This is a genomic window from Actinoplanes sp. NPDC051494 (assembly GCF_044454705.1).
In the GTDB taxonomy this organism is placed as follows: Bacteria; Actinomycetota; Actinomycetes; order Mycobacteriales; family Micromonosporaceae; genus Actinoplanes.
The window spans coordinates 120551-177593 of the sequence record NZ_JBITDZ010000004.1 but is presented as its reverse complement, the minus strand read 5'-3'; the positions used below and the strand labels follow the sequence as shown (position 1 = coordinate 177593).

At 72.2% G+C, this 57043-nt stretch carries 51 protein-coding genes (1 of these 51 only partly in view); 36 read left to right on the top strand and 15 right to left on the bottom strand.

The window, feature by feature from the left end:
- The 5 genes in view from ACIA6A_RS17565 to ACIA6A_RS17545 are tightly spaced (at most 20 nt apart) and all read left to right on the top strand, a layout consistent with a single transcriptional unit that may run on beyond the window.
- Positions 1 to 965, top strand: the 3' portion of a protein-coding gene (locus ACIA6A_RS17565; protein WP_396098713.1) for a family 16 glycoside hydrolase. The gene continues 580 nt to the left of window position 1, outside the view; the window shows 965 of its 1545 coding nt (coding positions 581-1545); its start codon lies beyond the left edge, outside the window; its stop codon occupies positions 963 to 965.
- 1 nt (position 966) lies between these two features.
- The gene (locus ACIA6A_RS17560) at positions 967 to 1110 is read left to right on the top strand and encodes a hypothetical protein (RefSeq protein WP_396098712.1); all 144 of its coding nucleotides are present in this window, start codon (positions 967 to 969) and stop codon (positions 1108 to 1110) included.
- Complete coding sequence (locus ACIA6A_RS17555) at positions 1107 to 1757, top strand: polysaccharide lyase family 1 protein (protein ID WP_396098711.1); 651 nt, start codon at positions 1107 to 1109, stop codon at positions 1755 to 1757. The genes ACIA6A_RS17560 and ACIA6A_RS17555 overlap by 4 nt, the downstream gene beginning before the upstream one ends.
- Entirely contained in the window at positions 1754 to 3919 is a 2166-nt protein-coding gene (locus ACIA6A_RS17550) for a rhamnogalacturonan lyase (protein WP_396098710.1), read from the top strand. Before ACIA6A_RS17555 ends, ACIA6A_RS17550 begins: the two co-directional genes overlap by 4 nt.
- A gap of 20 nt (positions 3920 to 3939) precedes the next feature.
- A complete protein-coding gene (locus ACIA6A_RS17545) occupies positions 3940 to 4320 on the top strand; it encodes a DUF2750 domain-containing protein (RefSeq protein ID WP_396098709.1) in 381 nt (126 codons plus the stop codon).
- A 51-nt stretch (positions 4321 to 4371) separates the two neighbouring features.
- Here ACIA6A_RS17545 and ACIA6A_RS17540 read toward each other — a convergent pair whose 3' ends face one another.
- Complete coding sequence (locus ACIA6A_RS17540) at positions 4372 to 5832, bottom strand: hypothetical protein (protein ID WP_396098708.1); 1461 nt, start codon at positions 5830 to 5832, stop codon at positions 4372 to 4374.
- Positions 5833 to 6083: 251 nt separating this feature from the next.
- Between ACIA6A_RS17540 and ACIA6A_RS17535 the strand changes: the two genes are divergently transcribed.
- From ACIA6A_RS17535 to ACIA6A_RS17525, 3 genes are read left to right on the top strand one after another with little or no spacing between them, the layout of a single operon-like run.
- A complete protein-coding gene (locus ACIA6A_RS17535) occupies positions 6084 to 7688 on the top strand; it encodes a methyl-accepting chemotaxis protein (RefSeq protein ID WP_396098707.1) in 1605 nt (534 codons plus the stop codon).
- A gap of 14 nt (positions 7689 to 7702) precedes the next feature.
- Entirely contained in the window at positions 7703 to 7984 is a 282-nt protein-coding gene (locus ACIA6A_RS17530) for a hypothetical protein (protein ID WP_396098706.1), read from the top strand.
- A 15-nt stretch (positions 7985 to 7999) separates the two neighbouring features.
- Positions 8000 to 8515, top strand: a complete 516-nt coding sequence (locus tag ACIA6A_RS17525) for a GAF domain-containing protein (RefSeq protein ID WP_396098705.1) — start codon at positions 8000 to 8002, stop codon at positions 8513 to 8515.
- Here ACIA6A_RS17525 and ACIA6A_RS17520 read toward each other — a convergent pair.
- Both ACIA6A_RS17520 and ACIA6A_RS17515 read right to left on the bottom strand, forming a co-directional pair.
- Positions 8487 to 9593: a hypothetical protein gene (locus tag ACIA6A_RS17520; protein WP_396098704.1), complete on the bottom strand. Its 1107-nt coding sequence runs from the start codon at positions 9591 to 9593 to the stop codon at positions 8487 to 8489. The two genes, ACIA6A_RS17525 and ACIA6A_RS17520, sit on opposite strands and share 29 nt — an antisense overlap.
- On the bottom strand, positions 9590 to 10222 hold the full coding sequence (locus ACIA6A_RS17515; RefSeq protein WP_396098703.1) for a hypothetical protein: 633 nt from the start codon (positions 10220 to 10222) through the stop codon (positions 9590 to 9592). Before ACIA6A_RS17515 ends, ACIA6A_RS17520 begins: the two co-directional genes overlap by 4 nt.
- 258 nt (positions 10223 to 10480) lie before the next feature.
- Here ACIA6A_RS17515 and ACIA6A_RS17510 point away from each other — a divergent pair, with 258 nt between their 5' ends.
- The 4 genes from ACIA6A_RS17510 to ACIA6A_RS17495 all read left to right on the top strand — a co-directional run bounded on the left by ACIA6A_RS17510 (position 10481) and on the right by ACIA6A_RS17495 (position 14019).
- Entirely contained in the window at positions 10481 to 10975 is a 495-nt protein-coding gene (locus tag ACIA6A_RS17510) for a RidA family protein (RefSeq protein ID WP_396098702.1), read from the top strand.
- A gap of 77 nt (positions 10976 to 11052) precedes the next feature.
- Positions 11053 to 11910 carry a DUF817 domain-containing protein gene (locus ACIA6A_RS17505; protein ID WP_396098701.1) on the top strand — a complete coding sequence of 286 codons (858 nt, stop codon included), beginning with the start codon at positions 11053 to 11055 and terminating at the stop codon, positions 11908 to 11910.
- Entirely contained in the window at positions 11894 to 13420 is a 1527-nt protein-coding gene (locus tag ACIA6A_RS17500; RefSeq protein WP_396098700.1) for an alpha-N-arabinofuranosidase, read from the top strand. Before ACIA6A_RS17505 ends, ACIA6A_RS17500 begins: the two co-directional genes overlap by 17 nt.
- The gene (locus ACIA6A_RS17495) at positions 13417 to 14019 is read left to right on the top strand and encodes an HD domain-containing protein (protein ID WP_396098699.1); all 603 of its coding nucleotides are present in this window, start codon (positions 13417 to 13419) and stop codon (positions 14017 to 14019) included. Before ACIA6A_RS17500 ends, ACIA6A_RS17495 begins: the two co-directional genes overlap by 4 nt.
- Here ACIA6A_RS17495 and ACIA6A_RS17490 read toward each other — a convergent pair.
- On the bottom strand, positions 14012 to 14650 hold the full coding sequence (locus tag ACIA6A_RS17490; protein WP_396098698.1) for a response regulator transcription factor: 639 nt from the start codon (positions 14648 to 14650) through the stop codon (positions 14012 to 14014). The genes ACIA6A_RS17495 and ACIA6A_RS17490 overlap by 8 nt on opposite strands.
- An 85-nt stretch (positions 14651 to 14735) precedes the next feature.
- On the opposite strand from ACIA6A_RS17490, the gene ACIA6A_RS17485 reads away from it, so the two are divergent.
- Entirely contained in the window at positions 14736 to 15575 is an 840-nt protein-coding gene (locus ACIA6A_RS17485; RefSeq protein ID WP_396098697.1) for an aldo/keto reductase, read from the top strand.
- Positions 15575 to 16267 (top strand): ThuA domain-containing protein, encoded by a 693-nt coding sequence (locus ACIA6A_RS17480; RefSeq protein WP_396098696.1) that lies wholly within the window; start codon positions 15575 to 15577, stop codon positions 16265 to 16267. Before ACIA6A_RS17485 ends, ACIA6A_RS17480 begins: the two co-directional genes overlap by 1 nt.
- Here ACIA6A_RS17480 and ACIA6A_RS17475 read toward each other — a convergent pair.
- A complete protein-coding gene (locus ACIA6A_RS17475) occupies positions 16257 to 17300 on the bottom strand; it encodes an acyl-CoA dehydrogenase family protein (RefSeq protein ID WP_396098695.1) in 1044 nt (347 codons plus the stop codon). The genes ACIA6A_RS17480 and ACIA6A_RS17475 overlap by 11 nt on opposite strands.
- 63 nt (positions 17301 to 17363) lie before the next feature.
- Between ACIA6A_RS17475 and ACIA6A_RS17470 the strand changes: the two genes are divergently transcribed.
- The 5 genes from ACIA6A_RS17470 to ACIA6A_RS17450 are packed head-to-tail and all read left to right on the top strand — an operon-like array spanning position 17364 to position 20475.
- The gene (locus tag ACIA6A_RS17470; RefSeq protein ID WP_396098694.1) at positions 17364 to 18272 is read left to right on the top strand and encodes an AraC family transcriptional regulator; all 909 of its coding nucleotides are present in this window, start codon (positions 17364 to 17366) and stop codon (positions 18270 to 18272) included.
- A 31-nt stretch (positions 18273 to 18303) separates the two neighbouring features.
- Entirely contained in the window at positions 18304 to 18693 is a 390-nt protein-coding gene (locus ACIA6A_RS17465) for a hypothetical protein (RefSeq protein ID WP_396098693.1), read from the top strand.
- Positions 18687 to 18920 (top strand): helix-turn-helix transcriptional regulator, encoded by a 234-nt coding sequence (locus ACIA6A_RS17460; RefSeq protein WP_396098692.1) that lies wholly within the window; start codon positions 18687 to 18689, stop codon positions 18918 to 18920. The genes ACIA6A_RS17465 and ACIA6A_RS17460 overlap by 7 nt, the downstream gene beginning before the upstream one ends.
- Positions 18917 to 19954, top strand: coding sequence for an NAD(P)-dependent alcohol dehydrogenase (locus ACIA6A_RS17455; protein ID WP_396098691.1), 1038 nt, complete (start codon positions 18917 to 18919; stop codon positions 19952 to 19954). The genes ACIA6A_RS17460 and ACIA6A_RS17455 overlap by 4 nt, the downstream gene beginning before the upstream one ends.
- A 47-nt stretch (positions 19955 to 20001) precedes the next feature.
- A complete protein-coding gene (locus ACIA6A_RS17450) occupies positions 20002 to 20475 on the top strand; it encodes a cyclase/dehydrase (protein ID WP_396098690.1) in 474 nt (157 codons plus the stop codon).
- Positions 20476 to 20527: 52 nt separating this feature from the next.
- Here ACIA6A_RS17450 and ACIA6A_RS17445 read toward each other — a convergent pair whose 3' ends face one another.
- Positions 20528 to 20983 carry a DoxX family protein gene (locus ACIA6A_RS17445; protein ID WP_396098689.1) on the bottom strand — a complete coding sequence of 152 codons (456 nt, stop codon included), beginning with the start codon at positions 20981 to 20983 and terminating at the stop codon, positions 20528 to 20530.
- A 211-nt stretch (positions 20984 to 21194) separates the two neighbouring features.
- Here ACIA6A_RS17445 and ACIA6A_RS17440 point away from each other — a divergent pair, with 211 nt between their 5' ends.
- The 11 genes from ACIA6A_RS17440 to ACIA6A_RS17390 all read left to right on the top strand — a co-directional run bounded on the left by ACIA6A_RS17440 (position 21195) and on the right by ACIA6A_RS17390 (position 37847).
- On the top strand, positions 21195 to 23849 hold the full coding sequence (locus ACIA6A_RS17440; RefSeq protein ID WP_396098688.1) for a BTAD domain-containing putative transcriptional regulator: 2655 nt from the start codon (positions 21195 to 21197) through the stop codon (positions 23847 to 23849).
- Positions 23850 to 24029: 180 nt separating this feature from the next.
- Positions 24030 to 25619 carry a class I adenylate-forming enzyme family protein gene (locus ACIA6A_RS17435; RefSeq protein WP_396098687.1) on the top strand — a complete coding sequence of 530 codons (1590 nt, stop codon included), beginning with the start codon at positions 24030 to 24032 and terminating at the stop codon, positions 25617 to 25619.
- A gap of 80 nt (positions 25620 to 25699) precedes the next feature.
- Positions 25700 to 26812 carry a type III polyketide synthase gene (locus ACIA6A_RS17430; RefSeq protein ID WP_396098686.1) on the top strand — a complete coding sequence of 371 codons (1113 nt, stop codon included), beginning with the start codon at positions 25700 to 25702 and terminating at the stop codon, positions 26810 to 26812.
- Positions 26809 to 27351: a cupin domain-containing protein gene (locus ACIA6A_RS17425; protein WP_396098685.1), complete on the top strand. Its 543-nt coding sequence runs from the start codon at positions 26809 to 26811 to the stop codon at positions 27349 to 27351. Before ACIA6A_RS17430 ends, ACIA6A_RS17425 begins: the two co-directional genes overlap by 4 nt.
- A gap of 2 nt (positions 27352 to 27353) precedes the next feature.
- The gene (locus ACIA6A_RS17420) at positions 27354 to 28496 is read left to right on the top strand and encodes a DegT/DnrJ/EryC1/StrS family aminotransferase (RefSeq protein ID WP_396098684.1); all 1143 of its coding nucleotides are present in this window, start codon (positions 27354 to 27356) and stop codon (positions 28494 to 28496) included.
- Positions 28493 to 29491 carry a methyltransferase dimerization domain-containing protein gene (locus ACIA6A_RS17415; protein ID WP_396098683.1) on the top strand — a complete coding sequence of 333 codons (999 nt, stop codon included), beginning with the start codon at positions 28493 to 28495 and terminating at the stop codon, positions 29489 to 29491. The genes ACIA6A_RS17420 and ACIA6A_RS17415 overlap by 4 nt, the downstream gene beginning before the upstream one ends.
- A gap of 160 nt (positions 29492 to 29651) precedes the next feature.
- Positions 29652 to 30572 carry an aromatic prenyltransferase gene (locus tag ACIA6A_RS17410; protein ID WP_396098682.1) on the top strand — a complete coding sequence of 307 codons (921 nt, stop codon included), beginning with the start codon at positions 29652 to 29654 and terminating at the stop codon, positions 30570 to 30572.
- A gap of 33 nt (positions 30573 to 30605) precedes the next feature.
- A complete protein-coding gene (locus ACIA6A_RS17405) occupies positions 30606 to 32366 on the top strand; it encodes an FAD-dependent monooxygenase (protein ID WP_396098681.1) in 1761 nt (586 codons plus the stop codon).
- Positions 32367 to 32403: 37 nt separating this feature from the next.
- Positions 32404 to 33942, top strand: coding sequence for an FAD-binding oxidoreductase (locus tag ACIA6A_RS17400; protein WP_396098680.1), 1539 nt, complete (start codon positions 32404 to 32406; stop codon positions 33940 to 33942).
- A 78-nt stretch (positions 33943 to 34020) separates the two neighbouring features.
- Complete coding sequence (locus ACIA6A_RS17395; RefSeq protein WP_396098679.1) at positions 34021 to 35625, top strand: prenyltransferase/squalene oxidase repeat-containing protein; 1605 nt, start codon at positions 34021 to 34023, stop codon at positions 35623 to 35625.
- A gap of 113 nt (positions 35626 to 35738) precedes the next feature.
- A complete protein-coding gene (locus tag ACIA6A_RS17390) occupies positions 35739 to 37847 on the top strand; it encodes an MMPL family transporter (protein ID WP_396098678.1) in 2109 nt (702 codons plus the stop codon).
- A 56-nt stretch (positions 37848 to 37903) separates the two neighbouring features.
- Here ACIA6A_RS17390 and ACIA6A_RS17385 read toward each other — a convergent pair whose 3' ends face one another.
- Positions 37904 to 40522 (bottom strand): BTAD domain-containing putative transcriptional regulator, encoded by a 2619-nt coding sequence (locus ACIA6A_RS17385; RefSeq protein ID WP_396098677.1) that lies wholly within the window; start codon positions 40520 to 40522, stop codon positions 37904 to 37906.
- Between the two features lie 40 nt (positions 40523 to 40562).
- Positions 40563 to 41507: an AfsA-related hotdog domain-containing protein gene (locus ACIA6A_RS17380; RefSeq protein WP_396098676.1), complete on the bottom strand. Its 945-nt coding sequence runs from the start codon at positions 41505 to 41507 to the stop codon at positions 40563 to 40565.
- A gap of 148 nt (positions 41508 to 41655) precedes the next feature.
- Here ACIA6A_RS17380 and ACIA6A_RS17375 point away from each other — a divergent pair, with 148 nt between their 5' ends.
- The gene (locus tag ACIA6A_RS17375) at positions 41656 to 41907 is read left to right on the top strand and encodes a DUF6059 family protein (protein WP_396098675.1); all 252 of its coding nucleotides are present in this window, start codon (positions 41656 to 41658) and stop codon (positions 41905 to 41907) included.
- Positions 41904 to 42659 (top strand): 4'-phosphopantetheinyl transferase family protein, encoded by a 756-nt coding sequence (locus tag ACIA6A_RS17370; protein ID WP_396098674.1) that lies wholly within the window; start codon positions 41904 to 41906, stop codon positions 42657 to 42659. Before ACIA6A_RS17375 ends, ACIA6A_RS17370 begins: the two co-directional genes overlap by 4 nt.
- A 3-nt stretch (positions 42660 to 42662) precedes the next feature.
- Here the strand turns inward: ACIA6A_RS17370 and ACIA6A_RS17365 are convergent, their stop codons facing one another.
- Positions 42663 to 43751, bottom strand: coding sequence for a helix-turn-helix domain-containing protein (locus tag ACIA6A_RS17365; protein WP_396098673.1), 1089 nt, complete (start codon positions 43749 to 43751; stop codon positions 42663 to 42665).
- A 211-nt stretch (positions 43752 to 43962) separates the two neighbouring features.
- On the opposite strand from ACIA6A_RS17365, the gene ACIA6A_RS17360 reads away from it, so the two are divergent.
- Both ACIA6A_RS17360 and ACIA6A_RS17355 read left to right on the top strand, forming a co-directional pair.
- On the top strand, positions 43963 to 46242 hold the full coding sequence (locus ACIA6A_RS17360; protein ID WP_396098672.1) for an ATP-binding protein: 2280 nt from the start codon (positions 43963 to 43965) through the stop codon (positions 46240 to 46242).
- Positions 46239 to 47792: an AMP-binding protein gene (locus tag ACIA6A_RS17355; RefSeq protein WP_396098671.1), complete on the top strand. Its 1554-nt coding sequence runs from the start codon at positions 46239 to 46241 to the stop codon at positions 47790 to 47792. Before ACIA6A_RS17360 ends, ACIA6A_RS17355 begins: the two co-directional genes overlap by 4 nt.
- A 2-nt stretch (positions 47793 to 47794) precedes the next feature.
- On the opposite strand, the gene ispG is transcribed toward ACIA6A_RS17355, so the two are convergent.
- From ispG to ACIA6A_RS17335, 4 genes are read right to left on the bottom strand one after another with little or no spacing between them, the layout of a single operon-like run.
- A complete protein-coding gene (gene ispG, locus ACIA6A_RS17350; RefSeq protein ID WP_396098670.1) occupies positions 47795 to 48955 on the bottom strand; it encodes a flavodoxin-dependent (E)-4-hydroxy-3-methylbut-2-enyl-diphosphate synthase in 1161 nt (386 codons plus the stop codon).
- Positions 48956 to 48964: 9 nt separating this feature from the next.
- Positions 48965 to 50872 carry a 1-deoxy-D-xylulose-5-phosphate synthase gene (dxs, locus tag ACIA6A_RS17345; RefSeq protein WP_396098669.1) on the bottom strand — a complete coding sequence of 636 codons (1908 nt, stop codon included), beginning with the start codon at positions 50870 to 50872 and terminating at the stop codon, positions 48965 to 48967.
- Positions 50873 to 50906: 34 nt separating this feature from the next.
- Entirely contained in the window at positions 50907 to 51974 is a 1068-nt protein-coding gene (locus tag ACIA6A_RS17340; RefSeq protein ID WP_396098668.1) for a polyprenyl synthetase family protein, read from the bottom strand.
- Positions 51971 to 52933, bottom strand: a complete 963-nt coding sequence (locus ACIA6A_RS17335; protein WP_396098667.1) for a 4-hydroxy-3-methylbut-2-enyl diphosphate reductase — start codon at positions 52931 to 52933, stop codon at positions 51971 to 51973. The genes ACIA6A_RS17340 and ACIA6A_RS17335 overlap by 4 nt, the downstream gene beginning before the upstream one ends.
- A 244-nt stretch (positions 52934 to 53177) precedes the next feature.
- Between ACIA6A_RS17335 and ACIA6A_RS17330 the strand changes: the two genes are divergently transcribed.
- Entirely contained in the window at positions 53178 to 55079 is a 1902-nt protein-coding gene (locus tag ACIA6A_RS17330) for an FAD/NAD(P)-binding protein (protein ID WP_396098666.1), read from the top strand.
- The gene (gene pcaB, locus ACIA6A_RS17325; RefSeq protein ID WP_396098665.1) at positions 55076 to 56440 is read left to right on the top strand and encodes a 3-carboxy-cis,cis-muconate cycloisomerase; all 1365 of its coding nucleotides are present in this window, start codon (positions 55076 to 55078) and stop codon (positions 56438 to 56440) included. The genes ACIA6A_RS17330 and pcaB overlap by 4 nt, the downstream gene beginning before the upstream one ends.
- A gap of 4 nt (positions 56441 to 56444) precedes the next feature.
- Here pcaB and ACIA6A_RS17320 read toward each other — a convergent pair whose 3' ends face one another.
- Together ACIA6A_RS17320 and ACIA6A_RS17315 are read right to left on the bottom strand one after the other, a co-directional pair.
- Positions 56445 to 56660 carry a hypothetical protein gene (locus ACIA6A_RS17320; protein ID WP_396098664.1) on the bottom strand — a complete coding sequence of 72 codons (216 nt, stop codon included), beginning with the start codon at positions 56658 to 56660 and terminating at the stop codon, positions 56445 to 56447.
- Positions 56585 to 57043 (bottom strand): nitrate- and nitrite sensing domain-containing protein (locus tag ACIA6A_RS17315; RefSeq protein ID WP_396098663.1); only part of this gene is annotated, 459 nt, incomplete at its 5' end. The genes ACIA6A_RS17315 and ACIA6A_RS17320, both read right to left, overlap by 76 nt.

Below are 57043 nucleotides of genomic sequence, written 5' to 3'. Positions count from 1 at the left end.
CGGTCACCGACTCCGCGCCCGATCCGGTGCCCACCCCGGGGACCTGCACGGTCGCGGGCACGGCGGCCGGGTTCGCCGCGGTGAACGCCTGGGGCCGCAACGGCACGACCGGCGGCGCGGGCGGGCCGGTGGTCGCGGTCAGCACCGCCGCCGAGCTCATCGCCGCGATCGCGGCGACCGGGCCGCTCACCGTCTGCGTCAGCGGCACCATCACCCTGCCCGCCGGAATGTACGACGTGAGCAGCGACAAGTCGATCGTCGGCGTGGGCGCCACGGCGGGCATCACCGGCGGCGGCCTGAACATCGGCCTGCCGGTCTCCGCGGTGACGGAACCACCCGCCGGCGCCGTGCACAACGTGATCGTGCAGAACCTGTCGTTCCGCGGCGCCAGCGACGACTCGATCAACGTGCAGATGTTCTCGCACCACGTGTGGATCGACCACAACGACCTGGCCCAGGGCTACGACGGTCTGATCGACATCAAGCGCGGCTCGTCGTACGTGACCGTGTCCTGGAACCACACCCACCACCACACCAAGAACATGCTGCTGGGCCACGACGACGACAACGGCGCGCAGGACACCGGCCGGCTCAAGGTCAGCTACCACCACAACTGGTTCGACGCGACGCCGCAGCGCAACCCGAGGGTCCGCTTCGGCGAGCCGGTGCACGTCTGGAACAACTACTACTTCTACAACACCGACACCGGGGTGGCCTGCCAGAACACCGCCGGCTGCATGGTCGAGGGCAACTACTTCGAGGACGTCGAGGAGCCGGTCACCAACACGTACGCGGGCCCGGCCGGCCGCTGCGTCGCCCGCAACAACGTCTTCGTGGGTGAATCCGGGGCGCCGGTCTGCAGCGGCACGGTCCAGGAGCCGTCGGCCTACTACGCCTACACGCTCGACGACCCGGCCACCGTGAAGTCGCTCGTCACCGCCGGTGCCGGCGTAGGGAAGGTGTGACATGCGCAAGCTCCCCGTAGCGCTGCTGGCGGCCGGTCTGCTGGCCGTTCCCGGCCCGGCGGTCGCGGCCGAACCGGTCGCCGACGGGTTCGCGACCGGCACACCGGCGGGGCGACCATCACCGGGATCGGCGGGAACGCGGTGATCTCGGGTGGCGGATTCGATTTCTACCGCTCGTCGAACGTGATCGTGCGGAATCTGACCTTCGCCGACGCCGAGGACGACGCCATCAACGTGGGGCAGCAATCGCACCACATCTGGATCCACCACAACACGTTCGTGCGGCCGGTCGACGGGTCGGTCGACATCGTGCGGGGCGCCGATTTCGTCACCGTGTCGTGGAACCATTTCGCCGGCACCGACAAGAGCATGCTCATCGGGCACTCCGACGGCGCCTCGTCCACCGACGTCGGCCACCTGAAGGTGAGCATCCACCACAACTGGTTCGACGGCTCACGGCAGCGGCACCCCCGGGTCCGTTTCGGTGACCCGGTGCACGTCTACAACAACTACTTCCAGAGCAACGCTTTGTACGGCGTGGCGTCCACGATGAACGCCGGAGTGCTCGTCGAGGGCAACTATTTCGCGTCGGTGCCGTACCCGTGTTTCTCAGCCGGCGGTTATGCCGGCAGCGGTCCGGGGCGGTTGGTGAACCGCTCGAACGTCTTCGTCGCCTCCGGCGTGTGCGAGAGCGGCGGGACGGTCGATGACCCGCGCACCTGGTATTCGTACACCCTGGATCCCGCGGCGAACGTCCCGGCGCTCGTGACGGCAGGTGCCGGAGCACGATGAAAGCCTTTCTTGTCGTTCTTCTGCTGCTGATTCCCGCGGCCCCCGCCGCTGCCGCCGTCAGCTCCCGTCCCGACCGTGGTCTCGTGGTCGCGGCGACCGCCGAGGGGTCGTTCCTGAGCTGGCGGCTGCTCGGCCGGGAGGTGACGGGGGCGTCGGCGACCGGGCTGACCGGGGTGACGTTCCGTGTCTACCGCGACGGGCGGCGGATCGCCACGGTCACCGACAGCACCAACTACCTGGACCGCGATGGGTCATCGACCGCGAAGTACCGGGTCGCGGCGGTCACCCACGGTGTCGAGGTGGATCGCAGTGCGGTCGTGTCGCCGTGGTCGGCCGGTTACTACGACCTGCCGCTGCGCAAACCGGCCGACGGGGTGACGCCGGCCGGGGAGGCGTACACGTACGCGGCGAACGACATGAGCGTCGGCGATGTCGACGGTGACGGGCAGTACGAATACGTCGTGAAATGGGATCCGTCGAATTCCAAGGACGTGTCGCAGGTCGGCTACACCGGGAACGTGTTCGTCGACGCGTACGAGCTCGACGGCACCCTGCTGTGGCGCATCGACCTGGGTGTGAACATTCGGGCCGGGGCGCATTACACGCAGTTCCTGGTCTACGACTTCGACCGCGACGGCCGCGCCGAACTGATGATGAAGACCGCGCCGGGAACCCGCGACGGCCGGGGCCGGCTCCTCTCCCGTGACACCACCGACTACCGCATGAGCGCAGCCGATTATCGCCGGCACCTGGTGACCACATTCCTCGGCTGGGACCGGCATCCGGAGGTCGTGGCCGGGCACTGGCCGGCGACCCTGGAACAGGCGTTCGGCATCGCGCCCGCGTATGCGTACCCGTTGAGCCGGGCGGACGCGGAAGCGCTCGTGGACTATTTCCTCGACGTGTACGCACCGTCGCGCAGCACCCGCAACAACCTGCGCGCGTTCGAGGGATTCGTCGTCGACGGGCCGGAATTCCTCACCGTTTTCGAGGGCGCCACCGGGCGGGAGTTGCAGTCGATCCCCTACAAGCCCGGCCGGCACGACGACGGGCTCATGTGGGGCGACTACGCGCTGCCGCGCATCGAACCGGGCAACCGGGTGGACCGTTTCCTCGCCGGTGTGGCCTACCTCGACGGGCGCCGCCCGTCAGCGGTGTTCGCCCGCGGTTACTACACCCGCACCACGCTGGTCGCCTACGGCTGGGACGGCCACCGGCTGCACGAGAACTGGTACGTCGACAGCGGCTGGACCCCCATGACGAACCCGTTCAACGACACCCCGCACGGGCGTGACGGCACCGACCCGGAGTACGGCACGCTGACCACCCAGGGGTTCCACTCGCTCAGCGCCGCGGACGTGGACGGCGACGGACGCCAGGAGATCGTCTACGGCGCCGCCACCATCGACGACGACGGCGCTCTGCTGTACTCCTCGACCGGCGTCCTGCCGTCGGGGGAGCGGATCCGCCTCGGCCACGGCGACGCCATGCACGTCACCGACATCGACCCGGACCGCCCCGGCCTGGAGATCTTCACCGTGCACGAGAACGCGGCGACCGCCCCGTACGGCATGGCGATGCGCGACGCGGCCACCGGTGAGGTGCTCTTCGGGACGTACTCGGGCCGCGACACCGGGCGCGGCATGATCGGCGACGTACTGCCGGAGGTCCGCGGCATCGAGTCGTGGGCCAGCCTGCCCGGCGGCTCCGAGGCGCTCGGCGTGCACACCGCGACCGGCCGGGTGCTGCCCGGCCCCATCCCCGGCACCAACCAGAGCATCCGCTGGTCGGCGGACCTGACCACGCAGATCCTCGCCGGCGCCGGCGACGTCACCCCCACCATCGACGACTGGCGGCGTGGCACGCTGCTCACGGCCGAGGGCACCCGCACCAACAACGGTACGAAGGGAAACGCGTCCCTGATCGCCGACATCCTCGGCGACTGGCGTGAGGAGTTGCTCCTGCGCACGATCGACAGCACCGCGATCCGCGTCTACCTGAGCACCGAGCTGACCACCCACAAACTGCCCACGCTCATGGACGACCGGCAGTATCGGGTCGAGGTCGCCCGCCAGCAGACGACGTACAACCAGCCGTCGTACCCGGGCTTCTATCTGGCCGCGGACACCGACTGGGCTAGGCTCGCCGCGGCACGCAGGTAGAACGGACGCTCGGAGGGCACGTGGCAAGGGACGACATCTCGCGGGGCGAAGCGGAACGGCTGCGCGCGGGCAGCACCGCGGACCGGGTCACCCGGACGTTCGAGGTCCTCGCGGACAAGGGCGCGCTCTGGGTCTGGGGCGAGGAGGACGACATCCTGTTCACCGAGGACGCGGCCCGCCGGACCATGCTGCCGATCTGGCCGTACCCGGCACTGGCCCGCCTGGAGCACGAGGGTGACGTCGACGGCGAGCACGCCATCCGCATCCCGGTCGACGTGTTCCTGAAGGAATGGCTGCCCCAGCTCGAGGACGACGACGCGGACATCGCGATCTTCCCGGTCGAGGAACGCCCGGCGGAGACCCTCACCCCGGCCGAGTTCCGTTCCCGCCTGCGTTCCTGAGGCCCTGGCGGGCGCCGCCGCCGTCGACCGGCACCGGCGCCCGTGGGGTCGTCAGCTCAGCGGCAGGATCCGGGCGATCTTGATCGAGGAGCTGGTGCTGCCGGCCGCCGGGTACGCGGCACTGCCGTCCGGGTACGCCTTGAACGCCTGGTAGTTGTGGTCCTTCACCGCGACGGTGAGCTTGCCGCCCACGGTCTTGCCGGTGCCGGAGTCGTAGGCCTGCACGGCCATCCCCGAGCCGGAGCCGGTGGCCAGCAGCATCCGCCCGGTGCCGTACGAAACCAGGTGCGGGTGGGCCGACGAGACCGAGGTCTTGATCGTGGTGTCCGCCTTGCCGGTGCTGAAGTGCTCGAGGCGGACCTTGCCGCCCTGGCTCCACGCGGTCCAGTATCCCTTGCTCTTCGCCAGCACCAGATCGCCGCCGAACAGGGTGCCGTCGCAGGTGCCCGCCGCGACCGTACGGTACGGGTTGGGTTGGGCGATCCGGCAGTCGTTGTCGGTGGCGCAGACGGTGACGAAGTGTTTCGTCCGCGGGTCCCAGACGATGCGCGAGGTCCAGGCGTGGCTGCAGCCGACCTCGAACGCGTCCTTGTGCCCGCTGACCAGGCTGCCGCCGGAGCTGACCACCTGCATCCGGTCGCCCTCGTGCACGTCGACGCAGCTGCCGTTCTTGACGGTGATGGCGACGCCGAAATAGGCGGCGTAGTTCTTGCCGTCGGTGGCCAGCCGGCCGTGGTGCTGATACCACCAGACGAACCGGGCGCCGTCGTCGTACCCGTCCCGGCTGTCGCTCAGGTTCGTCACCTGACGGTCCCAGACCAGCTTGCCGGACGTGTCGAAGCGGACCATGTGCATCGTGTTGCACGGGCTGGACTCGCCACCGCAGAGCGGTCCCGAGCCGCAATTGCCCTTGCGGGTCAGCAGCAGCACGCCACCGGTGGCGTCGGCCTGCACGTCCTGCAGGTCGATGCCGGTGAAGCTGGTGGGGGTGCCGACGAGCTTGTCGGAGCAGTCCAGCTTGCCGAGGTACACCTTGCCGCCGGTGCCGAGCCAGGCCAGCCAGGAACCGCCGTCGGGGCGGGCGGCGACGGCCATCGGCAGCTTGTCGGTGTCGCCCTCACCGGCGTACCCGGTGACCGTGGAACCGAGCTTGACCTCGGTGACCTTGGCGGCCGGCGAGGAGGACACGGCCCGCCCGCACGAGCCGGTGCCGGTCGCTTTCGCGGTCTCCGCTGCTGTCGCGCCCGGGCTTTTCGGGCCTGCACTCGCCGGGCCTGCGCTCGCCGGACCGGCGCTTGCCGGGCCCGCGCTCGTCGTGGGTGCCGCCGAGGGGTTCAGGCTCGGGGTGGTGCCCGTGGCCGGCAACGACGAGTTCGCCGCTACCTGGTCGGTCGCGCCGGTGGTGTCGGTGCCGGTGTCGGTGTCGGTGGAACAGGCTCCTGCGGCCAGCGCGGCGACGACGGCGACCGTGACGGCGATCAGTTTGCGGGCGGGGGGTGCCGCTGCGCGCATCTCTATTTCCTCGATTGTTTTAATTTTTGTTTAGGGGTTTCTTAATTGCGATCCGAATAGGCTCGTGCCGCAGGACTTTACCGATTTCGCGGCGCGCGTCAAAGCCGTCTTCTTTCGCTCGGCAGGCCATTTCCGGGTGCACGTGGGAGCGATCCCACGGAGGGTGACCGTCCGGCCAGCTCAGGGTTTCCGCGACGGTGCCGAACAGGAGCAGGGGAGTGGCAGCGGGACACCGGGGAAGGGATACGCCGATGGCGGAACGACAGTGGAGCGCGGCGCATCTCGTGGCCGACCGCGGGATCCTGACGAAGATCGCCGCCGCGGTCGGTCTGATGGCGGTGGTGGCGCTGCTGGTCGGCGCCGTCGCCATCCTCGGCATGCAACGGATGAGCGACGACGCCGACCAGATCTACGAGCAGGGTCTGATCCCGGTCGAACAGATCGACACGGTGAAGCTGGTCATGGACCAGACCCGGCGCAACATGCTCAATTACGCGATCTCCAGCACCGAGGCCTCGTTCACCAAGTATCAGCAGGCCATCACCGCCAACGACACCGCGTTCGAGGCCGACCTCGCGGCATACCGGGTGAACACCGTTTCCCCGGCCCTTGCCGACGAACTCGGCACGACCTGGTCCGAGTTCCAGAAACTGCGCGACAGCGACCTGTTGCCCGCCGCCCGCCGCGGTGACCTCGTCGGGGTGGAGAAAGCCCGCGACGAGATCACCCTGCCCGCCGCGACCAAGGCGAACGACCTGGCCGAGCAGCTCGGTCAGGCGGAGGCGACCGACGCCAAGAAACGCCAGGAAGCCGCGTCCGCGGCGTTCCGGACCGCCCGCACGGAGATCATCGTCCTGCTCGTCACCGGTCTGCTGGCGGCGCTGGCGTTCGCCGCCTACATCGGCCGGTCCGTGCTCGCGGGTGTCCGCAAGGTCTCGTACGCGGTGGAGGGGCTGGCCGCCTGCGACCTGACCCGTTCCGCGGGGCTGGACTCGCGTGACGAGATGGGCGCGATGGGCCGCGACCTCGACCAGGCGGTCACCTCGGTCGCCGACACCGTCCGCGAGCTGGTCGGCACCGCGAGCGCCCTGTCCTCGGCCGCGGTCCAGTTGTCGAAGGTCAGCGACGAACTGACCATCGGCGCGGGGGAAGCCTCCGGCAAGGCCGGTGCGGCGGCCGGTGCGGCGGAGCAGATCAGCACCAACGTCCAGTCGGTAGCGGCCGGTGCCGAGCAGATGACCGCGTCCATCCGCGAGATCGCCACGACGGCGAGCCTGGCCGCACAGGTCTCCCAGGAGTCGATGGCGATCGCGAAGGACACCAGCTCGCAGATCGCCGAACTGGGCCAGGCCAGCACGGAGATCGGTGACGTGGTCCGGCTGATCACCTCGATCGCCGAGCAGACCAACCTGCTGGCCCTCAACGCGACCATCGAGGCGGCCCGGGCCGGCGACGCGGGCAAGGGCTTCGCGGTGGTGGCCAGCGAGGTCAAGGACCTCGCCCAGGAGACCGCCCGGGCCACCGAGGACATCACCGCCAAGATCGGCGCGATCCAGCAGCGCAGTGAGGGCGCCAGCTCGGCGATCGCCCGGATCGAGGAGGTCATCAACCAGATCACCGACTACAGCACCACCATCGCCTCCGCCGTGGAGCAGCAGTCGGCCACGACCAACGAGATGACCCGCTCGATCAGCGACGCGGCCCAGGGCAGCGGCGACGTGCAGGCCAGCTTCGCCGCGGTGTCCCAGGTGACGGAGGCGACCTCGGACGCCGCCCAGTCCAGCAAGGAGGCCGCCGACGACCTGTCCGGTCTCGCGGTCAAGCTCAACAACCTGGTCGGTCGGTTCAGCTACTGAGAAACGAGGACGTCATGACGGCCGATCCCTACCACATGCGCCGCCCCGACCTGGCCGAGGCCCGCCAGGCACTGGACCAGTTGTACGGTCACGGCACCGGCGAGCTGTGGCAGAAACTGCTCACCCAGGCCGGCCTCACCGGCCACGAGACCGACCCGTCCGCCGTCCAGCGCCTGGCCGACGTGATGCTCGCCGGTGACCCGGTCCTGGCACTGTCCGGCCGGGCCCTCGTGATCCGCATCAAGTCCTACGACTACCTGGCCGCGGCCGCCGCCGTCGTCGCGGACGCCCGCTGAGAAAAGAGACCCGCGATGACCACCGACACCGCCAAACTCGCCGACCTCGAGCGCCTGCGAGCCATGGCCGCCTACGACCTGTTCCACCCGGAGCTGATCGCCGAACTCGAGGAGATCTGCCGGGAGAGCGCCGAGCGCCTCGACATGCCGCTGAGCGCCGTCCAGGCCGTCCTCGACACCGCGACCGCGACCATGGCCACCAATGCCGGGGAGGCCGACTTCCTCTCGGTCATCGGCGGCTCGCCCAACGAGCTCTCCTTCTGCCCGCACGTCGTCCTGGACGAGGCCCCCTACGTCCGCGAAGACCTCGCCGAGGACGACGAACACCGGTTCAACCCAGCCGTACGCGCGGGCCTGGTCCGTTCCTACGCGGGTGCCCCCCTCGTGCTGCCGGACGGCCACATCGTCGGCAGCCACTGCGTGATGGCACCGGGCCGGCACGCGTTCTCGGACGCCGACATCGCCGAGATCACCGCCGCGGCCGGTCGTGCCGCGGAAGCCATCAGCCGCTTCCCCCAGCCGGTCTCCTGACGGCACTCCCGACGCGGCGCAGCTCGATGTCGTCGAGCTCGGTCGGCATCGTCGCGGTGTCACCACGGCACGCATATCCGCCGGGGAACGTGAACTCACCGGCGTCCGGGACCCGGGTGGCGCCACCCGGCCGGGTCAGCGTCGCCTCGACCACCGGCTCGGTGAGCTCGATCCGGCCCTGCCGCGTGGTCATCCGCCACCGGATCGTGCCCGCACCCCGGTAGTCGACCGCCCGGACCGTGCTGTCGGCTGTGTTCGCGGCCGGGGGCGTGGGTCGGATCGACTCGTCGCCCAGATGCAGGGTCACGGTGCCGTCGCCGGTGAAGGACCAGATCGCCGCCTCGCGTGCCGCCCAGGCGACGGTCGTGTCCGGCAGGAGCACCGGCCGCAGCGACGGAGCCTCGGTCCAGTACCCGATCAGGCACGCGTCGATCGTGGACGACCGGTGCTGTGCCGGGATCGCCCAGGGTGCGGCCGCTGTCAGGACCAGCAGGCAGCCGCCCGCGAGACAGCGGGTGCCCGCCGACCGGTCGCGTAACCGGTCGAGCTCCTGGCCGACCGCGGAGCGGAACCGGGCCCGATCGGTGCGGAACAGGATGCCGAGGCCCACGTCGAGCCGGATGAACGGCCGCCACGGCAGCCCGAACGCCCGGCTCCGATCGGCATACGAATACGGGGCGAGCAGCCAGGTCGGCTCCGCGCGGACCGGGCGCGTCCCGGCCGGATGGACTCCGGCCAGGGCCGACAGCTCCGATCGGAGTGCGGTGAACGCCTTGTCGTCGAGGGGCACCAGGGCGTCCCGCCGCCGGATCCACCATGGGTGCAGCGCGAAGAGCACTCCGAGCACGACGATGCCGGTCAGGACGCCGCGGCCGGCCCAGGCGATCAGCTCGAGAACGGCCGGCGCGGTGCACGCGTGGTAGGCGTCGGCGGGCAGCGAGGAACACTGCTCACCGGCCGCTTCGAGCCGCGTCGCGTGCGGCGGCACCGCCAGGTAGGCGAGCACGCCGGCCGCCGCGCAGACCGCCGTCCCCGCCACGAGCCGGGCCAGCGCCCGCCCGACCGTCCCGGCACTCATGCCGCCGCGTCCGTCCGGCTCATGTCCGCCCGGGCCACGCCGGGTCGTGCCATGTCCGCCCGTGCCATGTCCGCCCGTGCCATCTCCGCCCGTGCCATCTCCGCCCGTGCCACGGCGGGTCGGGCCACGGCGGGTCGGGCCGTGTCTGGCCGGGCAGGGCTTCGGGGCTCGGCCCGTCGCGTCCCTCGGCCGTTGCCGGACCGGACCCCGGGGACGTCGGCGAACCGCATCGCGCGGCCGCCGTCGTGCAGCGATGTGCCGGGGAAGGGGCGGATCCCCGTTATCGCGTCGGCCAGCTGGAAGGCCCGCTCCGGTGGGAGCCGGTCCAGCACCCCGGTGATCACGTGGTGGACCCGCGCGTCGCCGCTCAATGGCCGGGGTGGGGTGCCGTGCCGCATCGCCTCCTCGAGCCGATGGTCGCTGATCATGCGGGCTGCTTCCAGCATCAGCGTGGTGAAGGGCACCGCCGGCCCGGCCAGTGCCCGTTCGCGATCCCGGAAGTAGGCGCGCGCCAGCGTGTCGAACAGGTCCCGCTCGGCGTGGATCGCCGGGTCGCAGGCCGCGGCCCGCTCGACGAGCGTGGCGGCAAGATCGGATACGTCGCGGGGGTTGATCGCCGGTTCCAGCATCGCAGTATTCGAACACACGTACGAAGATCGCGGCAAGTCGATCTCCCGCCGCGGCCGGACCGCCCTGAGGGGCGTGTCGGTGGTCCGCTGTGCCAGGTAATTCGTGACCAGGCTCAGCCCGGCCGGACGGCGTACGACTGGGTTGCCGTCATGGTGTGAGGGTGTTCGTCGGAGTATGGCACTTCCCTCGAATTGGATCCACATATAAATTCTACGGATCCAAGGTTCGGAAGGTTGCACCGTTTTTGGAGGAGATCTGTGACTGAGACGCCTGAGAGCCGGGTCCTTGCCCTCGGCCTGAGCATTCCCGACTATGCGGATCCGCCCTACGGTGGCCGGTATGGCACGGTCAAGCCGTTCCACCGGGTGGGTGACCTGTTGCTGCTGTCCGGGCTGACCCCGGAGGACCGGGCCGGCAACCGCTTGCATCCCGGCCGCTTCGGCGACGACCTGACCGTCGAGCAGGGGTACGAGGCGGCCCGGCTGACCGCGGTCAACGCGCTCGGCCTGATCCGGCTCGCCGTCGGCAGCCTGGACCAGGTGGCGGCGATCGGCCGCAACCTGTGCTTCCTGCGCACCACCGACGACTTCGAGGACCTGCACCTGGTCTCCGCCGGCGTCTCGGAGCTGTTCATCGACGTGTTCGGCCGGGAGGCCGGGATCGCGGGGCGGGCCTCGATCGGCGTGTCCAGTCTGTCGCGCCGCAACTGCTTCGAGCTCTGGACCGAACTCGAACTGAAGCCCGGCGCGTGAGGTGGGGAGTCCCGGGAAAGTGCCATCACGATCGTGGGCGGGGCCGCCGGTCATGACCGGCTGGCAGGGTCGCCGTCGTGCAGTTGGTGCGATTCGCCTGGCAAGAGGCGCTCAGTTGTGGCTACGCGGTGGCATTCTTCGCCATGCTCGCGCTGGCCGAGGTCCTTCCGCTGCCCCTCGCCCGTTACGACGCGCTGCTGATCGGCTGTGTGGCGCTGACCGTGGTGATGTGGGCGGCCGGCGCCGAGACCGGCCGGGAAGTGCTCGTCATCGCGCTGTTCCACGTGGTGGGGCTGGCGCTGGAGCTGTTCAAGGTGCGCGCCGGCTCGTGGTCGTACCCGGACGACGCGTACACGAAGGTCCTGGGTGTCCCGTTGTACAGCGGCTTCATGTATGCGGCGGTCGGCAGCTACATGTGCCAGGCCTGGCGGCGGCTGGACCTGGGACTGCTCGGCTACCGCCCGCTGGCCACCGGTGCGGCCGCCCTGTTCGTATACGCGAACTTCTTCACCCACCACTGGCTGCCCAACCTGCGGCTGGTCGCGGTGGTGGCCCTGCTCGCCGCGACGTGGCGGACCCTGGTGACCTACCGGGTCGGGCAGAAACGGTATGCGATGCCGCTCGCCCTGTCGTTCGCGCTGATCGGCACGTTCCTGTGGCTGGCCGAGAACGCCGCGACGTTCCTGGGCGCCTGGGAGTACCCCGACCAGGCCGGCGTGTGGCGGGTCGTGCACCTGTCGAAGCTCAGCTCGTGGGCCCTGCTCGTGAGCGTCAGCTTCGTCCTGGTCGCCGCCCTGGTCCGGCCGGCTCGCGAAGTCGGGCCAGCTCGCGACGTCGGGCCAGCTCGCGACGTCGGGCCGGCTCGCGACGTCAGGCCGGCTCGCGGGGTGCGGCCGCGGCTGAGCGATGATCGATACCATGACGGAGCCCCGTAAGCCTCGCGCGCACCTGATCCTCGACCCGGCGTTCACGATCGGCGCGGTCGACCGGCGGCTGTTCGGCGGGTTCGTCGAACACCTCGGGCGGCACGTGTACGACGGGATCCACGAGCCCGCGCACCCGAGCGCCGGCCCGGACGGGTTCCGGCGGGACGTGATCGAGCTGGTCAAGGAGCTCGGCGTCACCACCATCCGGTATCCGGGCGGCAACTTCGTGTCCGGCTACAACTGGGAGGACGGGGTCGGCCCGGTCGCCGAGCGGCCCCGGCGCCTCGACCTGGCGTGGCACTCCACCGAGACCAACGAGGTCGGTCTGCACGAGTTCCAGGGCTGGCTCGACCAGGTCGGCAGCGACCTGATGCTCGCCGTCAACCTCGGCACCCGGGGGCCGAAAGAGGCGATGGAGCTGGTCGAGTACGCCAATGTGCCGTCCGGCACCGCGCGCACCGAGCAGCGCACCGCCAACGGCCGGGCCGAGCCGTTCGGGGTGGGCATGTGGTGCCTCGGCAACGAGATGGACGGGCCGTGGCAGCTCGGGCACCGCGACGCCGAGGACTACGGCAAGCTGGCGGCGATGACCGCGAAGGCGATGCGGCAGGTCGACCGGGGTCTGGAGCTGGTGGTCTGCGGCTCGTCGGGCCGGGAGATGCCGACGTTCGGCGAGTGGGAACGCGTGGTGCTCGAGCACACGTACGACGATGTCGATCTCATCTCCTGTCATGCGTACTACGAGGAGCTCGACGGCGACCTGGCGAGTTTTCTGGCCTCCGGGGTCGACATGGACGCGTTCATCGAACAGGTCGTGGCCACCGCCGACCACGTCCGGGCGCTCAAGCGCACCGACAAGCGGATCAACATCTCGTTCGACGAGTGGAACGTCTGGTATCTGACGAAGTGGAAGGAGCAGGAGAGCACGTTCACCATCGACGAGTGGCCGGTCGCCCCGCGCCTGCTCGAGGACATCTATTCGGTCGCGGACGCGGTCACGTTCGGCGGGCTGCTCATCTCGCTGCTCAACCACGCCGACCGGGTCACCTCGGCGAGCCTCGCCCAGCTGGTCAACGTCATCGGCCCGATCATGACCGAGCCGGGCGGACCGGCCTGGCGCCAGACCACGTTCTTCCCGTTCTCGCTCACCTCGCGGGCCGCGCACGGTGACGCGCTGCGGGTCGTCCTCGACGCGGACACCACGCTCACGTCCCGCTTCGGTGACGTCCCGGTGGTGGCCGCGGCGGCGACCTCGGACGGCTCGTCGGTGTCGGTGTTCCTGCAGAACCGGCACACCGCGCAGGCCACCTCGGTCACCGTCGACGTGCGCGCGCTGGGCGCGACCGGCACGGTCACGGCCCAGGGCATCTGGGACCGGGACGTGTACGCGGTGAACGACCTCAGTGACACCGAACGGGTCGGACCGCGTGGCAACGACACCGTGTCCCTGGCCGACGGCATCCTCACCATCGAGCTGCCGCCGGTGTCGTGGACCACGATCTCCATCGCCACCGCATGAGCGGGCCGATCCCCACGGACGCCGGGATCCGCGCCCTGCACGAGCGGTTCGCGCCCACCCGCGAGGCCTTCGACCTGGTCTACGAGCACTGCGAGATCGTGTGCCGGATCGCCGAGCAGATCATCGACCGGACCGCGCCGGACGTGGATGTGGCGCTGGTCCGAGCCGGTTGCCTGCTGCACGACATCGGCGTGTACGCGCTCTTCCTGCCGTCCGGCGACCTCGACGGCGCCAACTACATCCGGCACGGCGTGCTCGGCCGGGACATGCTGCGCTCGGCCGGGCTGGCGGAACGGGTGTGCCGTTTCTGCTCCTGTCACACCGGCGTCGGTGTCACCCGGGCGGACATCGAACGGCAGGCGCTGCCGCTGCCGCCCGGCGACTACACCGCCACGACGGACGAGGAGCGCCTGGTCATGTACGCCGACAAGTTTCACAGCAAGAGGACGCCGCCGGTGTTCGTGTCCGCCACGTCGTACCAGAGATCGGTCCTGCGGTTCGGCGACGACAAGGTGGCGGTGTTCGCGGCCATGGTGGAGCACTACGGCGAGCCGGACCTGGCACCCCTCGCCGCGCAGTACGGCCAGGACATCAGATGAGTCCCTCGCGGATGGCCCAGGCGACCGCGTGGGTACGGCTGTGCAGCCCGGCCCGGAGCGTGACGCCGCGCAGGATGTTCTTGATCGTGCGGGCCGAGTAGTTGAGCTTCTCGGCGACCTCGTCGGTCTCGTAGCCCTCCGCCATGAGCCGCAGCACCGCCCGTTCGCGGTCGCTGAGCCACGGCCGGCGCCGGTCCGTCCCGGCGCCGGCGCCGGCGCCGGTGTCGTGCTCGACGGCGATCGCCCGGGCGGCGGGCAGCACGGTCGTCTCCAGGTGGCGGCGGTCGCTGAGTGCCAGCCCGACGAGATCGATCAGGCCGCGCTGGGTGATCGTGGCCCGGGACAGCACCGCGACCACCGGGTATGCCGCGATCAGCCGCAGCAGGTCGACGAGCGGGGCGGGTTCGACGATGAGGATCGTCGGCACGCCGGTGGGCACGGGCGGTTCGGGTTCGTCGGCGACCGGTCCGGCGACCACGATCAGCAGGTCCGCCGGACCACCGTCCGGGGCGGACGTGACGACGACGGCGGGGGTGCCCCGCAGGAAGTCGACGACGCCCTCGGCGACGACCGGATCGTGCGCTCGCACATGGATCCGGACCGCGCGCGAGTTGGGGTCCACATAGGTCATGCGCGACATGATTCACTGTCGGCGCAAGGTCATGAATCGCGCGGTTTCCTTACTGTTCCGAGGCGTCCGGGGATAGGTTTACGTCATGATCAATCTTGGTGGGAAGAACGTGTCCCGGCTCGGTTTCGGGGCCATGCGGATCACCGGACCCGGCGTCTGGGGCCCGCCCCGCGACCATGACGAGGCCGTCCGGGTGCTGCGCCGGGCCGTCGAGCTCGGGGTCACCTTCATCGACACCGCCGACTCCTACGGTCCGTACGTCTCCGAAGAGCTGATCCGGGAAGCCCTGCACGACGGCAGCGGTTACGGCGACGTCGTCATCGCCACCAAGGGCGGCCTGACCCGCAGCGGCCCGAATGTGTGGCCGCCGCTGGGCCGCCGTGAATACCTGCGCCAGTGCCTGCTCATGTCGCTGCGCCGCCTCGGCGTCGAGCGGATCGACCTGTGGCAGCTGCACCGCATCGACCCGCGGACCCCGCGCGAGGAGCAGTTCGGCGAGCTCAGGGCGTTCCTCGACGAGGGCCTGGTGAAGCAGGTCGGGCTCTCCGAGGTCGATGTCGCGGACGTGCGGGCCGCGCAGGACGCCGGGGTCCCGGTCGTCTCGGTGCAGAACCGCTACAACCTCGGTGACCGGCGCGCGGAGGAACTGCTCGACTTCTGCACCGACCAGGGCATCGCGTTCATCCCGTGGGCGCCGGTCGACGCCGGGGCTCTCGCCCGCCCGGGCGGTCCGCTGGACGCGGTGGCCAAGAACCACCCCGGCGTCACCACCGGTCAGCTCGCCCTGGCCTGGCTGTTGCGCCGCTCGCCGGTGATGGTCCCGATCCCGGGTACGTCCTCGGTGCGGCACCTCGAGGAGAACCTCGGCGCGGCCGGGATCGAGCTGACCGACGAGGAATTCCAGCTGCTGGCCGACGCCGCCTGATGCACGCCCTGATCGTGCGCGGCGGCTGGGCGGGGCACCGGCCGGTCGAGGCGACGGAGCTGTTCCGGCCGTTCCTGGAGAACGCCGGTTACTCGGTGCGGGTCAGTGACTCGCCCGGGCCCTACGCGGACCCGGACGAGATGGCGCGCACCGACCTCATCGTGCAGTGCGTCTCCATGGGCGAGATCGACGACGACCAGATCGCCGGGCTGCGTGCGGCCGTCGCGGCCGGCACCGGGTTCACCGGCTGGCACGGCGGCATCGTGGATTCCTACCGCGCGTCGACGGAGTACCTCCAGCTGGTCGGCGGCCAGTTCGTGACCCATCCGGGCAAGGAGCCGGGTGAGTGCGGCGGCGGCCCGGAGGACAATTTCCTGCCGCACACCGTCGAGGTGACCCCGCTGGGCCGCACCCACCCGGTCACCGCCGGCCTCGACGACTTCGCGCTGGAGTCGGAGCAGTACTGGGTGCTGCACGACGACCTGATCGACGTGCTCGCGACCACCACCCACCCGGTGCGGCCGTGGCAACCGTGGCACCGGCCGGTCACCTCGCCCGCGGTCTGGACCCGGCTCTGGGGCGCCGGCCGGATCGTGGTGACGACCCCGGGACACAGCCTGGACGTGCTAGAACACCCCAGCGTCCGCACCATCATCGAGCGAGGCATGGTGTGGGCGACCCCTACCCGGTGACACCGGCGACGGTGCGGCCGAAACCCTCCACGGCGAGGTACGCGTTGAGGTGCGGGTGGCGGCTGCCGACTGCCACGTCGCGCCAGAACCGCTGCAGCGGGTTGGACGTCCGGAAGCCGCTCGTGCCGTGCAGGTCGAGCATGAGTTCGACCGAGGCGCGGCAGTCCCGGGCGGCCTCGCTCAGGTTGAGGTGCAGGCGGCTGCCGTCGGCGTCGGTGAGGCCGGTGCCGGCGTCGATCTCGGTGGCCACCGCGAGCATGGTGCGTTCGGCCCGCTGCGCCAGCGTGGTCGCCTCGGCCAGCCACTGCCGCGCACCCGGGGATGCGCCCATGTTCGCGTACGCGGTCATGTAGGGCTTGCGGTCGGAGGCGAACATCGCGGTGATGACGTCGAGCGCGCCGAACGTCGCGCCCACCATCGGTGCCAGCACGCTGATGGCGAACAGCTGCATCGTCGCGACGCCGAACGGGCCCTTGAACGGGGTCACCCGGCCGGCCGGGACGAGCACGTCCTCGGCGACCACGGTGTGGCTGCCGGTGCCGCGCATGCCGGCCATCTGCCAGGTGCGGTCGATGCTCAGGTCGGCCAGCGGGATCTGCGCGAACGAGAACACCCCGTCGACCATGAGGGCCAAACCCGCCCACTGCGCGTCCTCGCAGCCGGAGACGCTGACCCAACGACCATTGACGCGTACGCCGTGAGCTTCGGTTTCGCCGCGTCCCGACGGCACGCCGGTCCCGCAGAACAGCGCGTCCGGGTCGGCGAACAGCTCCTTCAGCACCGTCTCGTCGTACCCGCCGGCCAGGGTTTTCGCGGTGAGGCACGTGCCCGCGATCCAGGACGTGGCCGGACATGCCCGCCCCATGCCGGTCAGGGTGCGGGCGATCTCGGTGGCATTCGCGGACCTGCCGCCGTACACCTCGGGGGTGGCCAGGGCGAAAGCGCCCGCCTCGCGTGCCGCTCGCACACTGTCGGCGGTCGGCCGGTCCTGCTGCTCGGTCCGCTCCGCGTTCGCGGCCAAAATGTCGATCATGGTTCCAGGTAAGCAGCGGCGCCCGGCGGCGGCCATACGCGGCCGGACCGGATGGATACGCGGGTGGGTACCCTCGGCCCGGTGGACATGATCACCGCGGCGATCAGCAGCGTCCGGGTCGGGCGGGCCAATGGGCGCCGGGTCGCCGAGTCGGGCCCCCGTGGCCTGCGGCTCCCCGCGATGCCGATGATCGGCTTCCATGTGCTGCTGTCGGGTGACGGGTGGCTGATCACCGATACGGCGGCGCCGGTCGCACTGCGGCCGGGCGACGTCGTCTTCACCGCGGCCGGGGCCGAGCACGGGATCTCCCGCCTGCCCTGCACGCTGGGTGAGCTCCCACCGATCGAGATGGCCGACGTGCCGCCACCGCCGCATCCGGTCGAGTTCGAGTTCCTCTGCGGGATGTACCCGCTGCAGCAGGGCCGGGTGCCCGGCGTGCTGCGGCACCTGCCGGAGGTCCTGGCGTTCACCCCCGACTACGACCGGCACCCCGAGGTACGCATGGTCGTGGACATGCTCAGCGACACCTGTACGACGGAGCAGCCGGGCGGGGACGCGAGCCGGGCCGCGCTGATCGACCTGATGATCGTGCACATCCTGCGGCACCTCCAGACGCACAGCGCCCCCGGGCAGTGGCCGTTGACCAGCGAACCGGGCCTCACCGACGCGCTGGTCGGGATGCACACCGACCCCGGGCGGGCGTGGACGGTGCGGCAGCTCAGCGACGTGGCGGGGATGTCGCGGACCGCGTTCACCCGGCGGTTCCGGGCCGCGGTCGGGACGTCGCCGATGGCGTACCTGACCGGCTGGCGCCTCGACCTGGCCGCCCGCCTGCTGCGGGAGAGTTCCGCGCCGCTGTCGGCCGTCGCGCGCAAGGTGGGCTATTCGACGCCGTACGCGTTCACGGCCGCGTTCCGCCGTGCGTACGGCGTGCCGCCCGGCCGGTATCGCGACGATGTAAGAAATTATTGACGTCATGTAAGGAATCTTTTACCTTGAACGCATGACCACCGAAGAACGCCGGGCCTGGTCACTCGCAGTGATCGGCCTGTTCGCGTACGTGATATATCTGGTCCTGCTCCTCGCCGGGCTCTCCTACGTCCCGGCCCTGCTGGGGACGGTCGGCGGGGCGATCGCCGGCAACATCGTGGCCGGCGTCTTCTTCGCCGGTGACCGGCGCACCGACCAGCGTGACCGGGAGATCGGCCGGTTCGGCGACCACATCGGGCAGTCGCTGGTGGTGGCCGGGGCGGTCGGCGCCCTGCTGCTGGCGCTGACCGAGGCACGCTATTTCTGGATCGCGAACGTCATCTACCTGGGATTCGTCCTTTCCGCGGTGCTCGGCTCGGTCGCCAAGATCGTCGCCTACCGCCGGGGTTTCCACCCGTGGTGAAGCCGACCCGGATCACCAACACCATCCGCGCGCTGCGGTTCACCCACGACGAGATGACCCAGGCCGAGCTGGCCGACCGGATCGGGGTCACCCGGCAGACCGTGATCGCCATCGAGCAGGGGCGCTACTCACCCTCGCTGGAAGTGGCGTTCCTGATCGCCCGCACGTTCGGCGTCGGCCTCGACGACGTCTTCCACTATCCCGGCGCTGAAGGGGATACCCCATGAGAGCCATCGTCCACGAGACGTACGGCGACGCCGGCGTGCTGCACCTGGCCGACGTTCCCGACCCGGTCCCCGGCCCGGAGGATGTGCTGATCCGGGTGCACGCGGCCGGCGTCGACCGCGGCGCCTGGCACGCGATGACCGGCCTGCCGCTGATCAGCCGGCTCGGCTTCGGTCCACGCCGGCCCCGCAACCCGACCCCCGGCATGGACCTGGCCGGTGTCGTCGAGGCGGTCGGCGCCCGGGTGACCGGCTTCGCCCCCGGCGACGAGGTGTTCGGCTCCGGCACGTCCAGCTGGGCCGGGCTGGCCACCGCCCGCCCCGCCCGGCTGCTGCACAAACCCGCCCACCTGACCTTCGAGCAGGCCGCGGCCCTGCCCACCGCCGGCGCCACCGCCCGCCGCATGCTCGGCCACCCCGGCGGCGGCCACCCCAGCGTCCCCGCCGCGGGCGGCCACCCGACCATCCCCGCCGCGGGCGGCCACTCCGCCATTCCCGCCGGCGGCCACCCCGCCACCACCGGTGGCGGGCTCGAGGTGCTGGTGATCGGCGCGGGTGGTGGGGTCGGGTCGTTGGCCGTGCTGCTGGCCAGAGCGCGTGGCGACCGGGTCACCGGGGTGTGCGGCACGGCCAAGGCCGGGGCGGTCCGGGGCCTCGGCGCGGACGCGGTGATCGACTACACCCGCGAGCCGTTCACCGGGCGCTACGACCTGATCGTGGACATCGCCGGCAACCGGCCGGTCGGCGAGCTGCGGGCGCTGCTCACCCCGCGCGGCCGGTTGATGATCGCCGGTGGCGAGCGGGGCGGCCGGTGGTTCGGGGGCCTGGAACGCAACCTGGGGCTGTTCGCGCTGAGCCCGTTCGTCAAGCACGGGCTGGGCGCCCCGATCGTCGTCACCACGCGGGCTGATCTGGCGGCGCTGACCGCCGTCACCCCGCTGATCGGCGAGACGCATCCGCTCGCCGGGGCCCCGGAGGCGATGCGCCGGCTGGCGGCCGGGGCGGTTGTCGGCAAGGCCGTTCTGAGCTGTTCCTGAGCGGGATTCCCCGGCAGGGCGGAAAGCGATCCGGATACGCTGGTGACGTGCCCGTGGTCATCGAGGTCGTCACCGAGATCGCCGCCGATCGAGCGGTTGTCTTCGATCTCGAGCTCGACATGGATGTCCATGCCGCGTCCCTGGCGGGCAGTGCGGAAACCGCCAGGACGAGCACCGGCCGGCGCCGGTTGTCAGCCGGGGATGAAGTCACGTTCCGTGCCCGGCACTTCGGCATTCGGTGGCGCATGACAAGCCGGATCACCATGTACGACCGGCCGCACCGATTTGTCGACGAACAGGTCCGCGGTCCTTTCCGGATGATGCGGCACGAGCACACCTTCGAGCAGGTCGGAGCCGCGCGTACCCGGATGACCGATCGGATGTCGGTGGCCGCGCCATTCGGGATGCTGGGTTCGGTCGTCACCCGATGGATGGTGGCGCCCTATCTGCGACGGCTGCTCGTGCGGCGCGCGGAACACATTGCGGAAATGGCCCGGCTCGCGGGCGGCGATCCGGTGTGAACCGTTCGCGCGACCCCGCGAGACCATAGTCGACCGTCGATTGCGGAACGTTTCAGGAAATACCGTGGTGGGCCAGGTTGACCCAGAGGGTGGCCACCGTGGTGGCAAAAAAGATGGCCCATCCGACAAGATTGCGGGAACCCACCCGCATGTGCGCGATGAATGCGCCGATGAAATACAGCACCAGGCCGAGTGCGGCCAGGGTGCCGACGATGTGGACCGCGAATCCGACCAGCAGGCCGACCGCTCCCGCCGCCAGTGCTCCACCCAGGCGGGGCATCCACGACATCGGCAGGCGCTTGATCTCCATCTGCGCCCGGGGGTAGGAGTGATTGATCAGGTAGGTCACGGCGGCGAAGCCGGAAAATAGCGCGGCGGCGATGTTGAGCGTTACGTAGGCGGCGAACACAATTGCCCTTTCTCCGGGTGTCGAGGACCGGGGGAGGTCCCCGCCGGCGTCAATCTCGATCGATGCCAACAGAGTGCGGCTCTTCTCGAGAAAGGTCAAACCCGGGTCCTTCCGGCGCGTCGGTCCTCAGTGGCCGGGGCGTGCCGCGGGCTGCGGAGTGCGGGATGTCGCAACCCGTCCGGGAACGGGGTCGCGGTGCGGGGACCTTCGCAGGTAGGGTCCCCGTCGGCACGTAAACTCAGCCTTCGTGCCCACGGGGAAAGGGCATTCATATGTTGTATTCAGTCTGTTTTCGCGACCGGATCGCCGCATGACGGGCATGATGGTCGTCGATATCCGGCCATCCGCCGCACCGCCGCCGGAGCCGGCACCGGCCATGGTGGAGTTCCAGGTCCTGGGCCCGTTGGAGGCGCTGGTCGGCGGCCGGCCGGCCGGACTGGGCACACCCAAGCAGCGGGCCCTGCTCGCGCTGCTGGTGAGCCGGATCGGGCAACCGGTCGCGGTGGACATGATCCTGGAGACGCTGTGGGCGGGAGCCCCGCCCCGATCGGCGATGACCTCGCTGCAGGCGTACATCGCCAACCTGCGCCGGGTGCTGGAGCCGGACCGGGCCCCGCGCAAGCCGGCCGCGGTGCTGCGTACCTGCCCCGGCGGCTACCTGCTGGACGGCCGGGTGGTCGAGGTCGACGTCCACCGGTTCGGGGCCCGGGCCACCGCCGGATGGCAGGCCTGGGACCGCGGCGACGCCCCGCGGGCACTCGGCGAGTTCGAGGCGGCGCTGGCGATGTGGCGCGGCCGGGCCTACCCGGAGGTCGCCGCGGTGACCCACGTGGTCCCCGAGGTCGCCCGCCTGGAGGAACTGCGGTTGTCGGTCGTCGAGGCGCGGTGCGCGGCGCTGCTGTCCGTCGGCGCCCACGAGGTGGCCCTGCCCGAGCTCGAGGCGCTGGTCCAGGCCCATCCGCTGCGCGAGTACGGCGGTGAGCTGCTGAGCCTGACGCTGTACCGGACCGGCCGCAAAGCCGACGCGCTGGGGGTGCTGCGGACCATCCGTACCCGTCTCGCCGAGGAGCTGGGCATCGACCCCCGGCCCGCGCTGCAACGCCTCCAGCAGGAGATCCTGGCCCAGGACCCGGACCTGGACTGGCAGCCGGCCGGAGCCGGCCCGGCCCGGACCCGGGTGGCGCCGGCCGTCGCGGAACAGCCGGCCGTCGCGGAACAGCCGGCCGTCGCAGAACACCCAGCCGTCGCAGAACACCCGGCCGTCGCGGAACAGCCGGAGCCGTTCGTCGGCCGGGAACCGGCCCTGCGGCTGCTCGCCGAGGCGGTGGAGGCCACGGCCGCCGGACGCGGCCGGATCGTGACGGTGTCCGGTGAGCCCGGCATCGGCAAGACCGCCCTGCTGCGGCGCTTCGCCGGGCAGGCCGGCGCGCCGGTGCTCTGGGGCACCTGCCCCGAGCACGTCGCGGTGCCCCCACTATGGCCCTGGGAACAGGTGCTGCGCGCAGCCGCCCGCATGTTCCCGCACCACCCGTTGCCGGCCGCGGTGACCGCCCTGCTGGCGGCCGGCTCACCGCCCGACGCCCCCGCGAACGGCCCCGGTCTGCTGATGGACGCCACCGGAAGCGAGAACGCGAACGACACCGGGATGCCGCCGAACGGCGCCGGGCTGCCGACGGCCGGTGACACGCTGCGTGGGTTCGAGGCGATCGTCGGGTATCTGACCGGGCTCTCGCGTGCCGTTGCCCTCGTGGTGGTCCTCGACCAGCTGCATCAGGCCGACCCGGCTTCGCTGCGGCTGCTCGCCCATCTTGCCGGTTCGGTGCCGGCCGGGCGGCTGCTGGTGATCGCTTCCTACCGCTGCGGGGAGGAGGCCGCGCTGGGCGTCTCGTTGCCGGCGCTGGCCCGGGCGGGTGCGGCCCGGGTCGAGCTGACCGGGCTGGACACCCGCGATGTCCGGGCGCTCGCGGGTGCCGTGCTGGAGCGGACGGTCAGCCTGCCGGCGGCGGAGCGGCTGTGGGCCCGTACCGAGGGTAATCCGTTCATCCTGCGGGAGCTGATCGAGCAGCTCGACGGGGCGCGGGAGGAGGACCGCCCGGACGACGTCGCGGTGCCGGTGCCGGTGCGTGATCTGGTGCTGCGCCGGGTCGGCCGGTTGCCGGTGGCCGCGGCCGAGCTGTTGTCGGTCGCCGCCGTGGCGGGCCGGTCCTTCGACATCGAGGTGGTCGCCGAGGCCGCGTCGGTCGAGGTCGAGGCGGCGCTGGGGGCCATGGACGCGGCGGTCGCGGCCGGTCTCGTCGCCGAGGACCGCCGGCTGGGCTGGTTCCGGTTCGCGCATCCGGTGACCCGGGAGGTGCTGTACGAGACGACCGGCCGGCTGCGGCGGGTCCGCCGGCACCTGCGGATCGGCGCGGCCGCCGCCCGGGCCTGGGCGAACGAACCCGAGCGGGCCGCTGAGACCGCCCATCACTGGCTGCTCGCCGCCGAGCTGGACCCGGCCGCCGCCGCCCACGCGGTGACCCATGCCGCGACCGCCGCCCGGGTCGCCGCCGCGAATCTCGCGTTCGCCGACGCCGCCGCGCTGTGGCGGCGGGCGCTGTCCGCGGCGGACCTGACCGGGCAGGACGACCTCGACCGCTATCCGCTGCTGATGGGGCTGGGCACGTCGCTGTACCGCTCCGGTAACCATCAGGACGGCCTCCCGGTGCTGATCCAGGCGATGGAGGAGGCGCTCGCCGGGCCCGGCCCGGACGCGTCCCGGCTGGTCACCGCGGCGGTCGCGGCGGTCGGTGAGCTGTCGTGGCACCCGCCGCACCACGGTGCGGTCAACCGCCGGCTCCTCGACGTCCTGCAGCGCGCCCTGCCCCGGGTCACCGATCCCGGGCAGCGTTCGCTGGTGCGGTCCTGCCTGTCCGTCGTCCGCAACCGGGACGGCGATCCGGCGCGCCGGCCCGCCCTGGTCGCCTGAGCGGAACTCCCAGCACCGCCCGAACCCGCCCGGCCCACAGGCCGGGCGGGTTCTTTCGTGGGTGGGTGCCCGCCAAGCCGCCACCAATCCGTGGCCCGGCCGCGCTTAAGCCCGCCGTCCGACACTGCTTGCGCACGATCGCGGGAGCAGACCCGTGACCCGCGAAAGGAGGCGGTCCGCATGAAGAGCGCCGAGATCCACAAGACGCTTCGCACGAACGGCCTGCATCTCGGCATCCTGCCGGAGATGGCGGCGGCCCGGAACCCGGCCACGCCGCTCAGCCTCGACCACGACCTGGACGTCCTGCCCGAGGTGGGCCGCCGGCTGACCGTGGCCCAGCTGGCCGGGCACGTGGACGACCTCGCCGGCCGGCTCGCGGCGGCCGGGGTCACGGCCGGGGACCACGTCCCGATCTACAAGATCGCGAACTTCGACGTCTGGGTGATCGCCATCGCGGTGTCGCGCCTCGGGGCGATCCCGGTGATGCTGTCGCCGGCGCTGGACGCCCCGACCATCGGCGCGCTGCTCGGCCGGCTGGAGCGGCCGAAGCTGGTCACCGACCTGCCCAAGCTCGACGAGCTGGCCGGCGAACCACTGGCGGAGCTCACCGGCGCGGTGATCGTCGTGGCCGGGCACCGCCCGGGCGTGGTGTCGCTGGCCGATCTCGCCGGGTCGCCGCGGGTGGCACCGGTCAACCGGCCGGTGGACGAGGCCGCGATGATCACCCACACGTCCGGCACCACCGGGCTGCCCAAACTCGTCGTGCACACGCCGCGGACGATGGGCACCCGGCTCACCCCGCAGTGGCGGCTCCTGTCGCTGATGCGCGGGCGGCAGCGGGAGACCGTCGCGATCCACATCTCGTTCGTGCACTCGCGGATGTTCGCGGCCATGGCCCTGGTGCTGCTGCGCGAGATGCCGGTGCTGCTGCTGAACGAGTCCGATCCCGAGCGCACCGCCCGCTCGTTCCTGGAGCACCGTCCCGGGTTCATCGAGGCGCTGCCGAACTCGCTGATGGACTGGGAGTGCCTGACCGACGATCCGCGCAAGCCGTTCGCGTCGGTGAAGTACTTCAGCAGCACGTTCGACGCGATCCACCCCCGCACGATGGGCCGGCTGCTGGACGCGTCCGAGCGGCGGGCGCCGATGTTCTTCCAGATCTACGGGCAGAGCGAGGTCGGCCCGGCGGTCGGGCGGCCGTACTTCCGCGGGTCCGCCCACCAGGCGGACGGGCGCTGTGTGGGCTTCCCGATGCCCGGTTCGGCGAAGGTACGGGTGGTGAGCCGCAACGGCCGTCCACCGTCGGAGACGAACCCGGGCTACATCGAGGTGGGCTGGGTCGGACTGGCCAAGACCTATCACGGCGAGCAGGACCGGTACGACGAGAACCGCTTCGGTGACTGGTGGCGGACCGGTGACGTGGGGTTCCGTACCCGGCTGGGCTGTCTGCACATGCTGGACCGGGAGATCGACATGATCGCCGGGATCCGCAGTGTCCTGGAGGTCGAGGACGCGGTGCTCGGGCAGCTGGCCGAGCTCAGCGAGCTCGCCGTGGTGCCGGGCCCGGACGGCGAGGCGGTGCCGGTGCTCTGCACCCACGACGACCGGCCGCTGGACCGGGACCGGTGGCGTACCGCGGTCGCCGCGTTCCCGCAGCTGGCCGAACCGGTGCAGATCACGCAGGCCGAGCTGCCCCGGACCGGCACGTTGAAGGTCCGGCGCGTCGAACTCTCCCGCCGGATCCTGAGCGCGGGCGGACGGGCCGGCTGACCGGTCCGTCCACGATCGACCTTTGTGTGTCACAGACAGAAACGGGGATCCCAGGTATGCCAACGTTGTGCAAACCGGCGGTGAGTGTGCCGGAGCATGTCATCACCATGGAAGAGACGCTGGAGTTCGCCGAGCGGGTCCACGCCGGGAAACCGCAGCTTCCACTGGCGCTGCGACTGATCCGGAACACCGGCGTGCGGAAGCGGCACATCGTTCAGCCGATCGAGAAGACGCTCACCCATCCGGGCTTCGAGGAGCGCAACCGGATCTACGAGGTCGAGTCGAAGAAGCGCTGCCCCGAGGTCATCGACCGGGCCCTGGCGAACGCCGGCGTCGCGGTGACCGACATCGACCTGATCATCTACGTGTCGTGCACCGGGTTCATGATGCCGTCGCTGACCGCCTGGCTGATCAACGAGATGGGGTTCCGGTCCGACACCCGGCAGATCCCGATCTCGCAGCTGGGGTGCGCGGCCGGCGGTGCGGCGATCAACCGGGCCCACGACTTCTGCACCGCCTACCCGGACAGCAACGTGCTGATCGTGTCGTGCGAGCTGTGCTCCCTGTGCTACCAGCCGGCCGACGACAACATCGGGTCGCTGCTGTCGGACGGGCTGTTCGGGGACGCGGTCGCGGCGGCCGTGGTCCGGGGCACCGGCGGCACCGGCATCGCGCTGGAGCGCAACGCGTCCTACCTCATCCCGAACACCGAGGACTGGATCTCGTACGCCGTGCGGTCCACCGGTTTCCACTTCCAGTTGGACCGGCGGGTCCCCGGCACGATGGAGCCGATGGCGCCGGTCCTGCGGGAGCTGGCCAGCCGCCACGGGTGGGACGTCGGGCACCTGGACTTCTACGTCATCCACGCCGGGGGCCCGCGGATCCTCGACGACCTCGCGAAGTTCCTGTTCGTGGACCGCGACATGTTCCGGCACAGCTGGGCGACGCTGACCGAGCACGGCAACATCGCCAGCGCGGTGGTGCTCGACGCGGTGCGCCGGTTGTTCGAGGAGGACACGATGGTTCCCGGCGCGACCGGGGTCATCGCCGGCTTCGGCCCGGGGATCACCGCCGAGATGGTCATGGGGACGTGGACCGTCGACCCGCTCGACGCGGTCGGCCGGGCCGGGCTCACGGCGTCGGTCCCGGACCTGCGGGACCTCGCGCCGGCCACGGGGGTGCCGGCGGTATGAGCGGCCTCGTGCTACCACCCGGGGCGGGCCGGCGCCTGACGACCAGGGCGCAGGACGTCACGTTCAAGGTCACCGCCGCCGACGGCTCCGTCTCGTCGATCTTCGAGGTGGTGGTCCCGCCCGGCTTCGACGTCGGCGCGCACACCCACGACCGCGGGCAGGAGTTCTTCTACGTGCTGCAGGGCACGCTCGACGTGTTCGCGTTCGAGCCGGCCGCGCGTACCGGGGACTCCTGGCACGACTGGGAATCCGCCTCCGGTGAGCGGGTCGTCCGGGCCGCGGCCGGCAGCAGCATGTTCGTGCCGCCCGGCTGCCCGCACGCGTTCCGCAACGCCGGCGAGGAGCCGGTGCGGATGCTGTTCCAGAGTTCACCCTCGCCCGACCACGAGCGGTACTTCGAGGAGATCTGCGAGATCTTCGCCGAGGGCCGGACGGTCGACCCGGACGCCGTGCAGCGGCTCCGCGACCGTTCCGACGTCCGCCAGATCACCCCTCTGCGCTATGAACCGCCCCTTCTCTCCGGTATCAGCGGGAGCTGACGATGAACCCCATTCCTCTGGTCCACGCGAGTCTCGGCGAGCGGGAGCTCGCCGCCGTCGCGGAGGTGTTCGCCTCGGGCTGGCCGGCCGGTCAGGGCCCGCAGGGCAAGGCCCTCGAGCGGGAACTCGCCGTCCGGTACGCCGCCGGCGGCGCGGTCGCGGTCAGCAACTGCGGCGCCGCCCTGCACCTGGCCCTGCTCGCCCTCGGCGTCCGGCCCGGTGACGAGGTCATCGTCGCCGACTACACGTTCCCCGCCCCGGCCCACGCGGTGCGGTACGTCGGGGCGGAACCGGTGTTCGCCGACGTCCGCCGGGAGACCGGCACGATCGACCCGCAGGCGGTGGCGGACCTGATCGGCCCGCGCACGGTGGGCGTGATCGCGGTGGACACGGTCGGCCTGCCCGCCGACTACGCCGAGCTCACCGAGCTCACCGACCGGCACGGCCTGTTCCTCGTCGAGGACGCCGCGTGCGCGGTCGGCGCCACCTACCGCGGGCGGGAAGCGGGCGCGCTGGCCCCGGTCGCCTGCCTGTCGTTCCACGGCCGCAAGGGCGCGTCGAGCGGTGAGGGCGGGGCGTTGATCACCACCGATCCGCTGCTCGCCGCGGACGCCCGGATGCGCTCGTCGTTCGGCATCGGCAGCATCTTCGACCAGGCCCAGGTCGTCGGCCTGCCGATCCCGGAGTTCACCGAGGTCGGTTACAACTACAAGCTGTCCGACATCGCCGCCGCCATCCTGCGGGTGCAGCTGGGCCGGATCGGCGAGCTGCTGCAACGGCGCGGCGCCGTGGCCGCCCGCTACGCGGAGCTGCTCGCCGGGGAGGAGCTGGTGACGCTCCCGGAGGTGCCGGACGACCGGACCCACGCGTGGCAGACGTACATGGTCACGCTGGACCCGGGCGTGGACCGGGCGGCGGTCGCCACCGAGCTGCGCGCCCAGGGCATCGGCAGCGGGCACGGCACCTGGGCCAGCCACCTGCAGCCGGTGTTCGACACGAAGCAGACCTGCCCGGTCTCGGCGGACCTCTTCGCGCGCAACCTCGCGATCCCGATGCACGCCGAGCTGAGCATGGACCAGGTCGAGCGGGTCGTGGACGTGCTGCGCCCGGCGCTGCGTACCCATGCGGGCGGGGGAGCGGCATGAGCGGCGACCAGCCGGCACCGGACCGGATCCTGCAGTTGATCTTCGGTTACTGGGCCACCGGCATCCTCGGAACGGCCGCGAGCCACTCGCTGTTCACCCACCTGGAGCACGGTGTGGACACCGCCGACCGGCTCGCCGACCGGGCCGGCATCTCGGTCCGCGGCGCGCAGGCCCTGCTCGACGGGCTCGTCGGCCTGGAGCTGATCGAGGTGCGCGACGGTTCGTACCGCAACACCGCCGAGGCCTCCGCGTTCCTGGTCGACGGCCTGCCGACCAGCCTGAGTCCGTTCGCCGTGCTCAAGATGGGCCACATGGGCAGCCTGGCCGGCCTGCCCGACGCGGTCCGGGCCGGCGGCCCGGCGACCGTGGCCACCGTCGAGGTCGCCGACAACCCGCACTGGGAGGGCCTGGTCCAGGCCATCGCCGCGCAGTCGGTGCCGGTGGCGGCGATCGCGGCCGGCCTGCTGGGGCTGGCCGGGGCCGGGGAGATCTCGATCCTCGACGTCGGCGGCGGCTCGGGTGTCTACTCCGGCATCTGGCTGGGCCTCAATCCGCTGGCCCGGGCCACCCAGCTCGACTGGGCGCCGATCAACTCGATCGCCCGCCGGCTGCTGACCGCGCGGGGGGTGGCCGACCGCTTCACGACCGTCGACGGTGACCTGCACACCGCCGACCTCGGCACCGGCGCGTACGACCTGGCGGTGTACTCCCACATCGCCCACCAGGAGGGAGCCGAGGCCAACACGGCGGTCTTCGCCCGGCTCCGGTCCGCGCTGCGCCCGGGCGGCACCCTGGTGATCAACGACTACATCGTCGACGACGACCGCGGCGGCCCGCCGTTCGCGCTCACCTTCGCCGGCGAGATGCTGCTCAAGAGCAAACAGGGTGCGACCTGGCGCCGGGCCGACTACGCGGCGTGGCTGGCCAAGGCGGGATTCGACGACGTCACGTTCCACCCCACCCCGTCCCCGGCGACCCTGGTGTTCGCCCGGTAGCCGTAACCCGTACCGCCTCGAGCCGGCTCTCCCCGCACCGGGAGGGCCGGCTCGAGGCGTTGGCCGGCGCCCGGCCCGCGACCCCACCCCGTGGCCACGCCAAGCCGTCGGCAAGTCACACATAAGGACCGGCCAAGCGCGGTGGCCGAGTCTTGCTGACATGGAACGCGAAGACGAAGAATCGGCGGAGAGCCTCTACACGGTCATCGAGCAGTCGGCCGGGGTGCTGGGTGTGCCGTGCTCGCGGGACAAGGTCATGCCCATCCTGAGCATCTACGGCGACGCGCTCGCCCGGGCGGTGATCGCGTTCCGGGTGGCGACCGGCCAGGACCACGCCGGCGATCTCGACTGCCGGTTCACGGTGCCGCTGGAGGTGGACCCGTACCAGCTGGCCGTCGCGAACGGCCTGCTCGCGCCGACCGGGCACCCGGTGGCCGACCTGCTGGCCGACGTCCGGGCGCACTGCCCGATCGACAGCTACGGCATCGACTTCGGGGTCGTCGGCGGCTTCAAGAAGATCTGGCTGGTCCTGCCCCGCGGCGACCTGCAACTGGTGTCGAAGCTCGCCGGCATCCCGTCCATGCCGCGCAGCCTGGGCGCGAGCCTCGACTTCTTCGCCCGGCACGGCCTCGGCGACACGGTTGGCCTGCTCGGGATCGACTACCGCAAGCGGACGGTGAACGTCTACTTCGGTGAGCCGCCGGCCGAGGGCTTCGGGCCGGAGGCCGTCCGGTCGATGCTGCGCGAGGTCGACCAGGCCGAGCCGAGCGCGCAGATGCTCGGGATCGGCCAGCGGGCGTTCGGCGTCTACGTGACCCTGAACTGGGACTCCCCGCAGGTCGAACGGATCTGCTTCGCGGTGGCGACCTCGGACCCGGCCGAGCTCGACGTGCCGCTGGACCCCCGGGTCGAGCTGTTCGTCAAGCACATCCAGGCGTCCGAGGTGAACACCCGGTTCGTCTACGCCGTCGCCTCCCAGCCCGACGGTGAGTACTACAAGCTCCAGTCGTACTACCGCTGGCAGCCGGAGGTCCTGGACATCATGCAGCTCTCCGACGGGGCCGTCGCGGACCCGGTCTAGCACCACTCGTTCATCTGCTCTGGAAGGAAAAACATGGGGGCTATCGAGGTTCCGGTCCTGATCGTGGGCGGAGGCGGCAGCGGCTTGTCCGCCTCGGTCTTCCTGTCCGACCACCACGTCGGGCATCTGCTGGTGGAGAAGCGCGCCGACGCGTCGAACCTGCCCAAGGCGCACTACCTCAACCAGCGCACGATGGAGATCTTCCGTCAGCACGGCCTGGCCGCCGACGTCGACGAGCTGGGCGCACCGACGGAGGCGTTCGGCACGGTGCGCTGGCAGACCACGCTGACCGGGCCGGGCCCGCTGGACGCGAAGGTGATCCACGAGATGGACGCGTTCGGTGGCGGCGCGCTGCGGGAGACGTACGCCGCGGCGGCCCCGGTCATGCCGGTCAAGCTGCCGCAGGTCCGCCTCGAGCCGATCCTGCGCCGGCACGCCGAGCAGCGCAATCCCGGTGGCATCCGGTTCGGCCACGAGCTGACGTCGCTGACCGACACCGGTGCCGGGGTGACCGCGGAGATCCGTGACGTCGCGACCGGCGAGACCACCACGGTCACGGCGAAGTACGTCATCGCGGCGGACGGCGGTCGCACGGTCGGCCCCGCGGTCGGCGCGCAGATGCAGGGCCTGCCCAAGCTGTTCGACGCCACGACGGTCTACTTCGCCGCCGACCTGTCGCAGTACTGGACCGAGGGCTCGATCATCACCTGGTTCCTCAACCCGTACCGCCCGGACCTGTCCAGCGCCCTCATCGAGATGGGCCCGACCTGGGGCCGTAACTCCGAGGAGTGGGGCCTGCACATCTCGCTGGCCGGCGTGGACCGCGACGACGAGCAGGCGGTGATCACCAAGGTGCGTACCGTCCTCGGCCTGCCCGAGCTGGACCTGGAGCTGCTCGCGACGACGACCTGGAGCGTGGAGGCGGTGCTGGCCGAGCACTACCGGTACGGCCGGGTGCTGCTCGCCGGCGACGCCGCGCACCGCCAGCCGCCGGCCGTCGGGCTGGGCCTCAACACCGGCATCCAGGACGTGCACAACCTCGCCTGGAAGCTCGCCGCCGTGCTCAGCGGTCAGGCGAGCGACGCGCTGCTCGACACGTACGAGGCGGAGCGCCGCCCGATCGGCCAGTTCAACCTGGGCTGGGCGATGTCCGCGGCGGCGAACCACCAGGTCGTCATCGACGCCGCCCTCGGGCTCGGGCAGCACGTCGCGCCGGAGCGGCGTACCCCGGTGTTCTTCGGCTACTTCGCACCGACCCCGGTCGGCGTGGCGCAGCGGGCCCGGGCCGCGGAGATCTTCGCCACCCACCGCGGCGAGTGCCAGGCCCACGATGTCGAGATCGGCTTCGCGTACGAGTCCGGCGCGGTCGTCCCGGACGGCACCCGGCCACCGGCGCGCGCCCCGCTGGGCGACGTGTACCGGCCCACCACCCGTCCGGGGCACCGGCTGCCGCACGCGTGGCTGGAGCACGCCGGCTCCCGGGTGTCCACTCACGATCTGACCGGCACCGGCTCCGGCTTCGTGCTGATCACCGGGGAGCAGGGGGACCCGTGGGCCGAGGCCGCCGCCCGGGTCGGCGACAAGCTCTCGGTGCCGATCACCGTGGTCCGCGTCGGTACGGACCACACCGACGCCGACGGCGGCTGGGCGGCGGTCCGGGAGGTCACCGGCGCGGGTGCGGTCCTGGTCCGGCCGGACAACCACGTGGCCTGGCGCAGCACCGGTGGCAGCGATGACCCCGCCACCGCGCTCAGCGACGCCGTCTCGCTCGTCCTGGACCACAAGGCCCCGTGACCCGATCCATGTCCCATCTCGACGAAAGAGGCAATGCGTGACTACCAGAAGGTCTCTCGTTCTCGGCGGCGGCGGGGTGGCCCTGGCCGCGATCGCGCTCCCCGGCGCCGCGAACGCCCGGCCCCGGCTCGGCACCCGGCCCCGGATCACCGACAAGTGGTCCCGGCTGCGTGACCACCTCCAGGGCCGGCTGGTGCTGCCCACGACCGCGGACTACCAGACCGCGAAGCAGCTCTTCCAGGTGCAGTTCGACACCACCGACCCCCGGGCGATCGCCTACTGCGCCTCGGCCGCCGACGTGGCCCTGTGCCTGCGGTTCGCCCAGGACTGCGGGATCCCGGTCGCCGCGCGCAGCGGCGGGCACAGCGCGGGCGGGTACTCCACCACCACCGGCCTGGTCATCGACGTGTCCGGGCTGAACGCGGTCGTGCTGAACAGCGACCGCACCAGCGTGCGGATCGGCCCGGGCGCCCAGCTCATCGACATCATGGGCACGCTCGCGCCGGCCGGGCTGGCCATCTCCGGCGGCTACTGCCCGACCGTGGCGGCCGGCGGGTTCCTGCAGGGCGGCGGCATGGGCCTGTTCACCCGCAGCATCGGCATGGCCTCGGACAAGGTGACCTCGGCGCAGGTCGTGCTGGCCAACGGCAGCGTCGTGACCGCGTCGGCCACGCAGAACCCCGAGCTGTTCTGGGCGCTGCGGGGTGGCGGTGGCGGCAACTTCGGGATCGTGACGTCGTACGAGATCACCCCGACCGCGATCACCAACGTCGCCGCCGCGAACCTCGTCTGGAGCTACGACAAGGCCCTGGACATGCTGGACGGCTGGACCCGGTGGCTCGAGGACTCGCCGTGGTCGATCGGTGGCGGCGCGAACGTCACGTTGTTCGACGCCGCGCCCGGCGCGGTCCCGACCGCGGGCATCACCCTCGGCTCGGTGGACACCGGCCCCACGTTCGCCGCCGAGGTCCAGCGGCTGATCGCGGCGGTCGGTTCCGCCCCGGTGGTCAACCAGGGCTTCACCGCGCCGTACCAGCCGATCATGATGAACCTGTACCGCTGCGGTGAGCTCACCGCCGCCCAGTGCCACCGGGACGACAACACCGCGGACGGGCAGATCCCGCGGCCCGCGTTCGGCGCGTGGCGTGGCCGGCTGTTCAACAAGGTGATGCCGCGCGACGGGTGGTCGAAGGCGCTCACGGTCGTCGAGAGCACGGCGCGGGTGGCGGGGCAGAGCCGTCAGCTGCAGATCTCCGCGCTCGGCGGGCAGGCCAACACCGTTTCCCGGACGGCCACCGCGTACGTGCACCGCGACACCCGGTACTCGGCCAGCTTCCTCACGTCGAACGCCGAGACGCCCACCGCGGAGGTGAAGTCGGCCGCGTACCAGTTCGTCGACTCGGGATTCGCCGCGGTCGACCCGTACTCCAACGGTGAGACGTACCAGAACTTCATCGACCCGCGCCTGCCGGACTGGAAGCGCTCGTACTACGGCGAGAACTACTCGCGCCTGATGCGGGTGAAGAAGTCGTACGACCCGCACAACTTCTTCCGTTTCGCGCAGAGCGTGCGCTGACCGGCGCCGACACCGCACATGACCCGGGGGCCGGTGGACGTATCACCGGCCCCCGGTCGTCCAGACAGGAGCTTGCCAATGAAGGTGCAGGATGTGCCGCGGGCGGCGGCGCCGCGATGGCCGGCCGAGGTCGATCCCGAGCACGTGCGCGCGGCCGCCGCCCGGCTGGTCGCGCACGTCAGCGACCGGGTCGCCGCCGACGGTGCGATCCACGAGCGGTGCCGGAGCCGGGTGCTGGAGTCGGCGCTCGCGCTGGCGCTGATGACGCGGACCGGCGTGACCTCGCCGGCCCGTGACCGGGTGCGCGCCTACCTCAAGGCCCACCGCGACTCCCCGGAGAAGCTCGACCGGGTCCTCGCCACGCTCGCCACCGGAGGGTCCACCGTCGGGGCCGACCTCGCCGGCCGGCTGACCGAGGGTCTGCTCGGCGCCGCCCCCGGGTTCATCTCGGCGCGGCGCCGGCTGATGGTCCACGCCGTCCTGTCCGTGCTCGGGTGCCCCGTGCCGGACGACATCGCGGCGGCGGCCGGTGCACCGGCACCGGACGATCCGACCCATTCCTGGTCGGTCGTCCAGCAGGCCGCCGTGACGCTGATCCTCGCGCGGGCGTCGGGCGCCGGCACCGATCCCGGTGCGCTGTCCACGCTGCTCGCGACCGGTCCGGCGACCGGGGTGTGGGAGGGGTACGTGCTGATGCACCTGCTCACCCTGCACGGACTCGCCGGTGTCCCCGGGCAGGAGGCAACCGTGCGCGGCGGTGTCCAAGCGCTGCTGCACCACCAGCACGACGACGGCGGCTTCCCGTTCGTGGCGGAGATGGACCACTGGTGCTCCGCGACCTCCGGGCTGGGGCTCGCTGCCGCCGGTGCCCCGCCGGCCCTACTGGACGCGATGGCCCGGACGCTCGCCGCCCATCACGGCGGTGCGGTCCTGCCGTCGCTGTCGCGCGGCACACCGATCACCGGTGGTTGGTCGATCGCTCCCGGCGTGGCGCTCAACGACGTCGACAGCACGTCCTGCGTGCTGGAATTCCTGCAGCTCATCGACCCGGTCACGTTCGGGTCCGCGATCCGCGGCGGGGTGGCCGCACTGCTCGCGGTCCAGGGCGCCGACGGCGGGTTCCCCACCTATGTCGCCGGCGCGGTGTCCGAGCCGTGCATGACGGCCGCGGCGGTCAACGCGCTCGCACCGCATCCGGCCACCGCCGCCGCCCGGGCCCGGGCGCTGACGTTTCTCGCCGGCAGCCAGCTGCCCGACGGTGGTTTCGAGCCGGGCTGGAGCCGGAGCCGGCTGCACACGCTGTTCCGGGCCCGGCTCGCCGCGCAGACCGCGGACCCGGGCGACCTGCGCACCGCGCGGATGGCCGCGCGGATCGAGCGCACGGTCCGGGAGACCCAGAACGCCGACGGCGGCTGGGGGATGCAGCCGGGGGATCCGAGCGACGACATCAGCACCGCGTACGCCGTGATCGCGCTCTGCTACGGCACCGAGTCGCAGCCCGTCGGCCGGGCCCTGTCCTGGTTGCTCGCCCGGCAGGACGCGGACGGCGGCTTCAGCGGCCCGCCCGACATGGTCGGCCCCCGCCCGTTCGCCTATCACCTGCCCGCCCTGACCGACGCCCCGGTGCTGCTCGCGTTCGGTCACGTCCTGTCCCGGGCCGCCGTCCCGCACCACGTTATGTGAGACGCAGGTCACATTCTGGCCGATGCTGTCACACCCCGGGCGGTGGTCTCGTCGCTACTCGAAGCATCAGCGCGGCGCACCATCCCCGTCGACCGAACACAAAGGAAGTTCACATGTTTCGAAGACTGGCGTCCTTGCCCAGTGGCCGGGTGGCGAAATGGGTCGTCGTCGCGGTCTGGCTGCTCCTGTTGATCCCCGCCAGTTCCCTGGCCGGCCAGCTCGGTGACGTCCAGGAGAACGACAACTCGGCCTGGCTGCCCAGCAACGCGGAGTCCACCGCGGTCGTCGACCGGGCGGAGAGCTTCCGGGCGACCGACTCCCTCCCGGCGATCGTGGTCTACGACCGGCCGGCCGGCGTCACCCCGGCCGACATGGCCAAGGCCCAGGCCGACGCCCAGGCGTTCAAGGCCATCACCAACGTCGTGGGTGAGCCCCAGGGCCCGGTGATGTCCGAGGACGGCAAGGCCATCCAGACCATCGTTCAGGTCCACAAGGACAAGACCGGCTGGGACGGCCTCGGCAAGGTCGTCGACGCGATGACCGAGGTCGGCCAGGCCGGGTCGAACGGGCTCAGCTTCCACGTCACCGGCGCGGCCGGGTACGCGTCCGACTCGATCAAGGGCTTCAGCGGCGGCGGCAGCCTGACGATGATCACCGCCGTGGTGGTCATCGCGATCCTCCTGCTCACCTATCGCAGCCCGGTACTGCCGCTGGTGCCGCTGATGACCGTCGGTGGTGCCCTGGTCGCCGCCGAAGCGGTGATCTACCTGCTGGCCAAGAACGCCGGGCTCACCGTCAACAACCAGACCAGCTTCATCCTGACCGTGCTGGTCTTCGGCGCCGCGACCGACTACGCGTTGCTGCTCACGTCGCGGTACCGCGAGGAACTGGCCCGGCACGAGGACCGGCACGACGCGATGGCGGAGGCACTGCACCGCTCCAGCCCGGCGATCATCGCCAGCGCCGCGACGGTCGCGATCAGCCTGATGCTGCTGATGCTGGCCAGCCTCAACTCCACCAAGGGCATGGGCCCGGCCTGCGCCGTCGGCATCGTCGTCGGCCTGCTGGCGATGACGACGCTGTTCCCGGCGCTGATGGTCATCTGCGGCCGGTGGATCTTCTGGCCGGCGAAACCCGCGTACGGCTCGGTGCGGGCGGCCAAGGAGACCGTCTGGACCCGGGTCGGCAACGCGGTCGCCGCGCGGCCCCGGATCGTCTGGATCGGCACCGTCGTCATCCTCGGCGTCATGTCGCTCGGCGTGCTCGGGCTCAAGGCCGACGGCCTCTCCAACAAGGACCAGTTCACCAACAAGCCGCAGATGGCCGCCGGTGAGGAGATCCGGGCCGAGCACTTCCCGTCCGGCTCCGGCGACCCGATCTACGTGGTGGCCGAGGCCGGTTCGGCCGACCGGGTCAAGGCGGCGCTGGCCGGTGTCCCCGGGCTCGTCGGCATCTCGGACCCGGTGGTCAAGGACGGCGACGCGATGCTGCTCGGGCAGCTGGTCGACGATCCGACCAGCGAGCCGGCCCTGCGCACCGTCGAGCGGGCCCGCGACGCGGTCCACGCGATCGAGGGCGCGGACGCGCAGATCGGCGGCAGCACGGCGGTCCTGCTGGACACCCAGGCGGCGGCCGCCCGCGACTCCAAGGTGATCATCCCGATCGTCCTGGTCGTGGTGCTGCTCATCCTCGGGCTGCTGCTGCGGGCGATCGTCGCGCCGCTGCTGCTGATGGCGACGGTGGTGCTGTCGTTCGGCGCCGCCCTCGGGGTCAGCAGCCTGGTGTTCAACCACGTGTTCCACTTCGCCGGGGCGGAGTCGTCGTTCCCGCTGCTGACGTTCGTGTTCCTGGTCGCCCTGGGCATCGACTACAACATCTTCCTGGTCACCCGGGTACGTGAGGAAGCGATGATCCACGGCACCCGCAAGGGCGCGCTGACCGGCCTGTCCGCCACCGGCGGGGTGATCACCTCGGCGGGCCTGGTGCTGGCCGGCACGTTCGCGGCGATGGCCTCGCTGCCGCTGGTGTTCGCGGCCGAGCTCGGTTTCGCGGTGGCTTTCGGGGTGCTGCTGGACACGCTGATCGTCCGTTCGGTGCTGGTCACCGCGCTGACCCTGGACGTCGGCCGGTGGATGTGGTGGCCGAGCAAGCTGTTCCGCCGGCACGACGACGCCGCCACGCCCGTGGCGGTGCCCGAGCCCGGGCTCGAACCCGTGCGCTGACGGTTCCTGAGTGCGGAACGGGCCTCCCGGCGATGAGCTGGGAGGCCCGTCGGCGTTCAGGCCGGCAGGTGCCAGATGCCGGGCTGGATCTCGATGCCCTCGGTGCCGCCCGGGTCCTCGATCGTGGCGATCCGCTGGGCCGACGCGAGCGCGAAGCTCTCGAAGCGGCGGTGCCGGATCTGCCCGGCCAGCACGGCACACTCCATGAAGCTCCGGACGGCCTGGTCGCGACGGCCGTCGCCGAGGTGGCCCAGGGCCAGTGCGCGCAGCGCGTTGCAGCAGCCCCAGACGTCGTCGGCCGCACCGGACAGCGACATCGCGTACTCCGCGTACGCCCGGGCCGGGGCGTGCTCGCCGCCGGCCAGCCGCAGGTCGGCCAGGCCGATCAGGGCCCGGCTGTGCGCCTGCGGTACCCCGGCCCGGTCGGCGAGATCCGCGGCCCGCTGGTACCCGGCCTCCGCCTCGGCGTACCGGCGGCGCTGCCAGGCGAGGTCACCGAGCGAGATCAGGCTGACCGCCTCCAGGCCCGGATCGCCGAGCCGGGCCGCGGCACCGGTCGCCAGGCGCTGCGTCACCTCCCAGTCGGGCCAGGCCGCGATCGCCTCGAAGTAGCCGCCGAGGCTCTCGGCGAGCTGCCACGCCGGCCGCCACCGTTCCGCCCGGTACAGCGCCTGGGCGAGGTGGATCAGGGCGCGCCGCTCCTTCGCGAACCACCGCATCGGGTCGTCCCCGACGACCGCGGCGGCGGCACCCACCACGGCCGGGACGGCCCAGAACGATCGGCCGGGGGAGAGCAGGTGGTCGGCGTGCCGGCACAGGTCCAGGTACGCCGACCGCACCCGCTCGGTCGCCTCCCCGGCCACCGCCGCGTCGTCGTGCCGGGTGAGCAGTTCCGCGGCCAGCAGCGAGAGCAGCTCCGGGTAGTGGAACCGGGCCGAGCGCCCGGTGCCCGCCGCCGCCAGCAGCTGGGCGTCGACGAGGCTGTCGACCACCTCGGCGGCCTCCTGCGGGTCCACGTCCAGCACCGCCGCCACGGCCCACAGCTGGAAACTCCCGGCCGGCAGCAGCGACAGCCGCCGGAACGCCCGCCGGACCGGTTCGGGCGAGTCCTCGTAGGCGAGCATCAGGGTGCCGCGCACGTCGAGGTCGCCGAGCCGCAGCTGGTCCAGCCGGGACCGCTCGCCACGCAACAGGTCGGCGAAATCGGCGAGGTCGCGGTGCGGGCGGCCGGCCACCCGCGCGCCGGCGACGTGCAGCGCGATCGGCAGGTGGCCGCACAGCGCGGCGACCTCCCGGACCGCCTCGGGACGGTCCGCCACCCGGTCGGCCCCCGCGGTCGCCACCAGCAGCTGGGCCGCGTGGTGCGGGCTCAGCACGTCGAGATGCAGCGACCGCGGCCCGCCGAGGCCCTTGAGCGGCATCCGGCTGGTCACCACGACCGCGCTGCCGGGGGTGGCGGGCAGGAACGGCCGGACCTGGCTCTCCGCGGTGACGTTGTCGAGCACCAGCAGCATCCGGTTCCGGTTCAGCAGGTGGTGCACCGCGGCGGACAGTTCCTCGTCGTCGGCCGGGAGCCGGCCGGTGACACCGGCCCGGCGCAGGAACGTGGCGAACACGTCGGCGCGGGTGCGGGCCCGGCCGGGCCCGGCCAGCATGTCGATGTACACCCGGCCGCCGGGGAACGCCCCGCCCGCACGATGCGCGACGTGCAGGGCAAGGGTGGTCTTCCCGACCCCCGGCCGGCCGTGCACCCGGACACAGGCCGGCCCGGCCCGCCCGGCCGACACCTCGGCGAGCGCCGCCTCCACCTCGGCCACCGCGTCGTCGCGGCCCACGACGCCGGTCACCGGCGGTGGCAGGTGGACCGCGCCGGCCCGGGGCCCGGGGGCGGTCCCGACGGTGTCTTCGCCCGGGCCGAGCAGCTCCGGGTCACCGTCCAGGACCTGCCGGTGCATCTCGCGCAACGGTGCCCCCGGCTCGATCCCGAGCTCGTCGATCATGGCGTGCCGGAGGTCGGTGAAGACCCGCAGCGCGTCGGCCTGGCGCCCGGAGCGGTACAGCGCGGTCATCAGGTGCGCGTGCAGGTCCTCGTGCAGCGGGTACTCACGCGTCAGCGCCCGCAGCTCGCTGACCAGCGCGTGGTGGCGGCCCAGGCGGAGATCGGCGCGGATCCGGTGCTCCAGCGCGGCCAGCCGCATCTCGCTCATCCGGACGGCGGTGGCCTCGAGGATCGGCCCGTGCGGCACGTCGGACAGCAGCGGGCCGCGCCACAGCTCCAGCGCCTGGCGCTGCAGGGCCGCCGCGCCGGTGTCGTCGCCGGCCCGGGCCGCTGCCAGCCCCCGCTGGTGCAGCTCCAGGAAGACGGCGAGGTCCAGCTGCCCGGTGTCGATCCGCAACAGGTAACCGGGGGCCCGGGTGACCAGTGAGTCGCGACCGCGTACCGGATCCACCGTCTCGAGGATCGTGCGCAGCTGGGAGACGTACACCTGCAGTGTCATCATCGCGGTGCGCGGTGGGTTCTGCGCCCAGAGCTCGTCGGCGAGAGCCTGGACCGACACCACGGTGTTCGTCTGGAGCAGGAGCGTGGACAGGGCCACGCGGAGCTTGGCGGCCCGGGGTGTGCCGGCGGTGCTGCCGCCGTCCACCTCCATCGGCCCGAGAACGCGGTACTTCATGAGTGACCTTCCCCCGAAAGACCTCGACGATGTGCTGACCTCAGACCGCGTGGGTCAGCGTGACCTCCGCCTCCGCGACGACCGAGCCGAGCTGGGCGACGGTCGCCCGCAGGTGCGCCGCCGGTTTCCCGTCCGGGCCGGGACCGCCGCCGACGACCTCCGCCGTGCAGGTCAGGGGCAGATCGAGGGTCGCATCGGCCGGGAAACGTACGGACGCGCGCGTGACGCAGGTGTGCGGCGCGCCGAAACCCCGGGTCCGGGTCGCGAGCAGCATCGACGTCTGCCGCACGGCCTCGACCAGCAGGATGGCGGGCACCGGCCCGCCGGGCTCCGCGACGAAGACCGGGTGGGCGCCGTGGTCCAGCAGATCCGCGATCAACAGCTCCGTGCGCAGCGTGTCGCCGGTGCCGTCCGGCCGGGACACGACGACGTTGCGGGGGTCGGACCGGCCCACCGCGTGCGGGTCGGCCGGGGCCGGGCGGGTGCCGGACCAGGAGGGTACGGGCGACCGGTGCCGGTCGTACGCGTCCGGTGCCCGCATCGCCAGGTCGGCCCGGCCGGTACCGGCGGCCGTCCCGTCGATCTCCATCGTGGCGTTCAGGCACAGCGTGCCGGGTATCCCACCGCACGGCGCGGCCGGTGCGACCCGGATGTCCATCGTCATGGGCGCCGTCCCGGCGCCGATCCGCCAGGCGCCCGGCGCGGTCATCGTGAACGCGACGCCGGTGAACCGGTAGCGGCGGTCCAGCGGGACCCGCAGGTAGCGGCGGCCGACGAACTCGCCGACCTGCCGGGCGACGGCCACGAAGAGCAGGGGGTCGTGCACCTCGCCCGGGCCGTCGTTGAACAGCGGATGGCCGGACGGCATCTCCCCGGCGAGCGTGAACCGTTCCTCCGTGCTGTGGATCGCCGGCCGGGGCCGGTGGATCAGATGGCGGGTGGCGAGCGGTGTCGGCCGTTCGCCGGCCATTAGCTGGTGCGTCATGCGAATTCCCCCGTGGACTCATCACTGCGTGTGCCAAGACTGACCAGTGGTCCATGTATGGCCAAGTCAATCCCGGTGGCACCAAGTTGCACTGCAGGTTGTCCTGACGAGAAGGACTGCCGGATCCGCATTTTCTTAAGCCCGGTCCATGTGCGTTCGGAAACGATTTCCCCGGAACGTGGGTAATCGGCCGGAAATGGTGGAGGCGAGCGTGCGCGGATGGTCGGTGCTGTTACGGGGACTGAAGGCGGTCGGCCTTCTCTGGGCACCGGTGCACCCGCTGCCGGAGGAACCGGCCGGCGGGCCGCCTCCGGGGCACCCGGAGGGCTGGAACCCGCACCGGCGGGTCCCGGACGGGCAACGAGAACTGTGGGCGCAGATCCGAACCGAGGTGCGGTGACACCCCGGCACTGCCCGCCGACGGTGGCCCCGGACAGCGTCCCGACCTGGGAGTGGGCCCGCGGCGAGCTGGCCGGCGACCGGGACGTCCTGCTGTACGCCAGGCTGGCCGACTGGCTGCCCGAGCGGTCCGGCGACGGTTCGCTGCGACAGCTGCTCGGGCGGGACTGGAGTTGCTTCCTGGAGCTGTCCAAACGGGAGGTGTCCGCCCGGGTCGCGGCCACCCGGGCACTGCTGCGGCACGCGTCGGCGAACCTGGCCGACGACCCCACCGGGCCGCTGGAACTGGGCTACGGACCCACCGGCCGGCCGTACCTGAGGGGTCATCCACGGGTCGACATCAGCCTCAGCTACGTCGACGACCTGGTGCTCATCGGGATGACCACGCGCGGCCTGATCGGGATCGAGGCCGAGCGGCTGGACCGGGACCTCTACCGCAGCGGGCGGAGCCGGCACATCTGCAGTCCGTACGAGCTGGTCACGCTGGCGGAGGTCGCCGAGGGGGACCGCAACCGCCACCTGGTACGGCTGTGCGCGCTCAAGGTCGCGTACAGCAAGGCGATGGGCCTGGGCGCGCACTCCAGGCTCGCCGACATCGGTTTCGGCCCGGACGGGCGGCCGGCCCGGGCCCGCCGCCCGGACGGGACACCGGCCGCCGGTGACGAGTGGACATTCCGCTCGTTCGTCGTGGACGGCGACTACCTGCTGGGCGCCGCGGTGTACGACGCCGGCCCGGGGCCGGGCCGGGAGTGAGCGTCACAGCCCGGCCGGCACCCCGGAAGGCCACCGGCCGGTCTTGCCGAGCATGGTTCCCGGGCTCCCGGCGTCGTCCGCGTCGTCCAGCAGCCCGGAACGGGCGATCTCCACCCCGGCCTGGAAGCGGCTCGTGGTGCCGAGCTCGTCCATGATCTCGGAGATGTGCCGCCGGCAGGTGCGCACCGACATGCCGAGGCGCCGGGCCACCGTCTCGTCCTTGTGGCCCTGGGCCAGCAGCCGGATGACGGCGCGCTTCACGTCCTCGTTCACCGGCCGGCCCCGGTCCGCGTCGGGCTGGAACGGGATGGCCGCGTTCCACAGGTGCTCGAAGACGTCGCACAGGTAGCCGACGACGGCCGGTTCCCGGATCACGACCGCCCCGGCCGGCCGCGACGTCGCCATCCGCTCGGGGAGGAACGCGGTCTCGCGGTCGAAGACGGTCATCCGGTCGATGACCTCCTCGGTCGTGCGGACGTACGCCCCCTGCCGCGTCATGTCCGACACGTAGGCCTGGGTGACCAGGTCGGTGCGCGCGGGATGCTGATAGATGGCCCGGCTGCGGACGCCCCGGCCCAGGGCCTGCGGCAGCTGGCTGCGGACCGCGGACATCAGCTGGGCCGGCCGGCCGCCGGGCTGCACCGTCATGATCTCGGACTTGCACCGGCGGGCATGCTCGTCGAGCACCGACTGCACCACCGACATGTCCGAGATGACGTCGAAGGCCTCGCGGTGGTTGCGGTCCCGGCGGTCCTCGAAGTACGCCGGGGCCAGCGCCATCACCCGGGCCCGGATCTCGGTGACGGAGGACTGCAGCTCACGGATCTGGTTCTCGGCCGGCGCGACGAGCCCGGAGGCCGCGGTGTCGGGTCCGACCGGCACCAGCTCCGCCGGGCTGCCGGGCATGGGATGGATGAGGCGCAGGGACCGCAGCACGCGCTCGGCCCGCGCCATCTCGTCCGGATCCAGCCCCAGGTGCCCGGCGAGCACGTCCGGGACGAACCTCCCCCGCCGCACCGCCTCCCGGTAGGCCAGCACACTCACGTGGTCCAGCTCCGCGAACATCACATCGTCATCGTCATGGGATCGCACACCGATCACCTCTCCCCGCAGAGTGGTCGGACTTCGTCGCCAGTGTTGCACGTGGATCTATGCCGCAGGGGGCTCGCCGGGAGCTCCGCATCGGACGGTCGGCGTCGATCAAGGGATTCGGTGGCCTCCGGGTCGGGCTACAGGCCCGCACAAGCGGGGCCGCCTACCGTGCGATCGGACCGTCGGGTCCGGACAGTCACCGAGGGGGGACATGGCGACCGATCTGAGAGTGCCCGGTGCGGCCCGGTCCGGGCTGATCGGCCGCGAGTTCGAGCTGCTGGCCGTCGAGGGACGGCTGCTGGATCCGGCGGTGCGGCTGCTCTCGCTGGTCGGCGCCGGTGGGGTGGGCAAGAGCCGGCTGGCCGCGGAGGCGGCCCGGGTGACCCGCGCCACGTTCACCCGGGGGGTACGGATCGCCGACGTGACCGGGGGTCGGCCGGACGAACCGGTGGGCGACCTCGTCGACCGCGCGGTCGCGGACCTGACCGGGCCGCCCGGGACAGGGGCCGACCGGGCGCTGCTGGTGCTGGACGGCGTCGAGCACCGGGCGCCCGAACTCGCACCGCTGGTCGCCGGCCTGCTCGCCGCCGACCCGGGACTGACCGTGCTGACCACCGGCCAGCGGGCGCTGGGGGTGTACGGCGAGCGGGTGGTGCCGGTCGCGCCGCTGACGCCGCCCGGGCCGCTGGTCGCCCCGGACGTCGCCGACGTCCAGGACAACCCGGCCGTGCTGCTGTTCACCCGGCGGGCCCACGAGGTGAATCCCGGCTTCACGCTCACCGCCGAGAACGTGACCGCCGTCGTCGACATCTGCGACCTGTTGGAGGGCGTACCGCTGGCCCTGGAGATGGCGGCGGCCCGGCTGCGGTCGTTCCCGGTTGCCGAGCTGCGGTCCTGGCTGGTCCGCGGCGGCGACAGCCACCTCGCCGGTCCGGTCGACGCCCCGCCCCGGCAGCGCTCGCTCCACGCGGCCGCCGAGTGGAGCTGCCGGGGCCTCACCGCGGGCCAGCTCTCCCTGCTGGCCCGGTTGTCCGTCCTCGAGCGGGGCGCGACGCTCGCGACGATCGAGAAGATCTCCCCGCTGCCCCCGGCCGGCACCACCCCCGCCGTCGAGGCGCTGCTCGACCGGAGCCTGCTCACCGTGGTCGAACAACCGCGCGCGGAGAGCCGGCTCACCATGGCGCGCACGATCCGGGCGTACGCCGGCACCCTGCTCGAGCGGGACGGCGACGCCGCGGCGGCCCGGGCCGGCCACGCGCGGCACTTCCTCACGCTGATGCGCACGATCGAGGGCCGCTTCACCGGTCCGGAACAGCGGGACTGGCTGCGGATCGCCGGGCTCGAACACGACAACGTGCTGGTCGCGCTGGAGCACCTGAGCGCCACCGGCGACCTCGAGGCGCATGCCGCGCTGCTCGTCGCCTGCTCGCGGCCGTGGCTGATCCGCGGTGAGCTCCGGGCCGGGCTGGACCGCTTCGACCGCGCCGCGGCCGCGCTGGAGCCCGACGACAGCGAACGCGTGCTGCGCCTGCGCGCCCGGTTGTACACCGCGGCGGGCAGCCTGTCGTCGGCCCGCGGTGACCACGCGGGCGCCGCCCATCGGTACCGGCGGGCGGTGGCCGTCCACAAACAGCTCCGCGACTCGCAGCACGGTGCGCGCGCGTCGGCGCGGCTGGGCCGGGCGCTCGTGCGGTGCGGGGACCGTGCGGCCGGCCGGTCCCTGCTCGCCGCGGCCCGGTCCACGCTGGAATGGCTGGGTGACACCGCGGGGTCGGCCGAGGCCGCGGCCGGGCTGGCGGAGGCGTTCCTCGACGCCGGGGCGCTGAGCGAGGCGGGGATCCTGCTCGACCGGGCCCTGCGGGTATACCGGCAGAACGGCGAGATCCGCGACCTGGCGAGCACGCTGCTGCTCGGCGCCCGGCTGTCGGCGCGCGGGTCCGACGGGGCGGCGGCGCGGTCCGCCGTACGGGAAAGTCTGCTGCTCCTCGACTCGATCGACGACCGCAGCGAACTCCCGGCGGCCCTGGCGACGTTCGCGCTGCTGATCCACGACGGGGCGGGCCAGCCGCAGCGGGCGGCCCGGCTGCTGGCCGCGGCCGGTGCCCTGAGCGACCGGGCCGGTGTCGTGGTGAGCGACGCCCGCCGCGACCAGCTCGGCGAGGCGGTCCGATCGTTACGCCGTCAGCTCGGCCCGGCTGCGTTCGCCGAGGCCTGGGCCGAGGGCACCCGGTCGCGGCCCGCGGCGATGGTCGCCGAGGCGCTCGCCGTCGGTGAGGCCCGGCCGGCCGCCGACCGGGCCGGGGCCGCCCTGCTCACCCCGCGCCAGCTGCAGGTGGCGCAGAGCGTCGCCGAAGGGCTGACCAACCGGCAGATCGCCGGCCGGCTGGGCATCGCGGAGTGGACGGTGGTCAACCACGTCCGGCAGGTGATGCGCCGACTCGGCTGCACCTCCCGGGTCCAGGTGGCCTGGGCGGTCGGCCGGGGCCGGTGAAGGAGCTGCTGGCCGGTCTGCGCCCGCCGCCCGGGCCGGCCGGGACGTTCCGTGCGCGGGGCTGGTGGCGCGACCACAGCGTGCTGCACGAGCTCTACCGGGGCGGCGCCGCACACCCGGACCGGGTCGCGATCATGGCCCGGCGCGGGGCCGGCCCGGTGGTGCGGCTGTCGTACGCGCAGCTGGTCACGTACGTCGAACGGTTCGCGCACGCCCTCGCGGCCCTGGGCATCGGGGCCGGTGACCCGGTCGCCTACCAGCTGCCGAACCGGTGGGAGAGCTCCGCGCTGTTCTTCGCCTGCCTGCGGATCGGCGCGGTGGCGGTGCCGATCCTGCCCGGGTACGGCGCGCGGGACCTGCGAGCGGTGCTGGACGCCGCGCAGCCCCGGGTGTGCGTGGTGCCGGACGTGTGGGGCGGGGTGCCGCAGGCGGAGGTCCTGGCCGACCTGGCCGGGAGCCTGCCGTGGCTACGCCGGCGGGTGGTCGTCGGCGACGCGGCCGCCACCGGGGCACTCGACTTCACCGAGTACTTCCTGCGCACCCCGCACGAGCGCCACGACCGCCGGTCCTGGCTGCGGGTGCCGGGCGAGCCGGCCGACCGGGTCTGCCTGATCGTCACCACGGTCGGCCTCGGCGACGCGCACAGCATGGTCATGCACACCCCCAACACGCTGCGCGCCGGGGCCGACCGGCGCGGCGCGGCGCCGGCGGAGGTCACCTGGTCGGCGTTGCCGGTCGCGTCGCTGCCGTCGGTGCTGCACGCCGTGGTCGGCCCGGTGCTCAGCGGGGGCACCGCGGTCCTGCAGGACGGGTGGGACCCGGGGACGGCCCTGGACCTGATGGCGTGCGCCGGGGCCGGGCGGGCGTACGCGTCCCCGGCACAGTGGGCCGAACTGGCGTCCGTCCAGGAAGGACAGCCCCGTCACCTGACCGCGCTGCGGTTCGCCCGGTCGGCCGATCCCGGTGGGATCCTGGCCCGGCGGGTGCACGACGTGCTGGGGGTGCGGCTGTCCGCGGGCCCGCCGGCGGCCGGGACGGAGACGACCCTGGCCGGGATCGAGGGCACGGACCGGCTGTTCCGGATCCTGGCCCGGGGCCCGGCGTCCCCGCTGGCCACCTGGCGGCGCGACACCGGCCGGGTCCGGCCCACCTGGGAGCATCAGGACGGCTGGGTCGACACCGGCGACCTGGTCCGGGTGGACGACGCCGGCCGGGCCGAGCCGGTGCGGCGGCCCGCCACCGACGTCGGCGGCCTGTTCCTGGTCCCGGTCGCCGAGGTCGAGGACGGCCTGCGCGCCCACCCGCGGGTCGCCGACGCGGCCGTGGTCGGTGCCCCGGACCGGGAGTACGGCGAGCTCGCCTGCGCGGTGGTGGTGCCGGTGGGCGACCCGCCGGGCCTGCCGGAGCTGCGCGAGCATCTGCTGGCGCTCGGCGTGGCCCCGGCGCACCTGCCGGCCCGGCTCGAACTGGCAGGTGCGCTGCCCCGCGACGGGACCGGTGCGGTGCAGCGGGCCCGGCTACGGGAACAGGTCGGGCACCGCGGGACCTGACCTCAGGCGACCACGACCGTCGGCGCGCCGGGCCGGGTCTCGCGCTCCTCCGGGGGCATGGCCTCGACCAGCTTCAGGGCCTCCTCGATCAGCGTCTCGACGATCTGCGACTCGGGGACCGTACGGACCGGGACGCCCTTGATGAAGATCTGTCCCTTGCCGTTGCCGGACGCGACCCCCAGGTCGGCCTCGCGGGCCTCGCCCGGGCCGTTGACCACGCAGCCCATCACGGCCACCCGCAGCGGCGCGTCGAGCCCGTCGAGCCCGGCGGTCACCTCGTCGGCCAGTTTCCAGACGTCCACCTGGGCCCGGCCGCACCCGGGGCAGGAGACGATCTCCAGGCCGCGCTTCTTGAGGTTGAGCGACTCCAGGATCTGCAACCCGACCTTGACCTCCTCCACCGGCGGGGTGGACAGCGACACCCGCAGCGTGTCGCCGATGCCCTCGCTGAGCAGGGCGCCGAACGCCACCGCCGACTTGATCGTGCCCTGGAACGCCGGCCCCGCCTCGGTCACCCCCAGGTGCAGCGGGTAGTCGCACTGCCGGGCCAGCAGCCGGTACGCGTTGATCATCACGACCGGGTCGCTGTGCTTGACCGAGATCTTGAGGTCACGGAACCCGTGCTCCTCGAACAGCGAGCACTCCCACAGTGCCGACTCGACCATGGCCTCCGGGGTGGCCTTGCCGTACTTGGCCAGCAGCCGCTTGTCCAGGGAACCGGCGTTCACCCCGATCCGGATCGGGACCCCGGCGCCGGCGGCGGCGTGCGCGATCTCCTTCACCTTGTCGTCGAACTGCTTGATGTTGCCCGGGTTGACCCGCACCGCGGCACAGCCGGCGTCGATCGCGGCGAACACGTACCTCGGCTGGAAATGGATGTCGGCGATCACCGGGATGCTCGACTTGCGGGCGATCTCCTTCAGCGCGTCGGCGTCGTCCTGCGACGGCACCGCGACCCGGACGATCTGGCAGCCGGCCGCGGTCAGCTCCGCGATCTGCTGCAGGGTGGCGTTGACGTCCGAGGTGAGCGTCGTGGTCATCGACTGGATCGAGACCGGGGCGTCCCCGCCCACCGCGACGTTGCCCACCATGATCTGCCGGGAGACCCGGCGGGTCGCGACCGGCCGGGGCGGCATCTCGGGTGCGTTCAGCAGTACTGACATCGCGGGTCCTTATCCTTGTGCGGTGGGCTGAGGGAGCTTCTGGCCGTTCAGTGCCGCGGTGACCCGGGCCGCGAGATCCCCGGAGGTCAGTCCGAGGGTCCGCAGGATGTCGGCGCGCTTGCCGTGGTCCAGGAACTCCTGCGCGATACCGAAGTCCCGGACCGGGGTGTCGACCCCCGCGGCCCGCAGCGCCCGGGCGATCGCCGAACCCGCGCCGCCGGTCAGCCCGTTGTCCTCGACCGTGACCACCAGCCGGTGGCGGGCCGCCAGCGGGGCCAGCGCGGGGCTGACCGGCTTGATCCAGCGCGGGTCCACGACCGTGCTGCCGATGCCCTCGGCGGCCAGCAACGACGCGAGGTCGAGGCAGGTCCGGGCCATCACCCCGACGGACACCACGAGGACGTCCTCCCGCTCGCCGCGGTGCAGCACGTCGAGGTCGCCGACGGTGCCGACGGCCGGCAGGTCACCCGGCACCGGGCCCTTGGGGAACCGGACCGCGGTCGGCCCGTCGCCGACCGCCAGGGCCTCGCCGAACAGGTCGCGCAGCCGCTTGCCGTCGCGCGGCACGGCGACGCGCATGCCCGGCACCATCTGCAGCAGCGACAGGTCCCACATACCGTTGTGGCTGGCCCCGTCGTCACCGGTGACCCCGGCCCGGTCCAGCACGAACGTCACCGGCAGCCGGTGCAGCGCGACGTCCATCAGGGCCTGGTCGAACGCCCGGTTCAGGAACGTGGCGTACATCGCCACCACCGGGTGCAGGCCACCCATGGCGAGCCCGGCGGCCGACGTGACGGCGTGCTGCTCGGCGATGCCGACGTCGAACGTGCGCTGGGGGAAACGCGCCGCGAAGTCCCGCAGGCCGGTCGGCTCCAGCATCGCCGCGGTGATCGCCACCAGGTCCGCGCGCCGCTCGCCCGCGGCGACCATCTCGGCGCCGAAGACCGAGGTCCAGGTACGGGCGGCCGGTGCGCCGACGGCCCGGCCGGTGCGCGGGTCGATCACCCCGACGGCGTGGAACCGGTCGAGGTCGTGGCTCTCCGCGGGCACGTACCCGGCGCCCTTGGTCGTGATGCAGTGGACCAGGACCGGGCCGCCGAAGTGCCGGGCCCGGTCGAGCGCGTACTCCAGGGCCCCGATGTCGTGCCCGTCCACCGGGCCGATGTACTTCAGGCCCATGCCGTCGAACATGTTCTGCTGGACGAGGATGTCCTTGAGACCGTGCTTGGCGGCGTGGAACGCGGCGTACACCGGTTCGCCGATGACCGGGCGGACCCGGTCCTTGCCCCACTCGAGCACCCGCTCGTACCGCCGCGACGTGCGCAGCTTGGTGAGCTGGTCGGCGAGCCCGCCGATGGTCGGGGCGTACGACCGGCCGTTGTCGTTGACCACGATGACCACCGGCCGGTCCTTGGCCGCGGCGATGTTGTTGATGGCCTCCCAGCACATGCCGCCGGTGAGCGCGCCGTCCCCGACCACCGCGACCACCGCGCGGTCCGTCTCGCCGGTCAGCTGGGCCGCCTTCGCCAGGCCGTCGGCGTACGAGAGCGCGGTCGACGCGTGCGAGTTCTCCACCAGGTCGTGGACCGACTCGGCCCGCGACGGGTAGCCGGACATGCCACCGGCCTTGCGCAGCTGGTCGAACTCGCCGGCCCGGCCGGTGAGCATCTTGTGCACGTAGCTCTGGTGCCCGGTGTCCCAGACGATCCGGTCGCGCGGGGACTCGAACACCCGGTGCAGGGCGATGGTCAGCTCCACGACCCCGAGGTTGGGCCCGAGGTGGCCGCCGGTGCGGGAGACCTTGTCCACCAGCGTCGTACGGATTTCCCCGGCCAGCGCGGTCAGCTGCTCGGGGGAGAGCCCGCGCAGGTCACCGGGCTGCCGGACGGACCCCAGCAGGTCGCTGTCAGGTGCCATGGTCGATCGGTTCCTCTCGGGATGCATCGGGCGGTCACCGGTCGCGGTAGGCGACGAGGGTGGCCAGCCGGGAGAATTCGTCGCTCCACACCGGGTCGAGACCGGCCGGGGCGAGTGACGCGACGGCCCGCTCGACGAGCTCGCCGATGGTGCGCTCGACCGCGTCGCGGACCCCGGTCTCCTCCAGCACCCGCCGGATCAGGTCGGCGTCCCACGGGGCGTCGCCGTCGCGGGCGAGCAGCCCGCGGATCCGGGGGTCGCGCTCGACCGCCAGGGCGAGCAGCAGCGTCATCTTGTGCTCGGCGAAGTCCAGCCCGGCCGGTTTGCCGGCCGCCTCGGTGCTGCCGAACGCGTCCATCAGGTCGTCCCGCAGCTGGAACGCCTCACCCAGGGCCAGGCCGTAACCCGCGAACGCGTCGGCCAGGCCGGGCCGGCCGGCCAGGGTGGCGCCGAGCAGCAGCGGGCGCTGGATCGAGTAGCGGCCGGACTTGCAGACCGCGATCCAGCGGGACAGCCGGGGGTCGACGACGGCCTCGGCGGCGACCGCGACGTCCAGGTGCTGCCCGACGATCAACTCGGTGCGCAGCTCGCCCCACAGCCGGCGGGCCGGCGGCGGGAAGTCGAACGTGAGCTCGTCGGCGTACACGAACGCGAGGTCCCCGGCGAGCACCGCGACCCCCTCGCCGAACCGGCGGGCCTCGCCCTGCCAGCCCTGGGAGCTGTGCTCACCGGCCTGGCGGACGTGGATCGTCGGCGCGCCCCGGCGCAGCGCCGAGTTGTCGATGACGTCGTCGTGGATCAGCGCGAACGCCTGGAGCAGTTCCAGGGCCGCGGAGGCGTCGACGGCGACCTCGGCCCCCGGGTCCCCGCCGGCGGCGAGGAACGCGCTGAGGCAGAAGATCGGCCGCAGCCGCTTCCCGCCCCGGCCCACCATGTCGATGACGGCCTCGACCGGCTGGGCGGCCCGCGGGTTGATCGCGAGCCAGCGCAGCCGTTCCGCCTCGGTGAACCGGTCCAGCCGGCGCTCGACGCGGTCGAGCAGATCCTGGCGCACCCGCAGCAGATCGGGCGCGGAGGCCGGGCGATCGGCGATGACGGTCATGAGAGCCTTCCTTTCGCGAGGCCCGGGCCGGCCAGGCCCGACGGCAGTCCGAACACGACGTTCTCGGTCGCGGTCCGTTCGATCTCGATATCGCGGAATCCGTGTTCCGCGAGCCGGTCGAGCACCTCGTCCACCAGAATCTCCGGGGCGCTCGCACCGGCACTGACGCCGATGGCCGAGGCGTTCTCCAGCCATTCCGCGCGCAGGTGGGTCACATCGGGAACGAGATGGGCCGCGGTGCCCAGATTCCGGGCCACCTCGACCATCCGGATCGAATTGCTGGAATTGAGCGAGCCGACCACCAGGACAAGATCACTGCGGGCGGCGATCGCCTTGACCGCGTTCTGCCGGTTCTGGCTGGCGTAACAGATGTCACCGCCGGCCGGCGCGGACATCCCGGGGAACCGGGCGTTCAGCGCGTCGACGATGCCGGACGTCTCGTCCAGCGACAGCGTGGTCTGGGTCAGGTAGCCGATCTCGGTGCCGGGCGCCAGCTCGACGCGGTCCACCGCCTCCACCGAGTCCACGATGATCGTGCGGTCCGGGGCGTGCCCGAACGTGCCCTCGACCTCCTCGTGGTCGGCGTGGCCGATGAGCAGGATCGTCTTGCCGTCCCGGGCGTGCCGGCGGGCCTCCTGGTGGACCTTGGAGACCAGCGGGCAGGTCGCGTCGATGACGTCCAGCTTGCGGTCGGCCGCGTTGCCGCGGACCGCGGGGGAGACGCCGTGCGCGGAGAAGATGCACACCGCGCCCTCGGGGACCTCGTCCTCCGAGCTCACGAACACCGCACCGCGCTGGCGCAGGGAACGCACGACGAAATGGTTGTGGACGATCTCCTTGCGGACGTAGACCGGAGGACCGTACTTCGCCAGCGCCTCCTCCACGATCAGGATCGCGCGGCGGACACCGGCGCAGAACCCCCGTGGCTCCGCCAGGATCACTTTCTTCGATTCCGTCATCGCTCCCCCGTTGGTGGATAGGGGAATGAGCGTGCCGACGGAAAGGAAGAGGTGTCAACGATTGCCATACGGTTGCTACCCGGACTTGGCGCCCGCTTGGCGGCACCTGCTGCCGCACCGCTGCGGCCAGCCCGGATACCAAGCCGGCGCCAAGTCGCCGGAAAGTCCCCGACAAGGCCGGTGGCCGATTCTTTCCGGCAGGGATCGGGGGAATGGAAACGTGCGACGTTTGTGTGTCATCGGAATGGGTCCACGTGGACTGTCGGTGCTGGAAAGGCTCATCGCCAACGCGCGGACCGGCCGGCCCGCGGACCGGACGGAGATCCACCTCGTCGATCCGTACGAGCCGGGGGCCGGGGCGGTGTGGCGGGTCGAACAGTCCCGGCACCTTCTGATGAACACGGTCGCGTGCCAGATCACCGTCTTCACCGACGCGCTGAGCCGCATCGACGGCCCGATCGAGCCGGGACCGTCGCTGTTCGTGTGGGCGCAGGGCCTGCTCACCGCGCCCGAGCCGGCCACCGCCGCCTGGATGATCGAGGAGGCCACGGAGCTCGGGCCGGACTCGTACCCGACGCGGGCCCTGTACGGCGCGTACCTGCGGTCGTGCTTCCACCGGATCGTCCGCCGGGCCCCGGACCACGTCACCGTCCGCGAACACCGGACGCTCGCCACGGCCCTGGTCGACGTCGGCGACGGGACCGCGGGCGCGCAGGCCGTCGCGGTCGCGGACGGCTCCTGGCTGACCGGGCTCGACGCCGTCGTGCTGGCGCAGGGACACGTACCCACCCGGCCGAGCGCGGGCATCCAGCGCACCCTCGCAATGGCCGGGCAGTACGGCTTGCGATACCTGCCACCGGCGAATCCCGCCGATGTGGACCTCGACGCCATCGCCCCCGGGGAACCGGTCCTGCTGCGCGGCCTGGGCCTGTGTTTCTTCGACCATCTGACGCTGCTCACCGCGGGCCGCGGCGGCGTGTTCCGGCGCACCGGCGACCGCCTGGTCTATCTGCCCTCGGGCCGGGAACCCCGGCTGTACGCGACGTCGCGGCGCGGGGTGCCGTACCACGCGCGGGGTGAGAACGAGAAGGGTACGGCCGAACGGCACCTGCCCGTCCTGCTGACTCCCCAGGCCGTCGCCGATCTGCGTGCGCGGGGCCCGGTCGACTTCGCGACCCAGTTGTGGCCGCTGATCCGGCTGGAGGCCGAGGCCGTCTACTACGAGACACTGCTGCGGCGCCGGGGCGACCCGGAACCGGACGCGATGGCCCGGGCCTACCTGGAGGCCGCCACCGACGCCGGCCGCGCCGCTCTGCTCGACGAGCACGGTGTCGTCCCGGCCGACCGCCTCGACTGGGAACGCCTGGCCCGGCCGTGGTCCGGGCAGCGGTTCGCCTCCCTGCCGGCGTGGCAGCGGTGGCTGACCGGCTATCTGCGCGCGGACATCGCCCACGCGCTGCAGGGCAACCGGAGCAACCCGCTCAAGGCCGCACTCGACGTGCTGCGCGACATCCGCAACGAGGTCCGGCTGGCGGTGGACCACGCCGGGCTGGACGGCGAGTCGCACCTCCGCCACCTCGACCAGTGGTACACCCCGCTGAACGCGTTCCTGTCGATCGGGCCACCCGCGTCGCGGATCGAGGAACTGACCGCGCTGATCGAGGCGGGCGTGGTGGTGCTGCCCGGCCCGGCCACCCGGGTCGGCATCGACCGCGGCGACCCGGCCTTCGTGCTCTCCTCCGAGCTGGTCGACGGCGATCCGGTCCGGGCCACGACACTGATCGAGGCCCGGCTGCCCGCACCGGACCTGCTCAACACCGCGGATCCGCTGCTGCGGTACCTGCTGCGCACCGGGCAGGCGGCGGCGCACCGCATCGCCGTGGCCGGGGGCGGTGAGGTCGAGACGACCGGGCTGGCCGTGACACCCCGGCCGGCGCGCCTCGTGGACGCGTCGGGCACCGTCCATCCGCGCCGGTTCGCGTACGGTGTGCCCACCGAATCGGTGCACTGGGTGACCGCCGCCGGCATCCGGCCGTGCGTCGACTCGGTCACGCTCGCGGACTCCGACGCGATCGCCCGCGCGGCGCTCGCCCTGCCGGTGCTCGCCGGCGACGTCCCGGACCGGCGGATAGAGGTGCTGTCATGAACGAGGACACCGGTCTGTTGTCACCGGTCCGTGCCGGGACCCCGATCGAGGACCTGGTCACCGACGAGGCCTGGCTCCAGGCGATGCTCGACGCCGAGGTCGCACTGGTCCGGGCACAGAGCCGCTGCGGAACAGTCCCCGTTGCGGCGGCCGAGGCCATCGCCCGGTCCGCCCGGGCCGAGCTTTACGACCTGCGGGAACTGGCCCTGGCAGCACGACTGACCGCCAACCCGGTCGTCGGCCTCGTCCAAGCCCTCACCCGCCTGGTCCAGCACGACGACCCCAGCGCCGCAGAATATGTACACCGCGGCTCGACCAGCCAGGACATCCTCGACACCGCCACGATGATCATCACCCGGCGCGCCCTCACCCTGATCCACACCGACCTGGACAACACCACCACCGCGTTGCGCGACCTCGCCGTCCGGCACCGCAACACCCCGATGCCCGGCCGCACCCTGGCGATGCAAGCCGTCCCCACCACCTTCGGCCTCAAAGCAGCAGGCTGGGGTGAGCTGGTGACCGCCGCCACCGACCGGATCGACCGGCTCCTGCACGATGGTCTGCCGGTCTCGTTCGGCGGTTCCGCCGGCACCCTCGCCGGATACCTCGAATTCGCCCGCCTCGACACCCCCGACCTCGACACCACCACCTACGTCCACCAGGTCGCCCACGCCTTCGCACAGGAATGCGGCCTGAGCACCACCACCCTGCCCTGGCACGCACTACGGACACCGATCGCCGACCTCGGCGCGGTCCTCGCGTTCACCACCGGCGCCCTCGGCAAGATCGCCACCGACGTGCTCACCCTGAGCCGCACCGAGATCGCCGAGCTCACCGAACCCCCCGCCACCGGCCGGGGCGGCTCATCGGCGATGCCACACAAACGCAACCCGGTGCTGTCCACCATGATCCGCAGCGCCGCACTACAAGTACCCGCGATGGCCGTCGTGCTCACGCAGAGCCTGCTGGCCGAGGACGAACGCTCCGCGGGCGGCTGGCACGCCGAATGGCTGATCCTGCGCGAATGCCTCCGCCTGACCGGCGGCGCCACCCACACCGCCAGGGAACTCGCTCAAGGGCTCGAGGCACGCCCGGAGCGGATGCGGGCCAATCTGGACCTCACCCACGGACAGGTGGTCTCCGAACGGATCGCCGCGGTCCTGACACCCCGGCTCGGCAAAAGCACCGCCCGCGCACTGCTCACCGACGCGTCAACCCGCTCCGACCACGACGGCCGCGACCTCGCCGACATCCTGACCGAGGCCGGCATCACCGGGGCCGCCGACCTCTGCACCCCCGAGGGCTACCTCGGCGCCGCCCCCACCCTGGTGGACGCCGCGACCACCGAGGATCCGTGACCGTTCAGCGCTCCGGCAGCCATTTCTGCCAGTCCGCCCGATGGCTGCCGAGCCAGCGCTTCGCGGCGTCGTCGCGGGAGAGCTTCTTGATGGTGATGTCCCGGGCCACCTCGTTCTGGTCGTCGGTCCAGGCGAAGGTCGTGATCAGGTCGGCCGCCGAGTCGACGAACGCCTCACGGGCGATCTTGTCCAGGTCGTACGGCTGGTAGTCGCACGCCACCGACCTAGGGTGGCCGCGTCCTTGGCCGCGCGCATCGTGACGAACTGCAGGAACTCGCCGGTGCGAAAGTCCTGGGCGGTACTCTCCTTGGCGTCGCCGAGCGCCTCGAGGGTGGCGACACCACGGCGCAGCGCCGGGTCCGCCGAGCTGTCCAGGCCGTGGTCGACGCTGCTCAGCTCGGCGATCCGTCCGGTGTAGAACGTGGGAGCGCGGTCGGCGGTAACGGTGTCGGTGCCGGCCCGGACGCCGGCCAAGCCGTCCAGCTCCCGGAGGGTCCTGGCCACCCGGTCCTGGCCACCCGGTCCTGGCCACCCGGTCCTGGCCACCCGGTCCTGGCCACCCGGTCCTGGCCACCCGGTCCTGGCCACCCGGTCCTGGCCACC

Coding starts and splice junctions, on each gene's coding strand:
- ACIA6A_RS17410 (WP_396098682.1), top strand. CDS start 29,652: ATGGAACGCGAAGACGAAGAATCGGCGGAGAGCCTCTACACGGTCATC.
- ACIA6A_RS17490 (WP_396098698.1), bottom strand. CDS start 14,650: ATGACCTATGTGGACCCCAACTCGCGCGCGGTCCGGATCCATGTGCGA.
- ACIA6A_RS17380 (WP_396098676.1), bottom strand. CDS start 41,507: ATGACGCACCAGCTAATGGCCGGCGAACGGCCGACACCGCTCGCCACC.
- ACIA6A_RS17435 (WP_396098687.1), top strand. CDS start 24,030: ATGAAGAGCGCCGAGATCCACAAGACGCTTCGCACGAACGGCCTGCAT.
- ACIA6A_RS17475 (WP_396098695.1), bottom strand. CDS start 17,300: ATGATCGACATTTTGGCCGCGAACGCGGAGCGGACCGAGCAGCAGGAC.
- ACIA6A_RS17500 (WP_396098700.1), top strand. CDS start 11,894: ATGACGGAGCCCCGTAAGCCTCGCGCGCACCTGATCCTCGACCCGGCG.
- ACIA6A_RS17340 (WP_396098668.1), bottom strand. CDS start 51,974: ATGACCGTCATCGCCGATCGCCCGGCCTCCGCGCCCGATCTGCTGCGG.
- ACIA6A_RS17520 (WP_396098704.1), bottom strand. CDS start 9,593: ATGAGTGCCGGGACGGTCGGGCGGGCGCTGGCCCGGCTCGTGGCGGGG.
- ACIA6A_RS17415 (WP_396098683.1), top strand. CDS start 28,493: ATGAGCGGCGACCAGCCGGCACCGGACCGGATCCTGCAGTTGATCTTC.
- ACIA6A_RS17330 (WP_396098666.1), top strand. CDS start 53,178: ATGGGTCCACGTGGACTGTCGGTGCTGGAAAGGCTCATCGCCAACGCG.
- ACIA6A_RS17550 (WP_396098710.1), top strand. CDS start 1,754: ATGAAAGCCTTTCTTGTCGTTCTTCTGCTGCTGATTCCCGCGGCCCCC.
- ACIA6A_RS17515 (WP_396098703.1), bottom strand. CDS start 10,222: ATGCTGGAACCGGCGATCAACCCCCGCGACGTATCCGATCTTGCCGCC.
- ACIA6A_RS17335 (WP_396098667.1), bottom strand. CDS start 52,933: ATGACGGAATCGAAGAAAGTGATCCTGGCGGAGCCACGGGGGTTCTGC.
- ACIA6A_RS17440 (WP_396098688.1), top strand. CDS start 21,195: ATGACGGGCATGATGGTCGTCGATATCCGGCCATCCGCCGCACCGCCG.
- ACIA6A_RS17425 (WP_396098685.1), top strand. CDS start 26,809: ATGAGCGGCCTCGTGCTACCACCCGGGGCGGGCCGGCGCCTGACGACC.
- ACIA6A_RS17455 (WP_396098691.1), top strand. CDS start 18,917: ATGAGAGCCATCGTCCACGAGACGTACGGCGACGCCGGCGTGCTGCAC.
- pcaB (WP_396098665.1), top strand. CDS start 55,076: ATGAACGAGGACACCGGTCTGTTGTCACCGGTCCGTGCCGGGACCCCG.
- ACIA6A_RS17390 (WP_396098678.1), top strand. CDS start 35,739: ATGTTTCGAAGACTGGCGTCCTTGCCCAGTGGCCGGGTGGCGAAATGG.
- ACIA6A_RS17480 (WP_396098696.1), top strand. CDS start 15,575: ATGCACGCCCTGATCGTGCGCGGCGGCTGGGCGGGGCACCGGCCGGTC.
- ACIA6A_RS17405 (WP_396098681.1), top strand. CDS start 30,606: ATGGGGGCTATCGAGGTTCCGGTCCTGATCGTGGGCGGAGGCGGCAGC.
- ACIA6A_RS17535 (WP_396098707.1), top strand. CDS start 6,084: ATGGCGGAACGACAGTGGAGCGCGGCGCATCTCGTGGCCGACCGCGGG.
- ispG (WP_396098670.1), bottom strand. CDS start 48,955: ATGTCAGTACTGCTGAACGCACCCGAGATGCCGCCCCGGCCGGTCGCG.
- ACIA6A_RS17530 (WP_396098706.1), top strand. CDS start 7,703: ATGACGGCCGATCCCTACCACATGCGCCGCCCCGACCTGGCCGAGGCC.
- ACIA6A_RS17395 (WP_396098679.1), top strand. CDS start 34,021: ATGAAGGTGCAGGATGTGCCGCGGGCGGCGGCGCCGCGATGGCCGGCC.
- ACIA6A_RS17495 (WP_396098699.1), top strand. CDS start 13,417: ATGAGCGGGCCGATCCCCACGGACGCCGGGATCCGCGCCCTGCACGAG.
- ACIA6A_RS17360 (WP_396098672.1), top strand. CDS start 43,963: ATGGCGACCGATCTGAGAGTGCCCGGTGCGGCCCGGTCCGGGCTGATC.
- dxs (WP_396098669.1), bottom strand. CDS start 50,872: ATGGCACCTGACAGCGACCTGCTGGGGTCCGTCCGGCAGCCCGGTGAC.
- ACIA6A_RS17560 (WP_396098712.1), top strand. CDS start 967: ATGCGCAAGCTCCCCGTAGCGCTGCTGGCGGCCGGTCTGCTGGCCGTT.
- ACIA6A_RS17465 (WP_396098693.1), top strand. CDS start 18,304: ATGACCACCGAAGAACGCCGGGCCTGGTCACTCGCAGTGATCGGCCTG.
- ACIA6A_RS17540 (WP_396098708.1), bottom strand. CDS start 5,832: ATGCGCGCAGCGGCACCCCCCGCCCGCAAACTGATCGCCGTCACGGTC.
- ACIA6A_RS17420 (WP_396098684.1), top strand. CDS start 27,354: ATGAACCCCATTCCTCTGGTCCACGCGAGTCTCGGCGAGCGGGAGCTC.
- ACIA6A_RS17525 (WP_396098705.1), top strand. CDS start 8,000: ATGACCACCGACACCGCCAAACTCGCCGACCTCGAGCGCCTGCGAGCC.
- ACIA6A_RS17485 (WP_396098697.1), top strand. CDS start 14,736: ATGATCAATCTTGGTGGGAAGAACGTGTCCCGGCTCGGTTTCGGGGCC.
- ACIA6A_RS17375 (WP_396098675.1), top strand. CDS start 41,656: ATGTGCGTTCGGAAACGATTTCCCCGGAACGTGGGTAATCGGCCGGAA.
- ACIA6A_RS17385 (WP_396098677.1), bottom strand. CDS start 40,522: ATGAAGTACCGCGTTCTCGGGCCGATGGAGGTGGACGGCGGCAGCACC.